This is a genomic window from Enterococcus sp. GPZ-007 (assembly GCF_059374735.1).
This window is the reverse complement of record NZ_JCAFYN010000017.1, coordinates 1-57,671: the sequence shown is the minus strand read 5'-3', so window position 1 is coordinate 57,671 and position 57,671 is coordinate 1. Positions and strand designations below refer to the sequence as shown.

The following is a 57,671-nucleotide window of genomic DNA, read 5'->3' as shown; positions in this document are numbered from 1 at the left end:
TTATTTACCTGTTACTCCGCGGTAATCCCCTCAATTTCCAGTTCTGCTTTTATCTCGAACAAGTATTGGCGGATATCAGGTTCTTTGGCAAGGTCCGCAATCCGTTCCAATTCACTGATGATTTGATTCAGCTCCATTCGATCATCGGTTTCTTCGTCCATTACATATGAATCACCAGGGACCTTCACCCCATTTTTTAGAATATCGAAATTGAGCCGGTACAGTTCTTCTTCCAATTCCGGATCTGACTGAATCTTGCCAATCACCCAGTAGATTTCTCCAATCAACTCATCATAAATCATGTGCTTTCACCTCCCTTAACCTTCTAGCAATATCAAAAATGACCGGAACTGTTACAGAGTTTCCGGCCTGTTTATACAACTGACTATCTGAATTGACTTGAGAGGCTCGGTCAAAAGCCCAATCGGGAAAGCCTTGAAGTCGCCAGCACTCCCTAGGTGTTAGCTTCCGAATCTGATACTGATCTGTGACAACCGCTTGTTGATCTCCTGTTAGTAAAGTATGCACACTTTGTTTTCCCAGACGGCCTCGGCGACTTGTGGAGTTAGGAAAAGCCAGGTTCACACTGTCCCCTGGCTTCGCTTCTTGATATTCTGTTTTATTTCTTCGAATCATAATTTTCGTTCCCCCTTGTTTCGTTGACAAGGTGGGAGCTGTTCCGGTTACCTCATAGACCCGATTTCCTTGTTCAAAATTCCCCGGCAACATACCCGCTATAGAAATTCCCTCGTTCGTGGGTAAGGCTATTTTGATTCCTTCATCACCAGTTAAGGTGGGCGCTACCCCATCTGAACCATAGACTTGGCCACCCATGCCTCGATTAGAAGGATTGATATTTACCAAGTTTCTGATGTTTTGATCAGATGTTGCAGACGATCCAATGATAGGAAATACTTGTTCGGTACATTCGTCTCGAGAATGTCCGATAAGGAAGACCCGCTCACGGTTTTGGGGAACGTAGGCCTTTGAGTTAAGCACCTGCCATTCCACATCATACCCCAATCCATCCAGCGTTCGGAGGATTGTCTCGAACGTAGCCCCTCCTTCGTGATTGAGCAATCCCCGGACGTTCTCAAGGAATAAAAACTTAGGTTGGAGAAGAGTGGCGAACCGAGCGATTTCAAAGAATAAAGTACCTCGAGTATCGGAAAATCCTTGCCGCTTTCCCGCAATTGAAAAAGCTTGGCACGGAAATCCGCCGCAAAGGATGTCCACTGGTCCGAGGGATTGAACAAACTCGTCTGATACACTTGTGATGTCATGCATTTCCACCTCCTTCCTTGTATCATGGATTGCCTTATAACTCCGCCGGGCAAATTCATCAATTTCACAAAAACCGATACACTGGTGGCCCGCTTGTTCCATACCTAAGCGAAATCCACCAATCCCGGCGAATAAATCTAAAAATGTCATACATCACCTCAGTCATTGCAAAGAAAAAAGCCAAGAACATTTTTGCTCTTGGCTCTTAAAACTATTTCAATTTCAAATTTATTTTTCTTTATCCAAACCAATCAATTCTCGTTGTTTGCGGTTGGATTCATCTGCTACAAATTTAAAGACTGTCTTCAGCTCTTTTGCAGAGGCATTCTTTTGTAGTGTAGAAAAGTTACGGTTATACTTCTCCATAATTTCTTCAACTTTTTCTTTCTCAGTCATGTAGCTCTTCCTCCAATCTTTCTTTCGTATAACTGATTGGTAATGCTAGTTCAACATTATCAATATCCATTAGAAAATCAGAAATCGTATTTTGAAAATCCTTCACTAAAATATTGATAGTTACTTTCTCTTGAAATTGTTTTTTCACCCGCATCAAATTTTTTCTCGATTGGAAAAAAGCATTGATAAAACGTTCTTTAGGAACAAAACGGCCTTCAACTTCTTCTCGCTTTTTAGTAAAGTCCCAAGCAATAAATGGATCTTGATAAACATAATAGACAAGCACATTATAATTCTTTTTGAGTGCCCGTTCAATATTTTGATTTACCTTAAAAGTTGCAAAAGTCCCATCAAGAATAAAACTATAACCCTTTTTAAGAACCAAATCGAGAGCCGCATCTACCAAAAGTGCTGATCCTCGTTGAAATTCATCTGAATTATTCCCAACATAACCTGGGAATAATTCACGAAATTTATCAGCATCGATTACACAAAGATTACTATTCAATGCCGTCAAAGTTTGTGCAGCCTCAGTCTTTCCAGCCCCAGGACTTCCAGCCATAAAAATGGCAGTCTTTTCTTCCTCTTTTTCTTTCCCATCAGTAATCGAAGAAATTAATACTTTTTTGTTCTCTTTAGCATACTGTAAAGAATAATCCTCTGTCATTTTTATTGCACCTCCTGACGCTTTCATCATTAGTTTATCATACTTTTAGTCCGATACCCTAGAAGACTAAATTTCTCTGTAGCTGTCATTTTTCTTTTGATTGCGCTACTTGTTTGATGGATTCCAAGAAACCATATCCCTTTGGAACAAGTGGTGTATAAAATTCACTAATCACACTCCCACCTGTATCTACATAGCCTCGACCTTTGATTCGTTTCGTAAAGAAGTTTTTATCAACTTCGCCATACATCATGGAATACCCAAGTTCACTCATGCGACCCAAAGCCACCCGGAAATTGAACTGATCGCGAATTCCATCTCCTAAATATTTCGCATCGGGTCTTTGACAAGCTAAAATCAGAAAGAAACCAAATTGACGACCTAACATCACGATTTGTTTGAGCTTATTTAAAATCACCGCACTCTCCTTCGTTGTTAACATTTCCATATAAGCCACGTATTCATCAAATATTAAAAAGTTTGGCGGAAGTCCAAGATAAGCATAATTCTCTCCTGTTTTGTAGTTTGGCATTTCTTTCATTGCCTTGCCACGAGCCATCATGCGTTCGTAAAAATCTTCCACACATACAGAAATTTCTTCTTTTTGGGAATAAACATGAGGCATCACTGTACTTAAATCGGCTAGGTCCGCATTTTTGGGATCTAGGATAAACAATTCTGCATCCGACTTCAATAAAGCTTGGATAATGGTGAGTAAGAAATAGGTCTTCCCACCACCTGTTCCACCAGCGATTAACATATGAGGTAAAGAATCATACGCCCATACTCGATTTTTCATCAATCGCAGAGTCCCGTTTTCTGCCACTACTTCTTCAATTCCAATTCGATTGGCAATCATATCGTATAACAAGGTGTATTCCACATAGGAGTCTTTGAGTTCCTTTTCAACTAACTCACAATACAGTCCGCTTTCTAACTTCTTTTCTAGCTTCAACAGTTGATCTTGATATTTTCCTAGTGAAATTTGAACGCGAATGGAAAGTAAGCCATCCTTCATTCGATAATAAATTTTGGGGAAGTAACTGATACTCTCTTTGGTCCGACTACTATTCAAATCTTTGAAAAAACCTTCACTTTGAGTTTGTTTCACTTCATACCAATGGTTTTCTAGAATCATTCGGGCTAGCTTTTGTCGATGCCATAAACTTCGCCAATGATCAGGAAAAAAATGAATATAAAGTAACATCATAGCTCCTGAAAGAGCGAGACTTCCAAGCAGACATACTAAATCTTTCATGGACCAAACGATTTCACTAGTGGAAAATGATAGCTTGGAAATATCAATTTGTCTAAGCTCTTGAAAATAAATGACACCCATACAACCGATGAACAAAGCAATTAGCCAGCCAAGAACAAAGTGATAAACCAAATGCTGATCTCCTGCGCGTATGCGATGTCCTTTGTACATTTTGATGGTTTCCACCTCCAGTCGAAAAAGCCCAATAGGATTTCATTGGGCAATTTTAAAAAAGTTATGCTAGTCATTTACTGCTACGGAGAGTTGTTTTGTTTCAACCAATTGCGTTAAGAAACCTTCAATGGCATCCGGCATCTCCACACCAATTTCTTCTAAAACTGATTCTGCTTGACGACATAAACTTTCATTGACTTCGACAACCATAAAGAAAGACTCTTCTTCATCCAACCATTTTAGTACGTCAAAATCTTCCTCATCGGTTTCAAAAAAATCCTGATTCATAATAAGAAATACTTTTTCGCCTATCGTCAAATCCTCGTTGACTTGTTCTTTGGTTAGTTCTCCTTTGCCATAACGATCGAGACAATCTAAAATATGTTCAACATTAATTTCCATTCTTTTCACCTATTTCTTTCCTTCATTTTGGTTCGTAGGATTTCCTTGATTCGGTTGCCGTTTCAAGACTAAATCATCTGCCTTAATGAACCAATTGACAGTGGTTCCTTCTCGAAAAAGATAATTGGCAACGGTATCCACGATTGGATTGACCAGCTCTACCTCTGCATCATAAGCAAACTCGCGTAGGGGCACATTTGCCGGAATACTAACTTGAATCATTCGACCTTGCGCGGAGGATTTCAAATTATAGGTTCGTTCTTTTACCTCGTTACTAACCGTTCCGTCCTCATTTTGCTTGCGTACTTCTCGACGTAATGCGGAAAACCGCAACTTCCCAAAGGTTAATCCTGAATCTACGACAATACCTTCTGTTAATCTCATCTTCTTTTCCTCCTATGCTTTCACTAAATCATCGACATACAACACGTAATCGGTAAACCCACGATTCTCAATTTCATAGCCTTTGGCAACCAAATGGGGATTCACGGCTTTTAGTGGTTGGTCTTGGTCAAAATCCTTTTCGCCGGCTTCCGCAGCTACCACCACTTCAATATCATCAGCCCGTTGTTTACTGGAATACAAATGATAACTGCGGCCAACCATCGTAGTATTCCGACCATATCCTTCTTTTAAAACTTCTCCTTCTCCGGCATAACTTATCTTTCCAAAGGTTTCGGCCATATCTGGCACAACAAATTTCAATTCCATCTTTTTTTCCTCTTTTCATTGTTAGTTTTGGATACAAAAATAGCGCGACCACTTTTTTAGGAGGCGGTCGCGCACGTTGGTTCTTCCTATTTACTTGTTTCATCTCATCACCTTAGTTCCGGCGATTCCAGAAATAATAGCCCGCCGTCGCAAAGATCAAGGTAAAACCAATGAACAGTAGCACATTGGAATTTTTCTCCCCGGTTTGAGGGAATGTCTTCACTGTAGGACTAGATTCTTGAGAGCCACTTGGAACCGTTGGTGTTTCCGGTTGTTCTGGTGTACTTGGTGTTGTCGGAACTTCTTTTGGAGTTAAGGTTTGAGATTTTTCTTTCAAATCTTCATTGTGTTTTCCATTGATGTTTCCATCTTTGTCGTAGTTATTTTCTTTAAAGGTAAAACTTGTACCTTCTGGAAACTTTCCAGTGTCTACTTTTTCCGCAAGCACGGTTTTGGTAAATTCTTTGTCATTCACTTCGTAATCAATTTTGCCAGATTTCCAAATTTCTTTGTTCGTGCCATCTGGTAATAAGGCGTACAGAATTGTTTCGAAAGCTTCTTTTGAGCCATCCAGTACATCATGGGTAATGGACACATCATCAAACATATCTACCACGTCACCATGAGTGAAAGTTTGCGAACCGTCTTCTAAGTGGGCTTTTGTTTGGATGGAAACATGACGCTCCACCGTACAATTGACAGTTTGGGCTTGGTTATTCAAACTAGCATCCTTCGCTACTGGCTCATCGCCTGCTTTAAAGGCTTCCTTATTTTCATACACATAGTTGAATAAGACGATGGTTTTATCCAAAACTTGTTCGGCGGTTAATTTATGCAGAATTTCCCAAGTTCCTGTTTTTTCTTTGTTCGCCAAGGTGGCCGTTGTTTCCGCAATCACGACTGGTTTGGCATTTTCATCTTTTTCTTGAGCAGCTTTTGTGGCTTCTACATCAATGGCTTGCGCTACCACATACCAGTCTTCTTTGATTTCATGCAAGTTATAGCTCAACTTATCAATTAGCTCGGTAGAATCAAGGCTAGTCAATTCTTTGTCCCCGTCTTTCCAAGTCGCAAGGGAAGTCAAACTATCTTCTTCCTCAGGCAAATCATAAAGCATCAAACGATTCAAACTAACGGAAAATTCGTTGTTCGTCAGTTTCTCGTAAGGAACGGTCACCGTCTTAATCGGTTGTTTTTGTCCCTTTTCGGTAATGGTGAAGACATACTCACTCTTGGCGTAATCCTCTTTATTTTCTTTAAAAGTAGAACGGATTTCTAATGGTGTAATCTTTTGAAATCCTTCTGGGGCTTCTACTTCTTCAAGTAAATAATCCCCATAAGGAAGATTTTCAAACTTGCCATAGCCATCAAAACCTAGTTGCTCGTTATAAGCTGTGGTCGCTTCATCTTCAGCGCCTGTGATTTCATTGGTTCCTTCCAATGGCGATACTTTAAAAGTCAGATCATTGAAGCCAGTTTCGGCAGTTCCCGTAGCTGATTCGGCGAATTTGAAGAAATCAAACCCAAAGCGAATCACTTGTTCTTTTGCCGTAACATCTCGGGTAATCACAGCATTTTTTTCGCTATCATCCACCTTTTTGATGGAAACAGGATACTTCGTTTCATCCAAAGAATATCCTTCAGGTGCTTTGGTTTCTTGCCAGTAATACTCGTTAATCGCCAGATGTTTAACGGCAACTTGATTCTTTTCATCTAAAGTCAAAGTCATCGTTTCATCAGAAGCTTTCGTTCCTTTCACTAATTCTGGCTTAAAAGACTCACTCCATTTAACAGCTTGACTATCTTTTGCAGTAAAGAGAGTATATTCAGCTCCTTTAAACTCAGCTTTCCCTTGAGTTTCATTACCGGTATCTTTGTCTTCTTTTGTCAAAGTGGTTTCACCAGTGATTTCTTGGTTTTGCCCTTTTACGTTACTGGTCACAAGGGCTACCGTTTGATTGGCATACTTTAATTCGACTTTTACGGGTTTGAAAGTATTCACGAAGCCGTTAGATGCTTTGATTTCGGTCACGTAATAGGTTCCTAATTCCAACGCGTTAGCAATCTCTTTTGGAGTTTCTGCATGGCCTTTTTCATCCGTGATTATTTCTTGAACGATTTCACCAGTTGGGCTATCTTTGCGAATAGCAAATGTATTGCCAGCTAAAGAATAATCGTCGTTCCAAAGATCATTTCCTGTTTCAACTCCGGTTTTATCCAGAATGATTTGACCTTTTTCTCGCGTATTTTTTGAAGTCACGGAAATGGTTTCACCTGCTTTAATCGTGGCAGTCATAGGTGTGGTATCAATCGTATAAGGCGCCGGCACTGATTTTTCAGTAATGGTTACCTTTGTACCATGAGGAATCCCATCCAATGTCGCAATACCTTCTTTGTCAGTAGTCACGTCTTTTGTAGGCAAAGTTTTTCCAAAGTCTAAATGGAAAACCGTTCCCGGTACAACATCACCTGATTCTTTATCGACTTTTTTAATCTTTAAAGAACCCTCCGTTTCCACATCAATTTTGATCGTGTAAGTGTTCGGTTTATCAATCGCCCCAGCCATCAGGGTTTGTTGACCAGCCATCTTATAAGCAACCGGTGTTCCAGTTCCAACAGATTTCTTAAGTGTCAACACACCGCTTTCTTTTGAATTGGCATTCGGTGTGATGACCAATTGATTGTCATTAACACGATAATCAATATTTGCGGTATTTTCTACAACCTCATCGAATTCTGACAAATTCAAATTATTTGTATCCGTTACAGTAGTTGATTGACCTAACACTGTTTTAGCCGTGCTATTATGGAAGCTTGGTTTCTTCTGATAGTCCGCGATTGCTTTGTTAATTTTTGCCTCAATAGCTGCAATATTTACGGCACTACCATCCGAACGTTTGATTGAGTGAAGGGTGTAGCCGTTAACTTCTTGCCAGATCATCTTCTGTGCCACAATATGAGTATCTACATCTGTGCCGGCTTTTTTCCATAAAACGGAAACTAATTTGGCTTTCTCCGGCATATCAGGCAATGGATTTTTCTCATACCCAGGAGTGAACTCATTATAAATTGGAACTCCTGGTTCAATACAGAAAATATCTTGTTTCACGCCATTGTAGATAGCATAATGTGGAACAGTGACCTCTGACATTTGGTGTCCATCACTGAAAGTTCCTTCGACAGCATACTGATGTGCTAAATCAAGTTCCACGGTTACCGTTTGTGGATGAGTAATTTCATCGGCCAGAGCAATCGTAGGACCAATTGATCCGCCAATTGTTTGACTTAATAGAGCTAAAGTCGCAAATAATCGCCAATTTTTAAATCTCGGCTTTTTCATATAAATAATCTCCTTTCCCATTTGGGTAATAAAAAAGAGACACCCATCTCTGAATGTCTCAAATGTTTAAAACTATTCTTTTCAAAAATTGTCAGATACCATATATCAAAAACTCCAAAGAGACTTTTCCTATATAGGCATACTGAATAATGCGGTCGGTATTTGGGATATCTTTTCCGTTCTCGTACTTGTCCATTGACCATTTTGTAATAGGCGGTGAAAAAAACTTTCCAAAGTCTTCTCTTTCTAAACGATAATCCCTTCGAATTTTTCTGAATCTTAGTCCCATCCGGAAAGAATCCAACTTTTCAAATTGGTTAATCGTATTTCCCCTTTTCAACATCTTGCTAAAAGTCTCGCCATACAAAATATAAGGGACAGTCACTTTCCCAAGATAGGCAACATTCATTAATCTTTCAATATCAGGAATGTTCGCACCTTTTTCCCATCTATTTACAACATTCTTACCTGCTGGTCGAGTAAAGTTCTTACCAAATTTTTCCAGTGTCTCACCTCGATTTTTCCGAATCTCTTGGATTCGTTTTCCCATCGCTATTTTATCGACGATGGGTAATTTAAACGAACCGTCATCTTGTTTTATATCCATCAAAATTTCTTTACCATCGTTAGAGAGGAATACAGCAATTTTTTGTTGCATTTCCTTCGATGGTTTTCTCTTTCCGTTTAAAACATAACTAAGTGATACTTCACTAGTCCCTACTTTAGTAGCCAACTCTTTATTGAGTAACTTGTTCATGTCTCTGTATGCAATTAGTTGATCAATAAGAAGCCCAACTCTATCCTTCTCACCTTTTAATAGAGTTTCTACATTCAGAATTTTACTTAGTGTAACATCTACATCTTTTGGAATTTTCCTTGTTCCTTTTTCATACTTGACTAAAGCACTTTGCGAAATCCCCGCTAAGTCGGCCAGCTTCTTTTGAGACATTTTTTTCTCTTTCCTTAAAGATTTAAGAAATTCTCCACTTATATTTTCAGACATGAAAAAAGCACCTCCTATGAGATGCTTTCATCATACGCTGACGGTTAAAAACCTTCAAGGAAAATATTCCATTTTTGTTAATTTTAATACTGCCGTGACAACCGTATGACAGTTTAAATTTTTTTAAACGGGTAAATCACGAATTTTACGCCACTCGAAAAGGTTGATTTAATAGGGTTTCCCATTGAAAACAAGCTATTTCGCGTTATCCTGGTCGTCCATTTTCAGAACAGCCATGAACGCTTCCTGCGGTACTTCAACGGAACCGATCTGTTTCATCCGCTTCTTACCTTCTTTTTGCTTCTCTAGTAATTTACGTTTACGAGAGACATCCCCACCGTAACATTTCGCCAATACGTTTTTACGCAAAGCTTTGATATCGGTACGGGCAACGATCTTCGTGCCGATAGTTGCTTGGATCGGTACTTCGAATTGTTGGCGTGGGATCAAGGTTCTTAATTTCTCAACGATGGCACGCCCGCGTTCTTGTGCAAATTCACGGTGAACGATGAAGCTCAAGGCATCGACTTTTTCTGCATTCAAAAGAATATCCATTTTGACTAGGCGGCTTTCACGATAGTCGGCCAACTCATAATCTAGTGAAGCATAACCTTTTGTGCTTGATTTCAATTTATCGAAGAAATCAAAGACGATTTCTGATAATGGAATATGGTAAACAACATTTACCCGATAATCATCTAAGTAATCCATCGTGATAAATTCGCCGCGTTTCCGTTGAGAAAGCTCCATGACAGCACCAACGTATTCGTTCGGAACCATGATATTGGCTTTCACGTATGGTTCTTCAACATTTTGAATAGTCGAAGGATCGGGAAAAGCAGCTGGATTATCGACCACTAACTGTGTGCCGTCGGTCAAGTTTACATGATAGATAACGGATGGTGCAGTCGTGATCAATTCAAGATTGAATTCACGTTCCAGACGTTCTTGGACGACATCCATGTGCAGTAGCCCTAAGAAGCCGCAACGGAAACCAAAGCCTAGAGCTTGAGAAGTTTCTGGTTCAAATTGTAAGGCCGCATCGTTTAATTGCAGTTTTTCCAATGCTTCACGCAAATCATTATAACGAGATGTGTCGATCGGATACAGACCACAGAACACCATCGGATTCATCGTGCGATAGCCATCTAACGCCTCTTCAGCTGGATTATTAGCCAGTGTCACAGTATCACCGACACGGGTATCTTGAACGGATTTGATGCTGGCAGTGATATAACCAACGTCACCTACCATCAAGTAATCCCGTTGAACAGCTTTTGGTGAGAATACTCCGACTTCTGTCACATCAAAGATTTTACCGTTACTCATCAGTTGAATTTTATCACCGGGGCGAACGATTCCATCTGTAATACGAACATTTAAAACAACACCACGATAACTATCATATACCGAATCAAAGATCAACGCTTTTAGAGGAGCGTCCAATTCCCCGCTTGGAGCAGGAACATTCGTCACGATTTGCTCTAAAATTTCTTCGATTCCGATACCTGTTTTGGCACTCGCCAAAACTGCGTCCTCAGCGTCAATCCCGATCACGTCTTCGATTTCCTTACGAACGCGTTCTGGATCAGCGGCTGGCAAATCGATTTTATTGATGACTGGCAAGATTTCCAAATCATTATCTAGCGCCAAATAAACATTCGCTAAAGTTTGCGCTTCGATTCCTTGTGCCGCGTCTACAACTAGGACTGCCCCTTCACAGGCTGCCAAGCTTCGTGAAACTTCATAAGTGAAGTCGACGTGTCCTGGTGTGTCAATCAAATGGAAGATATATGTTTGTCCATCTTTAGCAGTATAATGCAATTCCACTGCATTCAATTTAATCGTGATTCCACGTTCACGTTCAAGATCCATTGAGTCCAACAATTGCTCTTGCATCTCTCGGGAACTTACGGTGTTGGTTTGTTCTAGGATTCGGTCAGCCAGAGTCGACTTCCCGTGATCAATATGCGCGATGATCGAAAAGTTACGAATCATCTCTTGGCGTTTCTTCATTTCTTCTATATTCATCAAAGTTCCTCATTTCTTTTAATCAGCACTGTCAATTATACCAACGATCGGAATAGAAAAAAAGTCTTTTCCCCTATTTCTAAAAGTCAGTAAGAGAAATATCATTCTGGTTTTGCTATACTTAGAATATAGGATAAATTTGAGGCTCAAATCTACTAGCTATTTTGAGTAGTTTAGTGGAATGGCTCACCTAATGATAATGGGAGATGAAAAAATGGATAATGACTTTAGGAAACAACTAGTCTTAAAGCCAGTCGGTGAAGAGCATTTGGCTCAATATGATGAGTTGTTGAGTTATGTTTTTCAAGTAACCGAAAGTGACATTGAAAACAGCGGATACGAAAATAAACGGGAGATGGTTCGTGCGAAAAAACCGGTCTTGGAGCAATCGAAAGTTTTTGGCTGGTTCCATGAGGACAAACTGATTTCTCAGATCGCGATCTACCCCTGCGAAGTCAATATTCACGGAAAGCTGTGTCAAATGGGCGGAGTGACCGGAGTCGGTACTTATCCCGAATATGCCAACCACGGATTAATGAAGGATTTAATCAAAAAGGCATTAGTCCAGATGCGCGAGGATCAGCAATGGATCTCGTACCTGTATCCTTACAATATCCCCTACTATCGCCGCAAAGGCTGGGAGATCATGTCTGATAAGCTCAGCTTCAAGATCAAAGATACCCAATTACCGAAGCAAGTGGATTTGCCAGGCATTGTTGAACGCAGAGAGGTCGATGATCCAGATGTTTATCAGGTCTATCATGAATTTGCCCTAAACAATCATGGGGCAATGATCCGCAAAGAATTGAACTGGGAAGAGTATTGGCGTTTCGAAAATGAAGAGGAACGTATCGCGGCGATTTATTACGATGCAGACAAGAAACCAACCGGGGTACTCTTTTACTGGATTTCTGATGAGGTCTTCCATATCAAAGAAATGTTCTATCTAAACCAAGAAGCTCGCAATGGTCTTTGGAACTTTATCAGTGCTCATTTTTCGATGGTTTATTGGGTCAAAGGTGATATTTTTAAAAATGAACCACTGTCCTTCTTGCTGGACGATAGCGAGATCACCGAAACGATCGCTCCCTTCTTTATGGCGCGAATCGTCGACGTGAAGGAATTTTTATTGGGATACCCATTTGAGAAACCGGTCGATCCTTTCTATTTTGTTGTCGAAGATCCGGTTGCAGAATGGAACAACGGTATTTTCGCCCTCAGCTGGAATGAAGCTGGCGAATTGAGTATTTCCGATCAACCGAAGGGAAAACGAATCGGTTTGAACATCCAGACATTAACCTGTATGCTGATGAATTATCGGCGGGCAGCTTATCTCGCTCGAATTGAGCGGCTGGAAGCCGACAAAAAGGCAATAGAATTATTAGAAACAACGATCCCAGATATGGAGGCTTATTTTAGTGACTACTTCTAAACACATTTACTTCGCCGCACCGTTATTTGCGCAAAGCGACTTATTTTATAATAAATACTTAGTTGAAAAAATTCGTGAACTTGATCCAGAACTGACTATTTACTTACCGCAGGAAAATGAGGGCATTAATGATAAATCGGCTTACGCTGACAGTAAAATGATTGCACTCGCCGATACTGAGGAAGTACTGAAAAGTGATCTGATGGTTGCTTTATTGGATGGCTTAACAATTGATGCCGGTGTTGCTTCCGAAATCGGTGTGGCTTACGCCAAAGGAATTCCCGTCATCGCGTTATACACGGATTCCCGTCAGCAAGGTGCCGACAATCACAAAAAATTGGAAGCATTGCAAACTCCGGCCGAAAATCAATTTCATTACTTGAACCTTTATACAGTCGGACTGATCAAACTGAATGGAACGATCGTTAGCACGGAAAAAGCGTTATTGGAACAAATCAAATCTTTTATAGAAGGTAGTGATTTCCATGACTTATAAAAAATATCGCTTAGGTCTCTTGATCTTTGCAGCAATCTGTTTGATTTATAATATTTACGAATTTGTGATCGGCAAATATTCTACGAAACAAGGTGTCATCTTTGTGATTGAATGTTTAGCCGGTGTGGCCTTGATCTTCTTACCTGAAATCATTACAAAATTATTCAATATTGTTTTACCTGATAAAATTGTTTATTTCTATTGGTTTTTCTTAGTCATCTCGGTCTTCTTAGGAACTTCATTGCATATGATCTCGATCGTTTCCTTCTGGGATAAGATTCTGCACACTGTTAGTCCTATGGTCTTGACGGCAATGGGCTATGGATTGATTGGCTTCTTTATGAAGGACGCCGACATCAGTAAGACATCTCCTTGGCTCTTCCTGCTATTCGGCTTTGCCTTTGCTGGAGTATGCGGCGTTTTTTGGGAGTTCTGGGAATTTCTCTGTGACACAGTCGCTGATATGAATCTTCAACGTTATGCTACTTCTGCTGGTAAATTATTAGTTGGTCGTGAAGCACTGATGGATACGATGGGCGATCTGCTAACCAATACTATCGGCGCGGTCTTGATGGGTATTTACGCCAGAGTTCAGAGCCGTGGGGACGCTGCTCATTTTGAAGAATATCGTTTAAAAAAAATCAGTAAATAAAAAGTTTCCCAACCGTTTTAATCATGCGGCTGGGAAACTTTTTATTTATCGTCTGGATGAACATTTTCCTTCATCGTGTAAGAATCTAACGTGATTTTGATGATCCCTGTACGCTTTAGCATAGCTTCAGGAATTTCATCGTAATCGGCTCCTTTTGCGGCATGATCCATTAAGAGGATCAAAGCTTTTCTTTTCTCTTCCAGATCCTCTAAAAGATCCGCCGTGCCGAAACCGATCAAGCTTTGGTACGCATAGGAATAGGTTGCCGCATTCCTGTTGCCTTCAACCAATTTGTGATTTCCATCCATTTCAATCGCAACTTTTGGATTATCTTTGATCATCGACACCTTTTTCCCTTCATTGGCGCCATGTACATATAAGTTCAGCTGTTCATCTTTCCACTCATACCCATAGTTTACTGGAACTACATAAGGGTAATCTTCTCCGTTTAGTGCGATGCGGACTACCTGTGATTTCTCCACAAGATTTTTGATTGCTGCCAAATCCGTAACTTGTCTTTTTTTTCTGCGCATAGCTCTTCTCCGCCTCTCAGATTCTTTATTCTAATCATAATAGATTAGAATTCAAAAAGAAATCTTTTTTTAGTTAAAAAAACTGAAAATTGATAGACTGCGGTTTGTCTTTTTTAGTAGTAAAAACCTTTTCTAATCAACGATTTTACCCTTTTTTTGTGTGATTTTTTGTACTAAAATAGCTACTGTAATTATTTGAAAATTTGCTGAAAATGAAAGGCGTGTCGATTTTGATTGAAACTGTCGTATTTGATATCGATGATACTATCTACGATCAACAAGAACCATTTCGCAAGGCTGTCCAAAAATTATTTCCTTTAGTAAGCGAGGAAGATATGCTTCCGCTTTATACTCGTTTTCGCGTCCACAGTGATGCAAACTTTAACAAAGTCATCACACAGGAATGGACATTGGAGTACATGCGTTCCCATCGCATCAGCCAGTCTTTGAAGGATTTAGACTATCCTCATATTACAGATGAAGATGCATTGACTTTCCAAGAGGTTTATGAAGACGAACTTGATGCCATCACGATGCACCAAGAAGTTGAAAAAACCTTGGACTTTTTAAAAGCAAAAAAAGTGCCTGTCAGCATTATCACTAATGGACCAACAGATCATCAGTACAAAAAGATTTTACAATTAGGATTGTTGAACTGGGTCGATGAAGACAATATCATCATCTCGCAAGCGACAGGCTATGAAAAGCCTGATGTTGAAATCTTTGATCTTGGCAAGAAACAATTTTCTTTGAATCCTGAAAACTCGTTATATGTCGGCGACAATTTCAACAATGATGTGATCGGTTCGAAACGAGCAGGCTGGCAATCTCTTTGGTTAAACCATCGTAATCGCCAATTGCCAGAAGGAACTTCGCAGATTCAGGATATCGAACTGACCTCTTTCGATCAATTATTACCAACCTTCCAACATATTTTTGCATAAGAAAAAGGCACGGAAAAGTTTCGTGCCTTCTTTATTTAGATTAAATAAAGGGATTCGCTCCCCATTAACTGATAAATCTCCTCAAAGTCATTACGATCGACGATTCGATTTTTATATCCATATGGATCATTGACATACACATTTTTTTCATCTACACCAGTAATAACTACCGCATGGCATAATGGAGATATCTCTACTTCGCCACTAGTGGTTTGCCAAATCTGGAGGTCATCAGCTGTTGGTATTTGAAAATCAACGGTAGTCACTACCCAAACAGGTGATCCAGCTTGCACAATAGTTGTTAACTCCTCAAATGAGGTATCACTGCTTGCAACGACCGTCTGATTATCTTGGACGATGTCGTTAGCTACTTCAGCGATTGGTTCAACAGCTACACCCATTGCCTCATACCCTTCATAAATATTTCCGACAAAACCATCATGGGGATTCCCATGGATATCCGCGGCTTCATCTTCATAAAGGGGGACATAATTCAGCCTTTCGGCCAGATCATTTTTATTCGTTCCGTATCCATAATAATTTAATAGCATAGATAGTGCTGTGATCTCACAACCATTTTCCAATGGCGTCTCACCAGTGTTTTGATTTTCCAGCGGTACATCAATTAATTTGTTAGTCGACAGCTCGGACTCCGCTAGGACTACTTTTGCTTTTGAAGTGGAAACTGTTTGACTGCTTGCCGGTGAACTATTTGTTTTACTTAGAATAATAATTCCACCGCAAAGAAAAAGTGTAAGGATAGCTAAATAGTTAATTACTTTTTTGATTTTGCTCACCCCACCTTCCTTATCTTTAAGGTAAGTATTGCAAATAAAACTTAAATGAAACTAAAAAAGAGTAGCGAAAACCATTACTGGTTTTCGATACTCTTTTATTGATGATCATCATCGTATTCCATTTTTCGATATTTTTCCATCTTCTTACTGAAGAGAACACCATTTGATGGTGGCGTATAAGTAATCGCATTCGCCCCAGCATCAATCGTTGCTTCAATAGTCTCTTCATCTGGTCCGCCAGTTGCAATGATAGGCAGATCTGGATACGTTTCTCGAAAATGCTTTACTGCATCGACTGTATCTTTACCCGCACTAATATTAATAATGGCAACACCCGCAGCTAACTTCTCTTCGATCTTCGAATACTTCGATGTGACTGTTGCGATCACAGGGACATCGACGACATCATAGACTGCTTGGATCGTTTCTACCGGAGTCGGTCCATTCACGACAACGCCCAAACTACCCTGAGATTCTGCAAACATACCCATATAAGCTGAACGTGAACCATGAGTCAAGCCTCCGGCTACTCCAGAAAAAACTGGAATGTCCGCTGCCTCGATAATGCTTTTCGTAATTGCAGGGTGCGGTGTAAACGGATAAACAGCAATAACTGCATCCGCATCTGTATTTCGAATAATCGCGATATCAGTCGTAAAGATGATCGAACGAATTTTTTTGCCAAAGATCACAATCCCTGAAGCCTTCTCGATCACTTTCGGTACTCGCACGATATCTTTTCGCAACTCAGTCATAATTTCCGGTACATTGTTTTCTGCCATAGCATCCATCTCCCTAACGAATTTATCTAACTCAAGTTTACTATGAATGATCGTACTGATCCAAGTTATATGTTTCAATCACACTGATGATTTTATTGGCATAATCAGGATCAGTCGCATATCCGGCAGCTTGCAAAGCTTGGGCAGCTTGTTTATAGTCGGTCGCAATCAGCACTCCCTCATAAAGCTTCGGATCCCAGTTCGTTCCATTCACAAAAAGCATCGTGTGGTCATCCAAAGATTCTTCCCATGAGTTATAGACTTTAAAGTCTCCCTGGATGGTAATCCACTGCTCGTTGACAAATTCCTTCGTTTCCAGGCTGACTTTCGGTTGATTACCGGATGCTTTGATACCGAACAGATTTTTATATTGGCTGGCCAATTGTGACTGCCCCCAATTAGATTCTAAAATAGCTTGGCCCAATATAATGCTGGGCAGCACGCCGTATCCTTGCTGTAGTTGCTTTGCGTGGGGAACTAATTGATCGATGAATCCTTGGCGGGAAACCGTCTCTTCTTGCTGTTGGTTTTCAGCGCCGGAATCAGATAATGTATGTAAAGAAAAAACGAAAGCCAAACCAATTACTAAGATTCCCGCAAAAATAAGCGGGATCGAAGTGTTGGACTTCCGTTTTTTATAGGTCTTTTTAGGCATAGTGCCTCCTTACTTGGCTGACAAATCTTTCAAAAATTCTTCTAAGGTCAGATCGTGTTTTGCGATATACTCAGCATTTTCCTTACCGACATATCGAATATGCCATGGTTCATAAGTAATGCCCGTGATATCCTGACGATCCTTTAGGTAACGAATGATAAAGCCGTATTTTGGTGCATTTTCAGCGATCCATTTGGCACCCGGCTGATCGCCATATGAAGCGTCTAAAACTTGTCCTGAATAGGAATTATACCAGTCCTGATCAACGATATCGATCGCCAGACCAGTATGATGTTCACTATAGCCAGGCTCAGTAATCGTTTCTTTCGTTTTCGCTGTCGCTTCTTCTTCAGTCATTCCATTGCTGCTCATTAATCCATTGACGTTTGTATTAAAGACTTCTACTTGTGATTCTACGGAACGAAAAGCGGAGATAACCACAAGCGGAAACCCTGCCTCTGTGGCTGCTTCAGAAAAAGCTTCATAGTCTTTAGCGATTCGACTGTCGACCTGATGACTGTTATCTGACAATGTAGTCAACTGACTTTCAGCAACTTCTTTTTCAATCTTATTTTTCGGTCCTACCAGCACTAGATTCCAATCGGTAGCCTTAGAATCAGGCAACGCTTTTTGTACGGCATTCTTTTTCTTAGTGGTCTTCTTCTTTTCAAATGAATAAGTCGTAGCAGTTTCTTTTTTCGCATCCGATTCTGCTGGAGTGCTGTAAAAAAGCGAATAGGCGGTCATTCCAAACATAATAATGACTGAAAGCAGTCCTACTGTTTTTTTCAATTTAAAAAATCCTCTCGTTAATCGTCAAGCGATGTGTATGTTTCCGTTAGGTTCTCATTCACCCAATCAAGCAACGCTGTCTTCTTATGGGCACTGGCGATTTGATTTTGAATATGAGCGGGTAAACGAAAGCTTAGTATATCACTGTAACCCCAATTATCATAATCAATCGTTACACGCAGGTCGATAAAATCATTGTTTTCTTCTTCATTTTTATTTTTAAATGGAATCATTTCCACTTGGGCTAAACCGCTGGCGATCCATTTTTGCGCGACAATCGTCTTCATCTCACGATATTCAGCCACCGCCGTTGGTCGTTTTTCAGGGAATAAAAACGTTTGACGAATGACTTTTTGACTCAACATCCATTCGTAATCACTGAACAGGTTTTTGATTTTTTGATTTGCTTCAGGCGATAAATTGTTTTGGCCTGCTTTCCATTGCTGCCATTGCACTTCGTTAACGCCTAAATAATCCTCATAAAAGTCTTGCTCGGTATGAAATTGTTCAAAAATTGCACTGATTACTAAATCTAAATAAATTTGATTCACGAAAAATCCCTCCTTACCTATTCTACTGAATTTTTAGAAAAAATACACCTCTTTGGCAAATGGATTGAAATATTTTAATATTTACTGCTATACTTTGGAAAAAGCATCCGTTTTTTTCTCTTTTTTTGAACATTGAACAAAAAAGAAACTTAATTTTAATTCTAGGAGGAGCACTATGACTGAACTACAATGGGGCATCGTCGGACTTGGCGGCATCGCCCACAGTTTTGCAGAAAACTTTGATCAAACAACTAGTAAACTAACCGCTTGTGCCTCGCGTACGTTAGAAAAAGCCGAAGAGTTCGCTAGGCAATACAACTTGCCGAAAGCTTATGGCAGCTACGAAGAATTACTGGCTGATGATGATATTTCCATTATATATATAGCTGTCCCAAATCGCCAGCACCATCAGCATATTATCCAGGCTCTAGAGGCAGGTAAACATGTTTTATGTGAAAAAGCGATTACGATGACCTTGGCGGAATTGCAATCAGCGATCGAGTTGGCGGAGCAAAAACAGTTGATTTTAGCTGAAGCAATGACGATCTTCAATATGCCATTGTATCATGAGCTTCACGCACTGATGGATAGTGGCCGCTTAGGTAATTTAAAAATGATCCAAGCACCTTTCGGCAGCTACAAAGATCCTGATCCAACGAATCGTTTCTTCAATCCCGAACTGGCTGGCGGCGCCCTGCTCGATATCGGAACCTATGCTGTTTCCTTTGCCCGCTGGTTTTTAAGCGAGCAGCCAGAAGTTATTGCTTCGACTATGGTCCCATTTTCTACTGGAGTGGATGAACAGTCAGTGACAATCTTACGAAATGAAAAGAACGAACTTGCGACAGTCAGCCTGACCTTCCAAGCCAAGATGCCGAAAAAGGGCATTGTCGCCTTTGAGAATGGTTACTTAACGATCGATGAATATCCACGTGCTGACAAGGCGGAGCTATTCTTCAACGATGGGACCACCGAACTGATCGAATCTGGATTCTCCGGCAACGCGATGAATTACGAAATCGAGAACATGGTAAAAATGATCCATGGTGAACTGCCGAATAAATCCCTGTTCTTCACAAAGGATGTCATCGATATTTTGGACCAAATGCAGCAAAAATGGCAGCAAAACCAATAAATCTCTAACAAAAGGTATTGTCTAAGCAATGCCTTTTGTTTTTTTGTCAAACTTCCGCTAAACTATTAAGTATAAAGAAAAGAAAGAGGGAGGAAAAATTGCAAATTGGTCGTTTTCGTTTAGGTATGCGAACGATAAAAACTGCATTGGCTGTTATGCTGTGCATCCTGTTATTCCATGTGACCGATCGTGGTTCTCCTTTGATCGCCGCACTAGCTGCTGTTTTTTCTCTACGGCAAGATTTGACGACTAGTATTTCTTTTGGACGCTCACGAGTGCTGGGAAATTCTCTTGGCGGATTGTTAGCCTTGATATTTTATTACATTCAGTCCTTTTTCAAGAATGACTTTTTGATCGAACTGTTGGTCTTGCCCTTGTTCGTTGTTTTAGTCATTGTGCTCTCTGATGGACTCAATAATAACTCTGGGATCATTTCAGCAATCGCCACCATGCTGTTGATCGCTTTAAGTATTCCACAAGGAGAATCCTTTCTCTATGCGTTGAACCGCGTGCTGGATACGTTTATCGGAACGATTATCGGTATTTCATTGAATGGCGCGATCACTCCTCAGACAGACGAGAAGGAAAAGCAAATCAAAGAAGATTTGGTCGTGCTTCGTAAAAAAGAAGCCGATCTGAATAAAATGCTGTATGATGTACGCAAACAAATAAAGGATCAGACCCATAACAAATAGGTCTGATCCTTTTCCTGTCCAACTGTTCACAGTTCTCGTTTGCTAGTCATTGGCTTTCAAAGCCTCGATCATATCAATCTTCTTCAGTCGGAAGTACATAATCACGCCGACAACCAGAGTGAAAAATAGCGTAATCAAACTGGCATAAAAATAGCTGAGTGGTTGAATGTCTGGTGAAAACATTGTCATATCCAATTCAACAGTTTGCAAAATATAGCCATGTTCAATCTTCCCGAGAAATAGTCCTAAGAATATCCCCATCAAGGTAAGCAGGATGTTCTCTCGATAGACATAACGAACGACTTCGCCATCATAAAAGCCCAGAACTTTAATGGTAGACAATTCTCTAATCCGTTCCGAGATGTTAATATTCGTCAAGTTATACAATACGATGAAAGCCAAGAGGCCTGCTGAAACGATCAACACCCAAATTATGATATTTAGGCTTTTCACTGTATCCTTCAAGGTATCACGTGATTTCGTCATAAAACTGACATTGGCGATTTCAGCCTTCTTCATTAATTGTCTTGCTATTTGATTTTCAGCCTTTTTACTAGGCTCTTTGCTAAATAGTAAAAGATCCGTATTATAAGCCGGCTCCTCATGAAAGATTTTTTTGTAATACTTCGGAGTCATGTATATGAAGTGACCAACATAATTCTCTGCGACACCAGCAACTTTTACCTTATAGCTTTTGCCAGAGATTGATTTGATGCTCAATGAACTTCCCTCTTTTAGCTCAAAAAGTTTAGCGAGCTTTTCATTGATGATAACTCCCTCATCAATCAAGGAGTAATGCTTGTCTGTTTTTCGATTTCTAAATGATATAAATTCACTCAGATTTTCAACCTGTTTAGGGACAGAGAGATTGATCTCCTGTTTAGAAACTTCGGCCGTCTGTGCTGTGTAAGTTTCTATAGAAACAAATAGATGGTCTTGAAAGTTTGATAAAGTGTCCAACTCTTTTTCGTAATTTTGCTCTTCCTCGCTAGAAGGCGGTTCCGTGAAAACGGATGTCCCTTGATAATGCCACAGTTTGTCAAATTGTAGGGTAACGATGTCACCGATCGAATCCCGCAAACCGAATCCAGTAATAATCATGGACATACATCCAGCAATGCCGATAACTGTCATCAGCATCCGTTGTTTGTACCGAAATAAATTCCGCAAAGTCACCTTTTGACTGAAAGATAGACGTTTCCAGATAACCGTTACACGCTCCAAAAAGATTCGTTTCCCACTTTTGGGGGCTTTTGGTTGCATCAAAATTGCCGGTGTTGCTCTAAGGTCATAGCGTAAAACCAGCCAAGCCGAACCGACAGAACATGTCAAAGCTACCGCCAATGCGATCAAAGCGTAAGACAGATACCACGGTGTTAAGACATTTTCCAAATTATATAGCTGTCCATAGGCGTTAAAAATAATTACCGGCAACAGATAAAAACCTACTGCGAGACCTATTAGTGTCCCAATTCCACCTGCCAAGGTAGCGTAAAGCAGATACTTCTCTGCAATTTCTCCATTTCGATATCCTAATGCTTTGAATGTTCCTAATTCATTGCGTTTCTCCTCTACCATTCTAGTCATCGTTGTCAATGTAACCAGAGCAGCAATCAAGAAAAATATCCAAGGAAACACCGAGGCAAGTGAGGAAATTCGCTGCGCATTATCTTCAAACTCACTGTAGCCAGGATTCTCATTACGAGCAAATAGATGGTATTCTGGGGCGGACAACTGATTGATCCGCTGCTGCTGTTCTTCTAAAATCGCTACTTGTTTAGGAATCTCAGGATTTAATGCAGTTAAGCTAGCTACTTGCTCCGGAGAAAGATCATTAATATCCAACGAAGTTTGTTGCTGGAATTTTTGCTTTTCCTGATCCAGTAGGGCTTGCTGCTCCTTTTTGATATCGGCTAAACGTGTCGGCGCGATTTTCTTCAAGATGTTTTTCAAATCCTTTTGATCTCGCTTCAAGCGTTTCTCATATTGATTTGAATAGGCATCGCTTTTCATTAAATCCTTAAAACGAATCAATGCCTCTGAGTAAGTGGTCTGTTTAAAGTTTTCAGGTAATACGAAGGCAAAACAGTCGATCGATCCCTTTCCTACTGTCGTATTTCCCCGTGAGATATTTTCGATAAACTCTGGGCTTTTAACAAAACCTACGATTTTAAAGCGTTCTCTATTAAACGCTCGGTTTCCCTCATCAGAAGACAAATCAAACACTTGGTTTAGCTTATAACCCTTTTCTCTGCCAAAATCGTCAATCACAATTTCGTTATCTTTTTTTGGCAGTCGTCCCTCTGTAACAACGACTCGATTCAACGTTTGTTTGGAATCATAGCTGAAAATACGGAAAACCTGGTCCTCTTTACTCAAGTTGATGTCTTGAAAATAGCGACCCTCTGCTTTCACACCTTCCGTTTTTTCGATTCTTTCAATCTCATTATCGTTAACACCCAGAGATGAGACCAATCGGATATCGGCCAAGTTCTGCTTCTGATAATAGCTGCTGGCAGTCTTCAGCATATCCGGTCCAGTCGCTAGTAATCCAACGTAAAAAGCGACACCTAAGAAAATGATGCCTAAAATAGAAAAGAAGCGGGTCTTTGATTGTCGAATTTCACGCCAATTGGTCTTTCGCATCGCTTTTTTCATCTTACTTACCTCTTACCATTGAATGTCTTCAATTGATTGAGGGTGATCATTTAATTCCTCGCTGCGAACCCGAGCATCGTTGATCCGAATGACCCGATCAGCCATCGGTGCGATCGCTGAATTATGGGTGATAATCACAACTGTTGTTCCATTTTCCCGCGCAGTGTCCTGCAAAATTTTTAGAATCTGCTTTCCTGTTTCAAAATCCAATGCACCTGTTGGCTCATCACACAATAAGAGTTTTGGTCGTTTTGCCAACGCACGCGCGATTGTCACCCGCTGCTGCTCTCCGCCTGATAACTGTGCAGGGAAATTGTCCATTCGCTCACCTAAGCCAACTGACTGAAGAACAGCTTCAGGCTCCAACGCATCCGATACAATTTGGGACGCGAGCTCAACATTTTCCTTTGCCGTTAAGTTAGGCACCAGATTGTAAAATTGGAAAACAAATCCCACATCGTTACGACGATAGGTTGTTAACTCTTTATCACTGAAAGTAGCGATATCGGTCCCATCTACAACGACTTTCCCTTCGTCACAACTATCCATTCCGCCTAAAATATTGAGTACTGTAGATTTCCCTGCTCCACTGGGACCAAGAATCACCGCAACCTCTCCTTTTTCGATTGAGAAATTTATTTTTTCATTTGCTTTAATGATGGTTTCACCCATCTTATAATGTTTGCTTTCATCAATTAAATCAATATATGACATATTGTCATCCTCCTCTGTCAACAATCGCCATGAAATGGCTTTATTCTCTTTTTAGTTTACCATAGCAAAAAAAAAAGCCAACGACAGATGCCGCCAGCGAAAAAAATCCTTTTTAGAAACTAATTGAAAACTGCAGTTTTTGATTACATAATAGAGAAAAGGAGGCTTCAATCATGAAAGAGTGTATCGAATGCTACGCAATCAATAATCGCGCAACCCCGTTACTTGGTAAAAGAGAATGTCTGGAGACGCATGAACAGTATATCTGCGGGACTTGCGGCAGATGCATCTGTTGTCAAAAAGATGACAAGCGTCAATTACGGCGCATCGACTTTCCCTTTAAAAGTGTCGAGATCGCCCAGCTTTATTTACGAGTCGCGGACTACCTTCAAGAAGCGTCCTGCGGTATTTATGAAATAATCAGCGAATCCGGACGAAAATCCTATAAAATATTTGCTGATGACAAAGCTTTTTCTGACTATCTGACAAAAAATAAGAAGAAGCACGCCGATCAACCGCAGGCCCTGTATCGTCGATCAGCGCATCAAGCATTTCCAAAAACAGAAGTTCGAATGCTTACTCCAAAGGAAATTGAAGCATATTTATCTGAATAATTGATCAAGCGAAATCTTGATTCACCATTCTGAATTTATTCTTGTTCTTTCCCTTGTGGATAGACCTCATTCAAGTTTTTTAAATCGATCTGGTCGATTTCTCGCTGTTCGTATCCGCTATGAAACAAACGCTGGCCTTCCACGCTGACACACGGAATCCTTCGTCCATCAAAGCTGCTTTCCGTAAACCAGTCAGAGCTTAGTTCGAACCAGCCCCCTGCCGGATTCGCTTGCTTCATCATTCCTGGTTCGCTGAGATCAAAGGGATGCAAATCAAGGTAACCGTATTGGGGATGGTACAATTCCACACGCGTTGGTCGTTCATCTATCACGATTTTATAACCTTGCTCCGCCAGTTTTTCCAGTAATTCAGATTCTGCATTAGCATCAAAATCGATATCAATATCTCGATGATCTCTCGTCTGTTTTCCAATTAGGATATCTATTCCCCAGCCGCCTTCAACCCAATAGCGGATATTTAATTCGTCTAGTAAATCAATGATCAAACGCAGACTATTCTTATCGGCAAGGACAGTCTCGTTACCTTCTGATCTCATACTGTGTTCCTCCAGTTATTTTTTTAAGCTGATTACCTCATAATTACTCGCAAGCACCCAGGAAAGCGTCCATTAACGCGCGGTTTTCTATAGTAGAAGCGCTGAAGAATTCAGGGTGCCACTGAACGCCTAAAACAAATTTTTTCTTTGGCTCAAAGATCCCCTCTACCAATCCATCTGTCGAAACAGCCGTTGCTTCCACTCCGGTACCTAAGTCTTTAATTGCCTGATGATGATAGCTGTTTACTCCTAATTTATCTCGCTTCAGAATTTGCTGCAGTAAGGTATTATCGATTAACTCCACCTCATGTTGAACGTGATCGTAAGGCCGTTTCATTTGATGATTGATGCTTGTTTCAAATTCACTTGGCAAATCCTGATAAAGTGTCCCGCCGTATAGAACATTTAATAATTGTACGCCTCGGCAAATAGCTAGTAATGGTTTATCCCTAGCGATTACTTCCTTCATGAAAAAAAATTCCAACTCATCCCGAATCTGACTTTGTGGACCACAAGCTCCCAGTTTTTCCTCATTGTATATCGATGGTGCGATATCCTGTCCACCTGTAAAGAGAAAACCATCACAAATAGATAGAAACGGGAATAATGTACTTTTATTATTCGTCAGCGGTAAAATCAAAGGAACCCCGCCATTTTCTTCGATCAACTTTAAATAGCCAGGCAACATCCAAATACTTTCACGTTCTTCGTCATATAATGGCATGACTCCAATTAATGGTTTCATAGCTCTCTCCTTCTAGATAAACTTCGTCAATTTTGAACTCATATGTCGCACATAAAACTTGTGCCAAAAATTTTACCATAAAAAGTGATCGAAATACAAAAAAACTCGATCAAAATATGACCGAGTAAAAAAGCTTGATTCAATTATGCGTGGTAACGTTCAACACCATCAAGGTAGGTGGCTGCCAATTCCATATTAGGTTCTAAAACGATAAAGTCTGCTGCGCGACCTTCTGCGATCATACCGCATTTGTCATCGATTTTACAGCTGACTGCTGGTACGTATGAAGCCATCATCACTGCTTGTTCTGGAGTAGCAATTCCCCAGTCAACAACATTTTTGATTGCTTCTTTTAATTTCAAAATACTTCCAGCCAAGTTACCAGATTCAAGTCGGGCAGTTCCTTCCGCAACAACTACTGGGAACTCACCCAAATTGTAGTTGCCATCAGGCATGCCGCCAGCCATCATACAGTCTGTAATCAATGCAACATGATCATGTCCGGCTTTTTCCATCAATACTTCCGCAGCTTGCGGATGAACATGGTGTCCATCACAGATCAATTCAGAGAAAACATTGTGTAAAGTCAACAATGCTCCAACCATCCCAGGTTCGCGATGATTTAATCCCCGCATACCGTTATAAGCATGAACGAAGACGCTTGCTCCTGCTTCAACTGCTACTTGAGCTTCCTCAATTGTTGCATCTGAATGTCCTAATGAAACAACAACACCTTCATCGGTCACTGCTTTTACAAAATCTTTTACACCCTTGCGTTCAGGTGCCAAAGCGATTTTTTTGATCAAACCACCTGAAGCTTCTTGCCATTCATGGAACGTATCCAAATCTGGATCGCCAAAGTAACTAGGATTTTGTGCGCCTTTATGTTCTTCTGTAAAGAACGGGCCTTCAAAATAGATCCCTTGAATTTTTGCGCCATCAACATCCTGATAGACCTTTCCGATCGTTTCAGCAACATCCTTCAAGCGTTCTTTTGATGAAGTCAAGGTCGTTGGTAAGAAGCTAGTCACACCACACGATAGCAAGGCTTCTGACATGATCTTGATTCCCTCTGCATCATTATCCATTACATCATGATTTTTGTAGCCGTGGATATGTGTATCAACTAAACCAGGAGCAATCCATTTTCCGCTTTGGTCAATGATCTCCGCTCCTTCAGGTTTGTCCTTCGTATATGTGCCAAAAATGCCATCAGTGACATCTAAATAACCTGCGCCTTTAACACCAGAGTTTAAAAAGAATTTGTCAGCATAAATAAATGTTTTCATTGTGAGCTCTCCCTTTTTTTCTTAGTACCTTAAAGTTACTCCTGAATCAGTTATAAGTCAAGAATGGTCTACACCATTTACAAATCTTTTATTTTTTCTAGTGCGCGCAGCATTTTTCGATAATGGATCACTGAATGAAGCTCGTCCCTAGCTTCCAGCATCAAAATTTTCAACTCCAAAAGTTCCTTCAGTTTGTAATAGCTGCATTGCTCACGGTTCCACTTCAATCCCATATTAACAACCTTCTCAGCTAAATCAAGGCGATCCTGCTTCACTAAAAAAGTGCCATAATTGACAAAAAGATTGCTGATCTCGCTGCGTTCTGAATAATCAGCCATCATTGTTTTAAATAGTTCAAAGCTTTGATTATAGTAACTATGAGCTTCGTTGACTTTTCCCAAGACGGAATTCATTTTACCCGCAAAATTTAACAGCAAGATTCGGCTGTCAAAGTAGCCATCATACTTCTTCGATACACAGATCGAAAGCCCCTGACTAATTTGCTCCAAAGCTGCTTCAGGATTTTCATCAATAAAGTAGGCGCAGACGCCCTTGAAAAAACAAGCTAGTTGTCGGTCTTTGTCTAGGTGAGTGATTTGCCGCTCATCTAAATAATCTAAGGTTGTACGGATTTCTAAATATTTACCAGTGCGAAGATACATAAACATTTTATTAAAATATTTTCGTAAGAACAGTTCCTCAGGCAAAAAATCGAGCATCAACTGATCTATCGTGATTCCTAATCGGTGACACAGCTGTTGAATCACAAAAATATTGGGAATCTCTTCGTTATTTTCGATCCGACTTAGAACACTTTGGGAACAGATCCCTTGAGAAAGATCTTTTTGCGTCATACCATGCTCTTTTCTGAACTCTTTTAAGACTTGACCGATCGCTTCCATTACCGATTCCTCCAAAATATGCGTATTCACATTTTACTAGTTCAATTTTATCTGATGACCGATTGACAAGCAACTCCTGTGTTCGAAATAAGCAAAAGAATTGAATTCAAATGATTAGAAGAAGAAAGAAATGGATTTTGAATACTTTTTTTATTTTGAAAACTCGTTTCTGGATAAAACAAAAAAGCAGCAAACACTGATTTCTCAATGCTTGCTGCTTCTTTACGGATGCGGCGAATGGGACTTGAACCCACACGGGATCGCTCCCACATGATCCTTAGTCATGCTTGTCTGCCAATTCCAACACCGCCGCAGAATCCTTTTCCATAATAGCCGAGTTACCATGAAAAAGTCAATAGTTTATACGATCGTTGTATCGTAAACATAGGTAACATTTCCCTTTAGACCGGCTATACCGCGGAAATATTTCTTATCTTCTTGTTTAACCCAAGCCTCACGGAATAGAAAGAAATCATCTCTAGACACTTCAAACTGATCGATTTCTCCTGCTCGCAATTGACGGATCTTTTCTTCAAAGGGATTCATTGTGTTTTCTCTCTCCAATCATCGTAAAAACAACAGAAGAATGCCCTAGAGCATCTTCTGTCTTAATCATGAAAATATTTGCTGTTTTCAATCTGCGAATTGTCCTCCTGCATAATTCCTCGCAGTGAACGATCTAAACGCTGACGTGAATTCTTACGTTCGATCACAGGCTGCTTCTCCTCGTTCTCAGGAGCAAATAGAATGTAGGACTGCCGGGACTTTTCCATACGCTGCATCAATTCTCTTGGTGACACAGCATCAGCTGGCTCATCAGGAATCAATGAAGAAGGAACATATTTAGGAGCGAAAGGCGTTGCACTGCGCCCATTTCTTGAACTACGTGTATTAAAGGTTGTTTTTGCAGGTTCCTTCGGCTTCTTTTCTTCAAAAAGATTGACTTTTTTTGCTTCCTTGTGTTCATGATACATTGGTAGATTGGCTCTATGATGATCCAATTCTCTACGTGGTTCATCATCTAGATTGACACGTCTAGTACGTTTGTTTTTCGGCAATTGGCGTTCAAAAATATCTTTAGCCTCAAGGCGATAGCTCGTAATCAAATCATCTTGTCCATCAAACAGGACGCGTTGATTTGTTTGTATTATTTTCACTCCCGCTTCATCATCGAAAGCAGGAAAGCGGCACTTCTTTCTGCTGTACGTTTGCATAAAACCATCCTTATTGTTCTGATATAGCATAGTTTAGCATAAATGCTTAGAAAATGCTTTTTAAAATCTCAAAGATTCAGACAAATAGATGAAAGCTATAGCCTATTCTGAATCGTGCATGAATAAGCTTCCTTTTGGAGCTATAACTTCCCCTTCTAAAATACGATCCAATACTGCGTATTCGCCGCGATAGGCGCGCGGACTAGATAACTCACCAATGTTGAGACTTTGCTCTTGATCAGACAAATTAATCGCATAAATCACGTAAGCATTCCCAGAATAACGAATGATCCCGAAAATTTGCTGTGTTTGTGAATAGAATGGGAAAAAGTGTCCATTTTTTAGAACATCATATCTTTTTCTTCTGTCCACCCATTTTTGGCAGTTGGCAAACAAGCGCGGGTCAATCGACTTCCATGGAAAAAATTTTCGATTATCTGGATCTTTCCCACCAGTCAGTCCGGCTTCATCCCCGTAATAAACACAAGGGATTCCCGGCATCATAAACATCAGGCCCCAAGCCTGATCCAATGCCTCGATAGACCCATCCAGCATAGTCAAGATACGCTCGGTGTCATGAGTGCCGATATTATTCAGCTGATTGTAGTAAAAGTCTGCTGGATAATTCTCTTGATATCGAATCATCTCTTCACAGATTTCCTTTAATGAGCGAGAATGATTCAATAAATCTAGGATCTGCTGGCGCAGTGGATAATTCATTACCCCCTGCAGATGATCCCCGAAAACATATTTGCGACGCGTATCATAAGCGATCTTATTTGAGGCATCCTCCCAAACTTCACCGATCAGGATCTTTTCTTGATAAGACAAAAGATTTTTCCGAATGCCTGCAATAAAGTCATCGGTTAATTCATCAGCGACATCTAAACGCCAACCGTCAACACCCATCTCCGTCCATTTCGACAAGACACTGTCTAAATCTCCGTATATGAACTCTTGGAAACAAGGATTCTCTTTTCTAACTTCTGGAAGATCCGCGACACCCCACCATGATTTGTAGTCATCGGGATAATGATTGAAGGTGAACCATTCACGATACTCACTTTGTGGATCGCGTGCAGCTCCGACATCATTTCCATAAAGACCGGAGATGTTGAAATAGCGGCTGTCCTTACCAACGTGAGAAAAGACTCCGTCCAATACTACAGCGATCCCCGCCATATGCAAAGCAGAAATCAGATTTCGAAAATCTTCTTCCGTCCCGAGCACACCATCGACTTTGAAATAATCATTGGTATCATAGCGATGATTCGAACTGGCTTCAAAAATCGGATTCAAGTACAACGCAGTGATGCCTAGTTCTTGCAAATAAGGAATCTTTTCCTGAATCCCTTTGAAATTTCCGCCAAAAAAGTCCCAGCGTACGATTTCATTTTCCTTATTCTTAATATAGAAAGGTTCATCCTCTTCCGTCGCATAAATGAAGGAATTCTTTTTTGGCTGATTGATGACCCGGTCAGGATTTCCATTGGCAAAACGATCTGGAAAAATCTGATAGAAGACAGCATCGCGGTACCATTTCGGTGCGATCTCTGGTTTTTGATAACAGGTCAACTGATAAGGAACGACTTCTCGTTCAGACCCATAGATACGTCCTTCGCCGCCCTGACCGTTAAAGCCATAATATTGAATGGTTTCATAGCCCTCCGACTCATGGACGATTTTAAAGTAGTAAAAGTAGAGACCCCAGCCCTGATCCATGATCGTCTGAAAATGAAAACGATCCTCTGAAGCAGGCTCCATCATAAATATTTTCTGCCCGACGGAGCTCCCCTCTTTGCGCACGATTAAATAAACCTTTGTATTCTGCTGTTCAGGAACGGATAGCCAGATTTTGACTATCGTCCCTTCTTGAACAGCACCAAATGGTTGTTTAAATCTTTCTAACCAAGGATTAAAGTAGATATGAGTCATGTTGTGTCACACCTCGATCGTCTTCATGAGCGAAGACAGGTTCTATTTGCCAAATATCATCTGCGTAACGCTGCACAGTGTTGTCTGAGGAGAAACGACCAGCATTTGCGATATTACGCAAACTGATTTGACGCCAACGACGTTTGTCTTGATAAGCCTGATCAACCGACTGTTGAGCTAAGCAGTAGTCTTCAAAGTCCCTCAGAACGAAGAACTCATCATTGTATTTGATCAATGAGTCAAAGATTTCCTGACCCTCAGCAATAATGTTCGGGATCGTTCCGTCTATCAAAGTTTTTACTACCTTGTGGATGACAGCATCATCTCGATAGATATCCGCTGATGAGTAATTTCTATTCTCATAGTATTGATAAACTTCTGACTCAGTTAATCCAAAAATCGCAATGTTATCATCGCCGACCGCATCGCGGATCTCAACATTTGCCCCATCTAAGGTCGCGATCGTCACAGCACCGTTTAACATCAGCTTCATATTTGAGGTACCTGAAGCTTCTTTAGATGCCAATGATATTTGCTCACTGACATCAGCTGCGGGAATGATCCGTTCAGCTAAGCTGACATTATAGTTTGCCAAGAAGACGATCTTCAATTTGTCATTGATCGATGAGTCTTGATTGATTAGACTTGCCGTCTCATTGATTACCTTGATGATCGATTTGGCATAATGATAGCTAGGTGCAGCTTTTGCCCCAAAAATAAAGACACGCGGTTCGATCGGCAGCTCCGGATTTTCTTTTAGATCTAGATACAATTTGATAATATGCAAAAGATTCAGCAATTGACGTTTATAGGCATGCAGACGCTTGATTTGTACATCAAAAATCGCATGAGGATTCACTTCGATCCCACAATGCTTTTGAATATAATCAGCTAAACGTTTTTTATTGATCAATTTCGCTTCGGCTAGGGCATTAAGGACTGTATCGTCATCTTCGTAATTCAACAATAGACGTAAATCACTAGGTTTTTTGCGCCAAGAATCACCGATCGTGTCATCCAGTAAAGTGCTCAAAGCCGGATTCGCCAACTGGGTCCAACGTCGCATCGCAATCCCATTTGTTTTGTTGTTGAAGCGAGCAGGATAAAGCACATAGAAATCATGAAGAACTACTGATTTTAGTAAATCTGAATGAAGTTTCGCCACCCCATTTGTTGAGTGAGAACCAATGATCGCCAAATGGGCCATATGAACCTGATCGCCTTGAATGATTCTTGTTCGTTGGATCAGATCAAAATTATGAACCCCAGTCATCTCCTCAACAAAACGGCGGTCAATTTCTTCAATAATTTGATAGATTCTTGGACAAACACTTTTCATCATGTTGATTGACCATTTTTCTAGAGCCTCTGCCATGATAGTATGATTCGTGTAACTCATAACCTCCTGGGTGACATTCCACGCACGTTCCCAGCTCATTTTTTCTTCATCTACTAAGAGACGCATAAACTCAGCAACACACATCGCAGGATGCGTATCATTGATATGGATTGCGATATATTGGTTAATCACATCCATTGGTTTTTTTAATTGCTTATAATAGCGTAAAATACTTTGGACCCCTGCTGATACAAAGAAGTATTCCTGTGAAAGTCTTAGCTTTCTGCCGGCTTCGCTGGAATCATCCGGATAAAGCACGGAAGTCAGATCCTCCACGGCACGTCGATCGCTGATACTGCGGTAGCGATCCTCTTCTTCTGGCGGAATCTCTACAGACCATAAACGCATTGTATTCACGACACCATTTTGGTAACCCACCATTCCGGTATCGTACGGTACCGCACGGACCATCATTCCTCCTGAATATGTAGGTGTCAAGTTACCAAAGCCATCATGGCTCATATAGACATCCCCGCCGATACGAACATCCACGGCTTTGCTTTCCTTGCGGACCTCCCAAAGATTTCCTTTTTGTAGCCACTCATCAGGCAGCTCTACTTGATAATTATCAACAAAACGTTGTTTGAAAAGACCATATTCGTATCGAATCCCGTTCCCGTTACCCGGTAATCCAGTAGAAGCGATCGAATCCATGAAGCAGGATGCCAAACGGCCTAATCCGCCGTTACCCAGAGCCATATCTGGTTCGACTTCTGCTAAGTCATCGATATTAATGCCTAATTCTGCCAATCCTTCTGTGACCATCTCTAAACTACCCATGTTTAAAAGATTACTCTTCAACAATTTCCCAGGTAAAAATTCGATAGAGAAATAATAGGTTTGCTTTTGTTCTGCTTCCCGATAATCCTTCCATGTCTGCTGCCAATTTTGAGAATATGCGGAAGTCATCAATGATCCCAACGTTTGATATAATTCGTTCGGGGAAGCATCAGAAACTTCCATTGCAAATTTTTCAGCCAAACGACGACTGAAAGATTGTTTAAATTCTGTCTTATTCATTTTTTCATCTCCAACCTGCACTTTTTAATAAAATTATGAGTAACGCTTAATACATATATAGTACCTTATTCTGAGAAAATAGTGATAAAAAAAGCCAAAATCCATCGCCGAAAGGCATAGATTCTGGCTTTTTGAATCCTACAGTTGTTTATATAGCTCTAAATATTGCTCACTTGACTCATTCCAGCTAAAATCACGCGACATTGCTTCCAGCATCATACCCTGCCAAATATCCTGATGGTCTTGATATAACTCAATGGCTTGCTTCATAGCGTTCATCAAATAGAATGATTCATAAATATTGAAACCAAACCCAGTTCCTTCATTGGTAATCGGATTATACGGTTCAACAGTATCTTTCAATCCACCAATCTCATGTACGATCGGCAAGGTACCATAACGCATTGAAATCATCTGTGATAATCCGCATGGTTCAAAAGCTGAAGGCATTAGAAACATATCGGCTCCGGCATATACTTTTTGCGCCAAGGTCACATCAAAAGCAATATGAATACTTGCTTTATTCGGATATTTCCCACCGAAGTAATGGAATTGGTTCTCAAAGTTCGGATCGCCTGTTCCGATCAGTACCAATTGTACGTCAAACTGCATCAGATTTTCCATTTCCTGCAACAGCAGATGGAATCCTTTTTGATACGTCAAACGGCTGACAATCCCGATCACCGGAACTTCTGGTCGAACGGGCAGATCTAGACATTTTTGTAGTTGAACCTTATTCTCGATTTTTTTGTCCAAATGTTTTTGATCATAATTTTCAAAGAGAGCCGGATCCTTCGCTGGATCAAAAGCATCATAATCGATGCCATTCAATATCCCACGCAGCTTGCCGCTCTCCATCCGCAAGATAACATCTAAACCAGAACCAAACGCAGGTGTTTTGATTTCCTCTGCATATGAAGGACTGACCGTCGTTACACGATCCGCATAAAGAATCCCCGCCTTCATGAAGTTCACACAGTCATTAAAACGGATTGTTCCATCATCGTACCGCTCGCAGCCCATGCCAAATAAATCATATAAAACGGAACGATCGTATTGACCTTGGAATTCGATATTGTGGATTGTCAAAACAGTCTTAATTTTACTGAATTTTTGTATCCAACGATATTTTTCCTTCAATAGGAATGGAATGAAGGATGTATGATAATCATTCAAATGCATCACATCAGGGATAAAATCGATTTTTTCCATCAACTCAATGACTGCTTGCTGATAGAAAGCAAAACGTTCACCATCATCAAAGTATCCATATAATTCTGGACGATCGAAATAATAGAGACTATCTAGGAAATAGTAGTCAATCCCATTCATTTTAAGATATTTCACACCGCAAAACTGCTTGCGCCAGCCAACGTAAACTTCATATGAGAATAAATCTTCTAGTTGATCTTTGTAACGCTGCGGCATTTTCGGGAAAAATGGCAGTACAACTTTGATGTCTGTTCCCTTTTCCTTTAATGCTTTAGGCAAAGCACCCGCAACATCACCCAATCCTCCTGTTTTAAAAAAGGGTGCACATTCCGCTGCCACAAATAATGTCTTCACGTTTATTCCCCTCCGTAAACGTCACTTAATACATGCGTATTTTTCTTGATAACCACTGGTTGTTCAGCTGAGCCGATGACCTTTATACCTGGTTCAACTACGACATTCTTATCTAAGATCGCATGTTTGATATATGCTTTCTCATGAATACTACAGCTTGCCATGATGATTGAATCTTCAATCTCCGCATCTTTCTCAATCACGACGCTTCGAGCGATAAGTGAGCCGTGGACTTTACCATCCACCAGACAGCCGGTTGCAAACTGGCTGTTTTTCACTTCTGATGATGGAGAATAATAGGTTGCCACTTCATTTTTCAATTTCGTATAGATCTTTTGTTTAGAATACAGCAAAGAAGTGAATTTTTTCGGATCCAACATTGCCATGTTAGCATCATAATAAGATTTAATATCAAAAATGTTGCTTAAGAATCCAGTATATTCATAGGCATATGTCTTCACCTGTTCCATCGCCAAAGTTAGGAAATCGACTAGCGCTACTGGTCCACCAAGATTTTGTCCCTCTTGCAGAGCATTGATCAACCAGTCTGTTCGACATATAAAGATTTTCATTCCAAGATTTAACATCTCATCATCAGTTTTGTCTTCAAGGAAATTATGGTGACCTTTCACGATACCATGATCATCAGCTTTGATGATTTCATCTTGACGATAGATTTGATTTCTAGGCATTTTCTTATAGACCACAGTCATTGTACTATCACTTTGTTGATGGATTTTCAAGACTGCTTCCAGATCAATATTGCAAAGCATGCGATTTCCCATGAAAACAGTATATTCTGATTTTGATTTATTCAAGTAGTCGATCACAGATTCAAAATACGGACGACCTTCTGCTTTCTTTTTCAAGAAATCCTGATAAAAATGGATAAAATAGCGACTATCTACGCTATCCAAATGCCATTCGCGGCCTCCGCCGATATGGTCAAAAACCGATTTAGTCGTTCCTTGATTGAATACCATGTAAACAGACTTGATGTTGGCATTAATTGCATTCGATAGATTGAAGTCGATCAGACGATATTTACAATCAAAAGGCAATGTTGCCAAAGGTCTTTTTTCAGTTAAAGGTAACAATTCTGGACATTCATATACATTGCCCATAATGGCACACATTTTATTCGCTCTCACTTGTCAACACTCCAATCACTTCTGAATATCCCACAACTGCGATTTCTTCTGATCCATCGACAACAGCATCGTCGCCAATAATTGCATTTTCTCCGATGATCGCCTTCGTGATTTGTACATTCTTCCCAATCGTTGCACCTGGCATAATTACGCTGTCAACGACTTTCGCGCCCTCTTTTACTTGAACATCATCTGATAGAATACTATGTTCCACTTCACCAGCTACATAGCAGCCATCAACGACCAGTGAATTTTTCACGTCCGCATGCTCTGTTAAGAAATGTGGTGGTGAAATAGTATTTTTCGCTAATATACGCCAGTTTTTATCGCGAATGTTCAAGCTGTGTTCAGGATCGATGAACTCCATGCTGGCTTCCCAGAGTGAATCAATCGTACCAACATCTTTCCAATAACCATCAAAACGATAAGCAAAAACATTCTCGCCGCTCTCTAAATAAGCTGGGATAACATGTTTTCCAAAGTCCAACATTTGATCATCTTTCTTATAGCTATTCAACAGCACACTGCGCAGGCGGCTCCAGTTAAAAATATAGATTCCCATTGATGCTAAATTGCTCTTTGGCACTTCAGGTTTTTCTTCAAATTCAATGATGCGATCATTTTCATCTGTGTTCATAATCCCAAAGCGGGAAGCTTCTTCAATCGGCACCTCGATGACCGCGACAGTCAGTGACGCGTTATTTGCTTTATGATCCTCCAACATTGCTTCGTAATCCATTTTATAGATGTGATCGCCAGATAGGACCAAAACATATTGCGGATCCATTTGATCAATGTAGTCCATGTTTTGATATATCGCATGAGCAGTTCCTTCGAACCACTTGCTGCCATCATTGCTCGAATAAGGCTGTAATATCGTTACACCGGAATTAAGACCATCGAAACCCCAACTCGATCCGTTTCCGATATGATTATTCAATGCCAACGGTTGATACTGCGTTACTACTCCAACATTGTTTATTCCAGAATTGATACAGTTGCTCAGTGTGAAATCAATAATTCGATAGCGACCGCCAAAAGGGACGGCAGGTTTTGCAATTTTTTGTGTTAGTTTGCCGAGACGAGAACCTTTCCCGCCGGCTAAAATCATTGCTAAAATTTCTGTTTTCATTTTAATTGATGAAGGACTTTCCTTCATCGACCTCCCCTCTATTTCTTACGTGTGTTGACTGACTCTGGTTTTATTACAATGGCACCTAAAGCTGGGACAGTGGTTTTGATCAACTGACCGTACTCTTTAAATTTGATTGGTTCACTTTGACAATCAGCATTGTGCTTCGTCCAAGTACCGCCAAACTCTTTCATTTCAGTATTCCAAACTTCCTTATATGATCCCGGATACGGAACACCAATATGGAAATCATGGCGTTCGACCGGTGTCATATTTAGAACAACGATTAAGAAATCTTTTTTCCGCTTCCCTTTTCGCATGAAAGTCAAGATCGATTCTTCTGTATTATCAGCATCAATAATTTCGATCGTATCGTAAGAATCTTCCAACTCCCATAAAGCAGGTTGGTTTTTATAGAAGTCGTTTAATTCAGACGTAAAATGCTGCATTGAAAGATTCAATGAATCATTCAAGTCGACCCATTCCAGCCCTTCATCAAACTTCCACTCTAAAAACTGCCCCCATTCACTACCCATAAACAGTAATTTTTTCCCAGGATGCATCATGAAATACGTGTATAAATTTCTTAGTTGTGAAAATTGTTTGTAGCGATCACCCCACATTTTATGCATTAAACTCTTCTTACCGTGAACGACTTCATCATGTGACAATGGCAAAATGAAATTTTCCTGCAACATATACATGAAAGAAAAAGTGATTAAATTGAAATTATCCTTCCGATACAACGGATCCATCTCGTAAAAACGTAAGACATCATTCATCCAACCCATGTTCCATTTAAAATCAAAACCTAACGAACCACTCTCGATCATACCGGTCACAGGAGTCTCAGACGAGCTTTCTTCTGCGATCATCAGTACATTTGGATGCGCCAACTTTATTACCGCGTTTAATTTTTGCAAGAAATAGTAGCCTTCAAAATTACGATTCCCGCCTTCATGGTTTGGTGTCCAAGGACCATCATCATAATCACGATAAATCATACTCGAAACAGCATCTACTCGTATCCCATCAATATGGAACATTTCGATCCAGAACATCGCGCTGGAAATCAAGAAGCTTTGGACCTGCGGCTTGCCCAAGTCAAAGTTAACAGAGCCCCAGCGATTATTCTTCGCCCGATCAGGATCTTCATATTCAAATTGCGGAGTGCCATCATAGTAAGGCAAGGTATCATCATTGATACAATAGTGACCAGGTACCCAATCCACGAACACTCCAATGTTGTTCATATGGCATGCTTCAACAAAATCTTGAAATTCTTCTGGTGTCCCATAATAAGAACTCAAAGCATAGTACCCAATTAACTGGTAACCCCATGAGCGTCCCAGTGGGTGTTCCATTAAAGGCATGAACTCCACATGGGTATAATTCATCTCAACAAGATAAGGAACTAATTCTTCCTTCAAATCAGCGAAACTATATGGTGTTCCATCCTCGTGATGCTTCCATGAACTGGCATGCATTTCATATATGTTCAATGGCCGTTTAAAACTATTCGAGCGCTTGTTACGGCCAATCCACAAACCATCTTTCCATTTCTTTTCAGGGAAAGTGTACAATTCCGCTGCATCGCCAGGCCTTTTTTCGAAACGTACAGCAAAAGGATCGATTTTTAATATTTCTCGGCCATTTGCTTGGCGAACTTTAAATTTGTATAGATCGCCTTCCTTAGGGTCTTCTGTATATACTTGCCAAATTCCGCTTGTATCATCTTTTTCCATCGCCAATTCCTGCCAGCCGTTAAAATCCCCGACTAAAAATACGGCGAGTGCGTTCGGGGCCCATACACGAAAAAAGTATCCGTCTTTCTCTCGGTGAGCGCCCAATAAGTGTTGTGCATAAAAATTTTCTCCAGACAAAAATGTTCTCTTAGCATCTTCCAATAACTTCATTTCATCTTGTTTATTATTTTTCATGAGAACCACCTTTTTAAACGAACGCTAAAGCGTCCTTAAATTGCATTTTAATGAGTAAAGTTTAATAATAAAAACAAACCTCGTTCTATTATAATAACAAAATCCTTTATTAAATAACGTATCAAGCGTTTTATATATTTTTCTTTACATTATTAAATGCCCCTACCTAACATTATATTATAATAAGATTTAAAATAGAAGGTAAATTTTTCAATTCTTTTAAAAAAATCCATTATTCGCCAATAAATAACAATAATTATTTGCTGTGACTGTTTTTCTGACAAAAAATAAAGAAATTCCTTTATTCTTCGTTCCTTCTGTTTGCCTTTTGCCAAAATTATCGTTAGGCTAGTGCTAATAGAACAAATCAAAGATGAAATAAATCAATAAAATATGAAACTATTTGGATCAAGGAGGTTTAATAATGGTCGACATCAAGATGCTAGCAATGATCTTTTTTATCAATTTTGCTTACGTTACATTGAATACACTTCGATTTATGCTAACAATGAAGGGATACCGGCTCTTAGCCCCTCTGATGAGCATGGTGGAAATTACCATTTATATCCTCGGGCTTTCGATGGTTTTAGATCGATTGGATAACCCTCTTAACCTTTTAACTTATGCGTTAGGATATGCAATCGGCGTCAGTGTTGGCATAAAAATAGAAGACAAACTGGCACTAGGCTATATCATGGTAACTGTTATATTACCGACGAATACCGACCAAGAGATCAGTCTACCTCGCATTTTGCGAGAACATGGTTACGGTGTCACGCAATCTTATGGCGAAGGCTTGGAGGGCGGACGAATGGTACTAGAGATTCTGTCCCCTCGCAAAACCGAACGGACACTGTACACGTTGATTAAGGAAGTTGAAGAGCGCGCCTTTATTATCTCCTACGAACCAAAATACATTTCCGGGGGCTTTTGGACGAAAAAGGTCCGTAAACGCCAAAAAGACAGCCTGAGGCTTTAGCTTCAAGCTGTCTTTTTCCAAAGAAAATCGATTAGTTTTGTTTTAAGTTCAGTACTTTTAGTGATGGCTGAGTGCCCACCGCTCTTTTTGGTAACGATCAGCTCTTGGTAACTCTTAGCATGCTTTTGAAACAGTAAACGCAAAGCAAATGCGCTGTGGGTCGAAACAGACCCATCGCTTTCTGTGCCATCCTTCAAATCCCCAGCTACATCGAGAACTTGCAAATTCGGAGGCAGCTTCTCCATGGCATGATCAAAGTATTGATAGATCGGCGTTTCTCCACTTGGCCCTTTCTCAGTCAACTCATAAGCAAATATTTCTTCTGTGTCTTCAGCAATCTCAAGATCATTAAATGGCGCCGCAATCGTGACGAAACGCTCCGTTTGAGGCGTTCTGTCATCTGCGTATTCTAATAAATAGCGCAATGTCGAAACTCCGCCCATCGAATGACTAACTAAGTTGACTCGTGAAATTTTTTGCTGATATAAGTAGCGCATCACCTTATCGATCCAGCGGCTTTGAGTAATTTCATCAGCCACATCTTTTGCAAACAGAACCATAATCGTTGGATTATCACGATTGTTTTTCAGTTTTCCTTCTACTGTTAACTTGCCGTCCTCTTGAACGACGATCGTCATTTCCCGTTTAGCAACATTTTCTCTTTCTAACTGCCGCAAAAGCGGCCCAAAAGAGAAGGAGTTCCCTTCATATCCATGGATAAAGACCGTCGGAACATTAGAGTATTCGATGCCTTTTTGTTTCGCCAGCGTCCCTGGGCTGAAATAGCGAACTTTTGCATAATAGATGCCACCAAACACTAGCAAAAAACTAACGATCAAAATTATTGCCTTGATAATTCTTTGCATGATTCATGCCTTCTTCTTAATCAAATACGTAAAACTCTCGTGCTTATCTAATAAACGCTCTGCCAATTGTCTGGCAAAAAAGAATCGCGAATCACTGTCCAACTGCTGTGTCCAATCAAGGGATGGAACTTCCTCATAGACAGGAATCAGCATCTGCCATTCTGGTTGTGAGACGATCATTTCGCTCGCTAACAAACTCTTCAAAAAGATCGATTCCCTACGAGGCGCTCGACCAGACAAAACTCGATCAAATACGAGCTCTATTTGATTCATAAAAAATTCAGGATTTACGTCACCAATTAGTGTCGCTAATTCTGGAAATAGCGCTGGTTCATCTACATTGGAAAAATAATTAGGTAGTGTTGCTGTTAGATCACCACCTCGATTGATTGTCACAATTCGAAAATGCTTATTTTCTAGATGATTACGAAAGGCTAAAGGAAAATCAATTGCCATTGTTTTTTCTAACCTGTCGCTCCACGCTTCCTCACCTAACCAAACCAATAACTGTTCCGTAGTGTAATCAGCACTTGAGTCATGTAAAAAACACTCAACTTTTTCGATTGTAGGATTCACTTCTATAGTATTCAAACAAAACTGATAGCGGCGATTTTGACGCAAAAGAATCTGATGATCGACCAAAAAATCTAGGTTTTTATCTAAATGTTTCTGTTGAGGAAAAGCCTGTCGAATCTCACGCAGTATCACCGATTCATTTAACCCCTGAAAGTAACTCACTATTTCTTGAATCTCAGAACGATTTAAATTTTGTTGAATCTTTTTATCGCCTGTAATTATTTCCATGACAGCCTCTTTTCTCATTGGAAGTAGTAACCATAAAACTATCGTTACTTTCTAGCTATAGATATCCATCCGAATTATAATCCTATTTAAAAATTTCCACAAAAAAGTGGACTTCTGAAAGTCCACTTTTTTTAAATTATTTTTCAAAGGCTTCTGTTAATTGAGGAACGATTTGTTTTTTTCTAGAAACAACGCCTGGTAAGAATGCTCGGTCATTTTCAAGTTTTACTTTAAAGGCTTCTGTCACCATTTCTCTTGGTTCACCAGCTACTAACAATTCTGAATCAGAATCCAGTACGTTCGTTACCAATAGTAAGAATAAATCGTAGCCATTTTTCACGTTCTCAGCTAACATAGCGTCGCGCAAAGCTGCCTGTCGAGTAAATACTTCGTCTAAATCAACAGTATTTACTTGTGCGATACGAACAGTTTTGTCAGCCATCGGGAATGACTTCGCGTCTAAATCTAATAATTCAGCTTCAGATTTAGTCCCTAAGTTTGTTCCAGCTTTCAGCAGATCCAACCCATAGCTGTTTAAATCGACACTGGCGATTTCAGCTAGCTCATTCGCTGCATCAATATCCTCTTGTGTACATGTTGGTGATTTAAATAGTAAAGTATCAGAAACGATCGCTGAGAGCATCATACCTGCAATTTTTGCTGGAACTGCAACATTATTTTCTTTGTACAGCTTCAACACAATCGTTGATGTACAACCAACTGGTTCTGCACGATAATATAGTGGGTTCGCCGTTTGGAAATTTGCGATGCGGTGATGATCGACAACCGCTAAAATAGTTAAGTCTTCGATATCTGCCACGCTTTGTTGAAATTCATTGTGGTCGACTAACATCACATCATTTGTTTCAGCGGCGATTTTTTCCACCACACGTGGAGCTGCCAAACCGAAATGGTCTAATGCAAATTGTGTTTCTTCATTTGGTGTTCCAAGTGCTACTGCTTCCGCATCGACACCTAATTCTTTTTGCAAGTTCGCAAAAGCAATTGCTGCCCCGATTGCGTCAGTATCAGGATTTTGGTGTCCAAAAATTAAAACTTTTCCCATAGTTGAATCGCTCCTTTAAATAAGTTCTTCTTTATCATATCAAAAAAAAGCAAAAGAGCAACAACCTGCCACTTATTTTCAGACAGATTTAGTTATAATCAAATAAAGATCAAGCAGAAAAGTCTGCCTGATCCTTTTTGTCTTAGTTTTTGCGTTTCAAATAGCCCTTGTAATCTTCTGTGTGAAGCAATTTTTTTGCATTCTCCACACGATCATCTGTAGGTGGTTCAATTCCTTCTAAAGGATATTTCATTCCCATTTCTTCCCATTTATATTTGCCCATCGTATGATAAGGTAAAATTTCCACTTTATCAACGTTGTTCAAGCTTTTGATAAACGTATCCAAACGAATCAGAAATTCATCATAGTCGCTTCTGAACGGGACTAATACATGACGAATCCAAACAGGTTTATTGATATCTGAAAGGTATTTCGCCATTTCCAAAATGTTTTCGTTTCCTTGACCGGTCAATTCTTTATGTTTCTGATTGTCAATTTGTTTGATATCAAACAAAATCAAATCTGTATATTGCATCAATTCTTCAAATTTAGAGAAGAACGGCTCTTCAAAAGTGAAGGGTTTTCCGCAGCTATCTAAAGTCGTGTTGATTCCCATTGCTTTGGCTTTTTTAAACAGATCAATCAAGAAATCAATTTGCAACAATGGTTCACCGCCACTTACGGTAATACCGCCTTTTTTGCCCCAATAACTCTTATAGTTCAATGCTTCTTTTAAAATGTCATCCGCCGTCCGCTTTTTGGCTTTCGGATCATTGATTTTCCAAGTATCAGGATTATGGCAAAATTGACATCGCATCCGACATCCCTGCATAAATACAATAAAACGTACACCAGGTCCGTCTACAGATCCAAAACTTTCGATTGAATGGACATTTCCGACAATAGGTTGTTCAGCCACAGTAGACATAAACAGTCCCCCTCTAATATATGTAATTTTTTAAAGTGTTAATTTTCACTGTTCTATCGTTTCTCTAGTTCATATGAAAGAGCTAAGGAAATTAAAGCCAATTCATTATAACGAGTTTGATCCTCATCACGCATACCAACCTACTAACTTTGCTGAAGCAAAGAGTAAGACTGATAACTATCTCTAGGTAATGGAATCATTTTTCAAAACCACAAAGATGAGTTTATTTTCGAGCGTATACGATTTCTCTAACGCATTAAACATGTGAAGAGTAACTCGTAAAAGTAAGGCGAATAGACTTTCCGTCCATCCGCCCTTACTATACATTCAATTATTGGAATCAGCAATTACATTTTTGCGTGGAATGTACGGCTGATTACATCTTCTTGTTGTTCGCGAGTTAAATCGATGAATTTAACAGCGTAACCAGAAACGCGAATCGTGAAGTTTGCATATTCTTCTTTTTCTGGATGTTCCATTGCATCAATTAATTTTTCTTTGCCGAAAACATTCACGTTTAAGTGATGAGCACCTTGATCGAAGTAGCCATCAAGAACGTTTGTTAAGTTTTCAATACGTTCATCCTCATCATGACCTAATGCATCGGGATTAATACTTTGGGTATTTGAGATCCCATCTAATGCATATTCGTAAGGTAATTTTGTCAATGAGTTAAGTGAAGCTAGTAGACCATTTTGTTCTGCCCCGTAAGATGGGTTTGCACCTGGAGCCAATGGTTCGCCAGCTTTACGTCCGTCTGGCATTGTACCAGTTGCTTTACCATAAACAACGTTTGAAGTAATCGTTAAGATTGACGTTGTTGGTTCTGAATTACGGTAAGTATGGTAATGTTCAAGTTTTTCCATAAATGTTTTCAATACCCAAACTGCTAAATCATCCGCACGTGCGTCGTCATTACCATATTTAGGGAACTCGCCATCGATCTTGAAGTCAGTCACAATGCCGTCTTCATCACGAATTGGGAAAACATTTGCATATTTGATTGCAGCTAATGAATCGACAACGTGTGAGAATCCAGCGATCCCAGTCGCGAATGTACGTTTCAAGTCTGTATCCATCAACGCTAATTCAGCAGCTTCGTAATAATATTTATCGTGCATGTAGTGGATTGCATTCAATGTATTTACATACATGCCAGCTAACCATTCCAACACTTCATCATATTTAGCCATTACTTCATCAAAATCAAGCGCATCGTCTGATTCGATTGGACGGAAATCAGGTCCGACTTGTGCTTTAGATTTTTCATCAACCCCGCCGTTGATCGCGTATAACAAAGCTTTCGCCAAGTTGGCACGAGCACCGAAGAATTGCATTTCTTTCCCTGTTTGTGTCGCAGATACACAGCAGCAGATCGCATAATCATCTAACCACACTGGACGCATAACATCGTCGTTTTCATATTGAATCGAAGAAGTATCGATAGAAATTTTTGCTGCATAGTCTTTGAACCCTTCTGGTAAACGAGAAGAATATAAAACAGTTAAGTTTGGTTCTGGTGATGGTCCCATATTTTCCAATGTGTGTAAGAAACGGAAATCGTTCTTAGTTACTAAAGTACGTCCATCCATACCCATACCAGCGATTGATAAGGTTGCCCAAACTGGATCACCTGAGAATAGTTCGTTGTATGAAGGGATACGTGCGAATTTAACCATACGTAATTTCATTACTAAGTGGTCGATCAATTCTTGGGCTTTTTCTTCTGTTAGAAGGCCTTTTTCGATATCACGTTGAATGTAGATATCCAAGAAAGTAGAAACACGGCCGATAGACATTGCCGCACCATTTTGTTCTTTGATCGCTGCTAAATATCCAAAGTAAGTCCATTGAACCGCCTCTTTAGCATCTTCTGCTGGGCGAGAGATATCAAATCCATAAGAAGCAGCCATCTCTTTGATACGTTTCAACGCTTTGTATTGGTCGCTGATTTCTTCACGTAAACGAATATCTTCTTCAGTGAATTGACCATGACCGCAATTCGCGTGATCTTTTAATTTTTCTTGCATTAAGAAATCAATACCGTATAAAGCAATACGACGGTAGTCACCAACAATACGACCACGACCATAAGTATCAGGAAGTCCAGTAATGATCTTCGCACGACGAGCCGCACGAATTTCTGGTGTGTAAACATCAAAGACCGCTTGGTTATGTGTTTTATGATAATCATTAAAGATTTCAGTATATTTAGGATTTGGAGTGTAGCCATATCTTTCAAGTGATTCTTCAGCCATGCGGATACCACCATAAGGCATGAATGCACGTTTCAAAGGTTTGTCAGTTTGAATACCAACAATTGCTTCTTCGTCTTTCAAGCTTTCGTCGATATATCCAGCACCATAAGCATTAGCCGCAGAGACAACATCTGCTTCCATGTCTAATACGCCGCCGTTTTCACGTTCTTGTTTTTGAAGTTCTTGTAACTTGCCCCATAGTTTGTTAGTTGCTTCAGTTGGCTCAGCCAAAAATTCGGCAGCGCCTTCATAAGGTGTATAGTTTGTTTGGATGAAGTCGCGAACATTGATCTCGCTTCTCCATAAACGTCCGTTAAACCCTTCCCAAGCAGACTTTTCTGTGTTGTTCATCTTATCTAGTTCGTTTGTTGCAGTTCCCATTTCAAAAGGACCTCCTTAGAATATAAAAACTTTATTGCTACAGCTTTACGAACAAAGTATAACACATAAAAACTTTTATGCAAGCCTTTCCTTGTGAAAGATTGATTAGAAAGAAAAAAGTTTTCAGGATTGTGGTTAAACCCCTGATATAAAGGCACTAATCCGTATTAACGAGCTTAAATATTTTTTCTAATAATTGGAAATAATGGCTAATTTGTGACAAAAAAAACGGACATCTGTTTTAAAACAGATGTCCAGCTGTTATATATTCTTGTAGTACAGATTCTAATCTTCGACTAACTCCTGCGGCTGAGTGACGGAGTAAAGTTCTCCTTCTTGTTTCTCATCAATTGCGAATGTTCCATTCGAAATCCGATCACTGATAGCAACGTTCGAAATTTCTAGTTCCTTTTCGGTTCCTTTGCTAGTCGTCAAAACAAGTTTTCCTTCTGTTTGAGTAGTCATATAAACTAAACGATGAGGATTTTTCTTCAACTCACGGAAAATCATCAATCCACGTTTTGCACGGCCTAGCTGTGGTAATTCTTGGGCTAGCATACGCTTAGCAGCACCCCGTTGACTCAGTAACAGCATCGGCGAATCACCTTCCGATGGTACTAATGCACCAGCTACCACATAATCGCCTTCTTTTAGATTAATTGCCTTAACCCCTGCTGCCTTTGAGCCGACTATCGGTACTTCTTCAAGAGGATAGCGTAGACCAAAGGCGCGATGTGACGCAATGAATACATCCACATTGCGAACATCATCTGTTAAATAGACAGAAACAATTTGGTCAGTATCATTTTTCATTTTCATTGCTGTTGTAGGACGACTGCGATAGGTCCTCCAAGGTGAAAATTCAGTCATCCGGGTCTGTTTGATCATGCCTTCTCTGCTCATGAAGATGAAGAGCTTGTTCGCGTCGATTTCTTTATATGGGAATGCTGCAATGATCTCTTCACTCATAGAGAGATTCGTGATCGTTTGCGAAATATGTTCCCCAACATCTTTCCATTTCAACTCAGTGATTTCGTGAACAGGGCGATAAATCATATTCCCGTGATTAGTCAAAATCAATAAGTGATCCAGTGTATTCAGTTTTTCGATGAAGATAATCGAGTCGCCATCTTTCATCCCATGTTCATCAGGACGCGAGGCATTATAAGAACGCAAGCTGCTGCGTTTCAGATAGCCTTCTTTTGTTAAAGTTACAATGACATCTTCTTGAGCGATCAGTACTTCTGTTTCAATCTTGATCTCAGTGATTTCATCTTCAATCTGAGTCATGCGATCATTACCATAATTTTTTTTGATTTGACGTAGCTCTTGCTTCATGACTTTGTGCAATTCTTTTTCGCTGTCCAAAATTAAAAGCAGTTCTTTAATTTCAGCAGCTAACTCTTCGGCTTCCTTTTCTAATTGCGTAATATCCGTATTGGTCAGGCGATATAACTGCAAAGTCACAATTGCCTCAGCTTGTTCTTCACTAAATTCGAAGCGTTCGACTAAGTTGTTTTTTGCATCTTTTTTATCTTTACTGCCGCGAATTGTCGCAATGACTTCATCTAAAATCGATAGGGCTTTAATCAGACCTTCAACAATGTGTTGACGTTTCTGTGCCTTCGCCAGTTCGTACTGACTCCGTTTTGTGATTACATCTTTACGATGAACAATATAGCTCTCCAAGATGTGTTTCAAGCCTACCTGCTGCGGCGTCATATTATCAATCGCAACCATATTAAAGTTATAGTTGATCTGCAAATCAGTATTCTTGAATAAGTAATTCAAGATCCCTTCTGCATTTGCATCCTTTTTCAGTTCAACCACTACTTGCAAACCGGTACGGTCTGATTCATCACGGACTTCCGCAATTCCATCAATTTTTTTACTCAAACGAATCTCATCCATTTTCTTCACTAACACAGCCTTATTGACTTCATAAGGGATTTCATGAATGACAATCTGTTGTTTACCGCCTTTTAATGGTTCAATCGAGGTTTTCGAACGAAGAATTACTTTGCCCTTACCAGTTTCATAGGCTTTCTTAATTTCAGCTTTTCCTTGTAGAATTCCTCCAGTTGGGAAATCAGGCCCAGGAATGAATTCCATGATTTTATCCAAACTAGCATTTGGGTGATCGATCAAATAGATAGCACCGTCAATGACCTCGGTCAAGTTATGCGTTGGAATCTCAGTTGCGTATCCGGCAGAAATCCCGGTTGAACCATTGACCAGCAAATTAGGATAAGCAGCTGGTAATACGGTCGGTTCTTTTTCTGTATCATCAAAGTTCCAAACTAAATCAACCGTATCTTTTTCGATATCTTTCAACATTTCTCCGCTCAGTTGAGATAAACGCGCTTCCGTATAACGCATCGCAGCTGGTGGATCTCCATCCATCGAACCGTTATTTCCGTGCATTTCGATCAGAACTTGTCGTAGTTTCCAATCTTGACTCATACGCACCATCGCTTCATAGATCGAACTATCGCCATGAGGATGGTAGTTACCCATAATATTTCCGACTGATTTCGCTGATTTTCGGAATCCTTTGTCATAGGTATTGCCATCTTTGTTCATTGCATACAAAATCCGACGTTGTACAGGTTTTAAACCGTCACGAATATCCGGTAAGGCCCGCTCTTGAATAATATATTTTGAATAGCGGCCAAAACGGTCACCCATTACTTCTTCCAATGTTAATTCTTGAATTGAATGATTAGATTCCATTCTTTGACCACCTCCTACTCATCAAATAAACTGATTATTTTTACTTTATCGTCAGTTGTTTCTTCTTCTAGTTGTTCAGCTACTGGTACCGCCTGTACTTCCTCTTTGTTATCCAGCAAGCTGCCGTCTTCTTCTAAAGTAAATTGGACATGCTTCTCGATCCACTTACGTCTCGGTTCCACTTTATCTCCCATCAAGGTCGTCACACGACGTTCTGCTTGAGCGGCATCGTCAATCCGTACTCGCACCAATGTCCGATATTCTGGATCCATTGTCGTTTCCCATAATTGTTCCGCATTCATTTCCCCAAGCCCTTTGTAACGTTGCAGCATATAACCTTTACCGACTTTTCTTGTAACTTCTTGTAATTCATCGTCCGTCCATGCGTATTCGATTACTTGCTTACGTCCGGCACCTTTGGAAACTTTGTACAACGGTGGTAAGGCAATGTAAACTTTCCCAGCTTCGATCAATGGTTTCATGTAACGATAGAAGAATGTCAAAAGCAAGACTTGGATATGGGCACCATCGGTATCCGCATCGGTCATGATGATAACTTTGTCGTAATTGCAGTCTTCGATTGAAAACTCCGGACCTACACCCGAACCGATCGTATAGATCATGGTGTTAATTTCTTCGTTCTTTAGAATATCCTGCATTTTAGCTTTTTCGGTATTGATAACTTTTCCTCGTAATGGAAGGATCGCTTGGAACTTCCGATCGCGACCTTGCTTCGCTGATCCACCGGCGGAATCCCCTTCGACTAGGAATAATTCATTTTTAGCCGCATTACGAGATTGTGCAGGAGTCAGCTTCCCGGATAGTAGAGACTCACCTTTTTTACGTTTCTTGCCGTTACGGCTTTCCTCACGAGCTTTGCGAGCTGCTTCACGAGCCTCACGAGCTTTGATCGCTTTACGAACCAGCATTTGGCTATTCTCACTGTTTTCCTGTAAATAGAAACCCATCTGTTCACCGATAACGTTGTCGACCGCACCACGAGCAGCAGGAGTTCCTAATTTTTCTTTTGTTTGACCTTCAAATTGTAGGAGGTTTTCTGGAATCCGAACAGAGAGTACCGCAGATAATCCTTCACGAAAATCCGAACCTTCTAAATTTTTATCTTTTTCTTTCAACAAGCCCGATTTACGTGCATACTCGTTAAAAGCTTTAGTCATAGAAGTTTTCATACCTGATTCGTGAGTACCGCCATCTTTAGTCCGCACATTATTAACAAATGATAGAAGATTTTCTGAGTAGCCATCGTTGTATTGATATGAAAATTCAACTTCAATTCCGTCTCGCTCACCTGAAAAGTAAACAACAGGTGTCAAGGTATCTTTATCTTCATTTAAGTATTCAACAAATTCCTTAATTCCTTCTTCAAAATGGAAGACCTCAGATACGCTCTCTTCTCCACGAAGATCCGTCAAAGTTATCTTAACACCACGCAGTAAGAAGGCCGATTCTCTTAGTCGTTCAGATAAGGTGTCGTATGAAAAATGCAAGGTTGAAAAAATTTGTGCATCCGGTAAGAAATGGACCGTAGTACCATTTGATTTACGGGTCTTACCGATTTTTTTCAAGGTTCCTTGGGGTTTTCCGCCGTCCTTAAATTCTTCGCGATATTCAACGCCATCGCGAACAATCGTCACGTTCAACCATTCTGAAAGGGCGTTAACTACACTGGCGCCTACACCGTGCAATCCACCAGAGGTCTTGTATCCCCCTTGTCCAAATTTCCCACCAGCATGAAGAATCGTGAAGATGACCTCAACCGTCGGAATTCCTGAAGCGTGCATCCCGACTGGCATCCCGCGGCCCTTATCACTTACTTCTACACTATTGTCTGGATGAAGCGTCACTTCGATCTCATTCCCGAAGCCAGACAATGCCTCATCGACTGCATTATCGACGATTTCATAAACCAAGTGATGTAATCCGCGACTATCAGTCGAACCAATATACATTCCTGGCCGTTTTCTAACCGCCTCTAATCCTTCTAGTACCTGGATCGAAGCGTCATTATATTCATTGTTCATCTTAGCCAATCCTACAGCTCCTTATTCGTTTTAATGAATTAATTTTCAAGAAAAATTAGTTTGATTCGAATGTCGTATATCATTCAACTAAAATGCTTGAACATTAATCTGGTCAATCTTGTTAGTTAATTTTCAGATTAAATCTCCTGAAAAAAGTTGAACTGACATCCTTATTCGTTTTAATAAACCAATTTTTGCAGAGAAATTAGTTTGATTCGAATACCATATATCATTCAACAAAGTTGCTAACCTACTTTCACTGAGCTAACTCTCTAGTGGGTCCGAATTTGTTTGATGCAAAAAATTCTCGTACACATACCATTCTTCCAATCCTACTGAAGCAAAGAGAAGAAATGGTAAAATTGAACTGGCATTCTTTTCCAAAGTACATCATTTGTATGATACGCTAAAAAAGCTCAAAAAAAAAGCCTCTCCTGTTGCTGAAAAGGCATTTTAAGCTTTTTTTTTAAGAAAATCAACCAATTTACTAAGCTTTTTTGTTCAATTCGATCTTCACACAGCGGTCCATCACAATGTCGTTACGCCCTTGAGCTCGCAACATTTCTGCTGCTTCAGCGCTGAATAAACCAAGCTGTGCCCAAAAAACTTTAGCATCCGTCTTTAAAAAATCTTCAGCAACGGCTGGTAAAAATTCACTTCGTCTAAAAACATCTACGATATCGATCGTTTCAGGTACAGCAGATAAATTTTCTACAACTGGAATCTCATTGACTGTTTGACCGGCTAATTTCGGATTGACACCGTATAATTTGTAGCCATGAACTTTTAGTACATCAGCGATTTGATAACTGGTTTTTTCAGGATTGTCGCTCAGGCCTACTACTGCAATCACTTTGGCTTCGTTTAAATACTGGAAAATTTTTTCTTGACTAGGATTTTGAAAACTCATTTGAATTCCCTCGCTCAACTTAATTTTTAATTATTCACGTTAATCAGTATATCACGGGATTAGGATTTGTTCACTCTTTTGAAATCTGCTAAAATAGCCTTACAAACAAAGAAATGAGGATTCATATGAAAACCGCCATACTTTTAGTCTTAGCTTATTTTTTAGGCTCTATTCCCTCCGGCATTTGGATTGGAAAACTTTTTTTCAAGAAAGACATACGCGAGTTTGGCAGCCATAGTTCTGGAACGACGAACACGTTTCGAGTACTGGGGAAAACAGCAGGCTTCGTAGTCTTCGCAATGGATTTATTAAAAGGCTCCCTAGCCACTTTACTACCTACGATTTTCCATTTGGATATCAATCCGCTATGGTTTGGGTTAGTCGCTGTAATCGGACACACCCTGCCCATTTTCGCAAGCTTTAAGGGTGGAAAGGCAGTCGCGACTAGCGCTGGGATGCTCTTGGCATTTGCTCCCTTGTTCTTTTTCTTTTCATTGGTTTTCTTTTTGATCGTACTTTATATCACCAGCATGGTCAGCGCTGCGAGTATTACTTCTGCGATATTTGTCACTCTCTCGTCATTTATTTTGCCTTACATATGGCCGCTGATCTTACCGACACACAACTTGCTGCTGACATTCATTTGTTTCGCGTTGACCTGCTATATCATTTATCGTCATAGAGAAAATATTCAGCGCATTAAAGACGGAACAGAAAATAGAGTTTCTTTCGGATTAAACAAAAAGGAGAAATAGATGGAGGAACAACTTTTGGATTGGGCAATTGAACTACAGGCTCTTGCTCAAGCCGGAATCACATACACTAAAGATCCTTTTGATAAAGAACGATTTGATCGAATCCGTTCTATTGCCACTGAAATGCTCGCCGTCCAATCTCCCATCCCAATTCCACAATTGCGAAAGCTTTTTGCTGAAGAGGCTGGTTACCCTACACCAAAATTGGATACACGAGCGGCAGTGTTTAAAGAAAATAAGATTTTGCTGGTCCAAGAGAAGAATGAACTTTGGTCATTACCCGGCGGTTGGGTTGATTTTGATCAATCAATCAAAGAAAATGCGGTGAAGGAAACCTTAGAAGAAAGCGGGCTAAACGTTGAACCTTTAAAAATTATCGCAATTCAAGATCGCAATAAGCATAATTCTCCTCGCTATGCATTCAGCGTTTGCAAGGTCTTTGTAGAGTGCCAACTGCTTGGCGGAAACTTCAAAGAAAACATCGAAACGATTCAAATCGATTGGTTTGACTTGGAACACTTGCCGCCATTAGCCGAGGAAAAAGTAAACCACGATCAGATTGAATTATGCTTTGCTGCTCACAATAATAATGATTGGCAAGTACCTTTTGACTAATTAATAGAAAGACTAATAAACGAGCAATCTTCTACGCTATCAGCGAACTACAAGATTGCTCGTTTATTTTTGTTCTATTTTTAGCTAACTGTAATCGAAAACTCTGTTTTAAAGTTCTCCTTCGCAGCCAAGCGATTCATTCCTTCTTTATCTTCGAGTCTTCCAGTGCTGTCTAAAGTGTCGGCAAAGCCCCACCATGGCTCGATACAAACAAAAGGCGCTTCAGCAGGATAAGGAGACCACAAACCAACGTATGGAATATTGTTATATGCCAACGTCACACTATGAGGTGACTCTTCACTACCAAGCGTATAGGCATTTAAACCGCGTGTTTCATAAATCAATGCATCCTCTTTAAAAAGCTCATGACTTAATTGGATATTTGTATTCGTCTGTCCGATCGTTTTCTGATCCAGATTCGTAAATGGTCCTTCTAATGGGATCTTCACGCGGGATTTTTGTGGCGAGAATGCAATGAAATAATCATCGAAACTCAAGTCATCCGTCAATGGGATATTGAAAGCAGGATGCCCACCTAAGGCGAAGATCATCTCTTCCGTTCCAGTATTTTCAACATTGAAGCGAATGCGAACTCCCTCACCCCAGATTTCGTAATTGATCGTTAAAGCAAAGTCGAATGGATAAACTTTTTTTGTTTCTTCATCACTCTCAAGTAAAAAAGTCACTTTATCTTTTGCCTGCTCAACAACCTTAAACTCTTTGTCTCGCGCAAAACCGTGTTGCCCCATTGGATATGTTTTACCCTTATACGTATATTGATTGTCTTTTAAACGCCCGACAAACGGAAACAAGAACGGTGCATGCCGGTTCCAATACTTCGGATCCGCTTGCCATATATATTCAATATTATTAGCACGTAAGCTGGCAAGCTCCGCCCCTTTTTCGTTGATCGTTGCTTCCAAAAAATCATTACTAATTGTTACTGACATAACTATCCCACTCCTTATTCCCCTGATGTAATTATTGGACTAGAAAAGTTGGACTGGCTGTTTTACTTGTGACGAACCAGTTCATCTTTAAACAACGGATTCAAAACCTTTAAGTAAGTTCCCTTCATGCCTAGAGAGCGAGATTCAATAATCCCTGCGGATTCTAGTTTGCGCAAAGCGTTGACGATCACTGAGCGAGTGATACCGATCTTATCCGCGATATTTGATGCCGTCAATCGACCCTCATCGCCTTCTAAAGCGTCAAAAATCGCTTTGACTGCTTTTAATTCGCTATATGAAAGAGTGCTGATCGCCATTTGGACCGCAGTTTGGCTACGAATCTTTTCTTCAACATTAAGAAATTGCTGATACAGTATTTCCATTCCGATAACAGTTGCACCATATTCGGCTAAAACAAGATCATCATCATTAAATGCTCCTTCTGTGCGAGCTAAAATGATCGTTCCTAAGCGTTCACCTGACCCGAAAATCGGAATAACCGTCGTCAATCCATTCGGATAAAGTTCAGCACGCTCAGTCGGAAATGCAGTCAATTCATTGGCCACCGGAATATTGGCTTCGGTTTTAAAGACTTCTTTCATTTCTGATACATAACTATCCGGAAACTGACGATCAACCAAAAATGAACGAACGCGCTCAGTGTTGATATCAATCTTCTCATTAAGTCCCAACAATTCACCCTCTGCTCCGATAATATAGGTCAAGGAGCCTAAGATATCCCCTAAAATCCGCGCCATATTATTGTAAGGCAGTTCTGCAGCTGGTTCGAACGCATTCTTTTGCTGCATCAGCTTATTAATCTGACGTGTTTTTTCTAATAAAGTTTCCACTTTTTCCCCTCCATTTTTTAAAGAATAAACCGGCTTAAATCTTTATTTTGTGCAATTGAAGCAAGTTTTTCATCCACATACGCTTCTGTTATCTTAATCTCTCCCATTTGCATATCTGGTGCTTCAAATAAAAGATCTTCCAACAATTTTTCCAAGATTGTGTGTAAACGACGAGCTCCGATATTGTCTGTCTCCCGATTCACATCAAAAGCAATCTGTGCGATTCGTTCAATAGCCTCTTGAGTGAAAATGATTCTAACATTTTCAGTACCAACTAAGGCAATATATTGTTTAATCAAGGCATTGTTTGGTTCAGTTAGGATTTTTACAAAATCCTCTGCTGAAAGATCGTTTAATTCAACCCGAATAGGAAAACGACCTTGCAATTCAGGGATCAAGTCACTTGGCTTCGACAAGCTGAAAGCCCCACTAGCGATAAATAGAATGTGATCCGTTTGAATTGCCCCATATTTTGTGTTGACTTGAGAGCCTTCAACGATCGGAAGAATATCTCGTTGGACACCTTCACGAGAGACTTCTCCAGAATTCTGTTGCGATTTTGAGGTGATCTTGTCGATTTCATCGATGAAGATAATACCAGAGCTTTCTGCTAATTTAATGGCTGCTGTGTAAATGTCGCCTTCATTAACTAATTTGGCTTGTTCCTCTTTAACTAACAGTTCCTGTGCTTCTTTGACAGTTACTGTACGCTGAACCTTTTTCTCAGGAGTCAATGCGCCCAAAGTGTCAGATAGATCAATTCCCATTTGTTCTAAACCATTATTCATCGGCATCGCTTTTTTAGGTTCAGTTATTTCAATGCTCACTTCTCGTTGATCTAACAATCCCTTTTCCAACTGATCAAGTACCGTTTGACGATTGACTTTGATATCTTCTGTGACTTCTTCTTTTTGCTCAGTTTGTGATTGGTTAAAGATATTCATCATTTGTTCATAAGGATTGTTACTTTGCTTCTGCTCTTTCTTGATTCCTGGAACCAGGATCTTTACTAAACGTTTATTCGCGCGTTTTAATGCTTGTGAATAAACTTTTGAGTACTGTTCTTTTTCAACAATCGTGATCGCATTTTCTACTAAATCACGTACCATAGATTCTACATCACGACCGACATACCCTACCTCTGTGAACTTAGTCGCTTCGACTTTAACGAAAGGTGCTTTAACAATACGCGCCAAACGACGAGCGATTTCAGTTTTTCCGACACCAGTTGGTCCAATCATCAGAATATTTTTCGGTGTCACTTCCTGCTGCATCGTTTCTTCTAATTGCATTCGGCGATAACGATTTCTTAAGGCAATCGCTACAGAACGTTTGGCATCATCTTGTCCAATGATATATTGATCTAATTCATTCACTATTTCTTTAGGTGTTTTATTAACTTCAGTCATGTTGAAATCCTCCCTCTACATTTCTTCCACAATAATATTATGATTCGTAAAGACACAGATATCAGCAGCAATATTCAGCGCGCTCTCGGCCATTTCTTTCGCGCTCATATCAGAATTATGTTTCTTCATCGCTCTAGCTGCAGCTAATGCATAATTTCCTCCAGAACCAATTGCTAATATACCGTCATCAGGTGCAATTACCTCGCCATTTCCAGAAACTAACAACATTTCTTCGTCATTCATGACGATTAATAAGGCTTCAAGGTTTTTCATAGCCTGCTGTGTGCGCCATTCTTGTGCCAGCTCAACCGCTGCTCTTTGTAGATTTCCATTGTATTCATTCAGCTTGCCTTCAAATTTTTCTTCTAAAGTAAAGGCATCAGCTACGCTGCCAGCAAAACCGACAACAACTTTGCCATTGTAGATACGACGGACTTTTCGCGCTGTTCCTTTCATGATGACTTGTTCACCCATTGTGACTTGACCATCACCGGCCATCGCTAATTTTCCGTCTTTTTCAATCGCACAGATCGTAGTTGAATGAAATTGTGATTCTGA

Annotated in this window: 53 protein-coding genes and 1 tRNA gene; 10 read left to right on the top strand and 44 right to left on the bottom strand. The window is 40.1% G+C overall.

Annotation, left to right across the window (positions count from 1 at the left end):
• Positions 1-11 precede the first annotated feature (11 nt).
• From AC4J95_RS10640 to lepA, 11 genes are all read right to left on the bottom strand, one after another.
• Entirely contained in the window at positions 12-302 is a 291-nt protein-coding gene (locus tag AC4J95_RS10640; RefSeq protein WP_494549865.1) for a hypothetical protein, read from the bottom strand.
• The gene (gene dcm, locus AC4J95_RS10635) at positions 292-1,434 is read right to left on the bottom strand and encodes a DNA (cytosine-5-)-methyltransferase (protein WP_494549864.1); all 1,143 of its coding nucleotides are present in this window, start codon (positions 1,432-1,434) and stop codon (positions 292-294) included. The genes AC4J95_RS10640 and dcm overlap by 11 nt, the downstream gene beginning before the upstream one ends.
• A gap of 78 nt (positions 1,435-1,512) precedes the next feature.
• Complete coding sequence (locus AC4J95_RS10630) at positions 1,513-1,680, bottom strand: hypothetical protein (protein WP_002298811.1); 168 nt, start codon at positions 1,678-1,680, stop codon at positions 1,513-1,515.
• Positions 1,673-2,347: a zeta toxin family protein gene (locus tag AC4J95_RS10625; RefSeq protein WP_154066638.1), complete on the bottom strand. Its 675-nt coding sequence runs from the start codon at positions 2,345-2,347 to the stop codon at positions 1,673-1,675. The genes AC4J95_RS10630 and AC4J95_RS10625 overlap by 8 nt, the downstream gene beginning before the upstream one ends.
• Before the next feature lie 85 nt (positions 2,348-2,432).
• Positions 2,433-3,776 (bottom strand): FtsK/SpoIIIE domain-containing protein, encoded by a 1,344-nt coding sequence (locus tag AC4J95_RS10620; RefSeq protein WP_494549863.1) that lies wholly within the window; start codon positions 3,774-3,776, stop codon positions 2,433-2,435.
• A 69-nt stretch (positions 3,777-3,845) separates the two neighbouring features.
• On the bottom strand, positions 3,846-4,181 hold the full coding sequence (locus tag AC4J95_RS10615; protein ID WP_494549862.1) for a damage-inducible protein J: 336 nt from the start codon (positions 4,179-4,181) through the stop codon (positions 3,846-3,848).
• Positions 4,182-4,190: 9 nt separating this feature from the next.
• Complete coding sequence (locus AC4J95_RS10610; RefSeq protein WP_494549861.1) at positions 4,191-4,565, bottom strand: YdcP family protein; 375 nt, start codon at positions 4,563-4,565, stop codon at positions 4,191-4,193.
• 12 nt (positions 4,566-4,577) lie between these two features.
• Positions 4,578-4,892: a YdcP family protein gene (locus AC4J95_RS10605; RefSeq protein ID WP_270344864.1), complete on the bottom strand. Its 315-nt coding sequence runs from the start codon at positions 4,890-4,892 to the stop codon at positions 4,578-4,580.
• 112 nt (positions 4,893-5,004) lie between these two features.
• Entirely contained in the window at positions 5,005-8,232 is a 3,228-nt protein-coding gene (fss3, locus tag AC4J95_RS10600; RefSeq protein WP_494549860.1) for a fibrinogen-binding MSCRAMM adhesin Fss3, read from the bottom strand.
• A 91-nt stretch (positions 8,233-8,323) separates the two neighbouring features.
• A complete protein-coding gene (locus tag AC4J95_RS10595; protein ID WP_494549859.1) occupies positions 8,324-9,235 on the bottom strand; it encodes a helix-turn-helix domain-containing protein in 912 nt (303 codons plus the stop codon).
• Positions 9,236-9,430: 195 nt separating this feature from the next.
• Positions 9,431-11,266 (bottom strand): translation elongation factor 4, encoded by a 1,836-nt coding sequence (gene lepA, locus AC4J95_RS10590; protein ID WP_494549858.1) that lies wholly within the window; start codon positions 11,264-11,266, stop codon positions 9,431-9,433.
• A gap of 214 nt (positions 11,267-11,480) precedes the next feature.
• On the opposite strand from lepA, the gene AC4J95_RS10585 reads away from it, so the two are divergent.
• The 3 genes from AC4J95_RS10585 to AC4J95_RS10575 are packed head-to-tail and all read left to right on the top strand — an operon-like array spanning position 11,481 to position 13,846.
• Complete coding sequence (locus tag AC4J95_RS10585) at positions 11,481-12,698, top strand: GNAT family N-acetyltransferase (RefSeq protein WP_316401630.1); 1,218 nt, start codon at positions 11,481-11,483, stop codon at positions 12,696-12,698.
• Positions 12,685-13,194 (top strand): nucleoside 2-deoxyribosyltransferase, encoded by a 510-nt coding sequence (locus tag AC4J95_RS10580; RefSeq protein WP_494549857.1) that lies wholly within the window; start codon positions 12,685-12,687, stop codon positions 13,192-13,194. The genes AC4J95_RS10585 and AC4J95_RS10580 overlap by 14 nt, the downstream gene beginning before the upstream one ends.
• A complete protein-coding gene (locus AC4J95_RS10575) occupies positions 13,184-13,846 on the top strand; it encodes a DUF2238 domain-containing protein (protein WP_494549856.1) in 663 nt (220 codons plus the stop codon). The genes AC4J95_RS10580 and AC4J95_RS10575 overlap by 11 nt, the downstream gene beginning before the upstream one ends.
• Before the next feature lie 41 nt (positions 13,847-13,887).
• Here AC4J95_RS10575 and AC4J95_RS10570 read toward each other — a convergent pair whose 3' ends face one another.
• On the bottom strand, positions 13,888-14,379 hold the full coding sequence (locus AC4J95_RS10570; RefSeq protein WP_494549855.1) for a pyridoxamine 5'-phosphate oxidase family protein: 492 nt from the start codon (positions 14,377-14,379) through the stop codon (positions 13,888-13,890).
• A gap of 212 nt (positions 14,380-14,591) precedes the next feature.
• On the opposite strand from AC4J95_RS10570, the gene AC4J95_RS10565 reads away from it, so the two are divergent.
• Positions 14,592-15,323, top strand: a complete 732-nt coding sequence (locus tag AC4J95_RS10565) for an HAD family hydrolase (RefSeq protein ID WP_494549854.1) — start codon at positions 14,592-14,594, stop codon at positions 15,321-15,323.
• Positions 15,324-15,358: 35 nt separating this feature from the next.
• Here the strand turns inward: AC4J95_RS10565 and AC4J95_RS10560 are convergent, their stop codons facing one another.
• The 5 genes from AC4J95_RS10560 to AC4J95_RS10540 form a co-directional block, all read right to left on the bottom strand.
• Positions 15,359-16,120 carry a C39 family peptidase gene (locus tag AC4J95_RS10560; RefSeq protein ID WP_494549853.1) on the bottom strand — a complete coding sequence of 254 codons (762 nt, stop codon included), beginning with the start codon at positions 16,118-16,120 and terminating at the stop codon, positions 15,359-15,361.
• A gap of 95 nt (positions 16,121-16,215) precedes the next feature.
• Positions 16,216-16,902 (bottom strand): hydrolase, encoded by a 687-nt coding sequence (locus AC4J95_RS10555; protein WP_494549852.1) that lies wholly within the window; start codon positions 16,900-16,902, stop codon positions 16,216-16,218.
• Positions 16,903-16,942: 40 nt separating this feature from the next.
• Positions 16,943-17,557 carry a glycoside hydrolase family 73 protein gene (locus tag AC4J95_RS10550; RefSeq protein WP_494549851.1) on the bottom strand — a complete coding sequence of 205 codons (615 nt, stop codon included), beginning with the start codon at positions 17,555-17,557 and terminating at the stop codon, positions 16,943-16,945.
• A 9-nt stretch (positions 17,558-17,566) separates the two neighbouring features.
• Positions 17,567-18,349: a M15 family metallopeptidase gene (locus tag AC4J95_RS10545; protein WP_316401638.1), complete on the bottom strand. Its 783-nt coding sequence runs from the start codon at positions 18,347-18,349 to the stop codon at positions 17,567-17,569.
• A gap of 17 nt (positions 18,350-18,366) precedes the next feature.
• Positions 18,367-18,900, bottom strand: coding sequence for a hypothetical protein (locus AC4J95_RS10540; protein ID WP_494549850.1), 534 nt, complete (start codon positions 18,898-18,900; stop codon positions 18,367-18,369).
• 175 nt (positions 18,901-19,075) lie between these two features.
• Here AC4J95_RS10540 and AC4J95_RS10535 point away from each other — a divergent pair, with 175 nt between their 5' ends.
• Positions 19,076-20,035 carry a Gfo/Idh/MocA family protein gene (locus AC4J95_RS10535; protein WP_494549849.1) on the top strand — a complete coding sequence of 320 codons (960 nt, stop codon included), beginning with the start codon at positions 19,076-19,078 and terminating at the stop codon, positions 20,033-20,035.
• A gap of 98 nt (positions 20,036-20,133) precedes the next feature.
• Positions 20,134-20,730 (top strand): FUSC family protein, encoded by a 597-nt coding sequence (locus AC4J95_RS10530; RefSeq protein ID WP_494549848.1) that lies wholly within the window; start codon positions 20,134-20,136, stop codon positions 20,728-20,730.
• 42 nt (positions 20,731-20,772) lie between these two features.
• On the opposite strand, the gene AC4J95_RS10525 is transcribed toward AC4J95_RS10530, so the two are convergent.
• Positions 20,773-23,388 (bottom strand): FtsX-like permease family protein, encoded by a 2,616-nt coding sequence (locus AC4J95_RS10525; protein ID WP_494549847.1) that lies wholly within the window; start codon positions 23,386-23,388, stop codon positions 20,773-20,775.
• Positions 23,389-23,400: 12 nt separating this feature from the next.
• Positions 23,401-24,102, bottom strand: a complete 702-nt coding sequence (locus AC4J95_RS10520; protein ID WP_316401643.1) for an ABC transporter ATP-binding protein — start codon at positions 24,100-24,102, stop codon at positions 23,401-23,403.
• A gap of 173 nt (positions 24,103-24,275) precedes the next feature.
• On the opposite strand from AC4J95_RS10520, the gene AC4J95_RS10515 reads away from it, so the two are divergent.
• The gene (locus AC4J95_RS10515) at positions 24,276-24,716 is read left to right on the top strand and encodes a hypothetical protein (protein WP_494549846.1); all 441 of its coding nucleotides are present in this window, start codon (positions 24,276-24,278) and stop codon (positions 24,714-24,716) included.
• 35 nt (positions 24,717-24,751) lie between these two features.
• Here AC4J95_RS10515 and AC4J95_RS10510 read toward each other — a convergent pair whose 3' ends face one another.
• From AC4J95_RS10510 to glgB, 13 genes are all read right to left on the bottom strand, one after another.
• Positions 24,752-25,273, bottom strand: coding sequence for a nucleotidyltransferase domain-containing protein (locus tag AC4J95_RS10510; RefSeq protein ID WP_316401645.1), 522 nt, complete (start codon positions 25,271-25,273; stop codon positions 24,752-24,754).
• Positions 25,274-25,316: 43 nt separating this feature from the next.
• Entirely contained in the window at positions 25,317-26,018 is a 702-nt protein-coding gene (locus AC4J95_RS10505; protein WP_316401646.1) for a gamma-glutamyl-gamma-aminobutyrate hydrolase family protein, read from the bottom strand.
• Positions 26,019-26,161: 143 nt separating this feature from the next.
• Positions 26,162-27,307, bottom strand: coding sequence for an N-acetylglucosamine-6-phosphate deacetylase (gene nagA, locus AC4J95_RS10500; RefSeq protein WP_494549845.1), 1,146 nt, complete (start codon positions 27,305-27,307; stop codon positions 26,162-26,164).
• Positions 27,308-27,384: 77 nt separating this feature from the next.
• On the bottom strand, positions 27,385-28,209 hold the full coding sequence (locus AC4J95_RS10495; protein WP_316401648.1) for a helix-turn-helix domain-containing protein: 825 nt from the start codon (positions 28,207-28,209) through the stop codon (positions 27,385-27,387).
• A 229-nt stretch (positions 28,210-28,438) separates the two neighbouring features.
• Positions 28,439-28,522 (bottom strand) — tRNA-Leu (locus tag AC4J95_RS10490).
• Between the two features lie 47 nt (positions 28,523-28,569).
• On the bottom strand, positions 28,570-28,755 hold the full coding sequence (ykzS, locus tag AC4J95_RS10485) for a protein YkzS (protein ID WP_494549844.1): 186 nt from the start codon (positions 28,753-28,755) through the stop codon (positions 28,570-28,572).
• Positions 28,756-28,817: 62 nt separating this feature from the next.
• Complete coding sequence (locus AC4J95_RS10480; RefSeq protein ID WP_494549843.1) at positions 28,818-29,423, bottom strand: hypothetical protein; 606 nt, start codon at positions 29,421-29,423, stop codon at positions 28,818-28,820.
• Positions 29,424-29,525: 102 nt separating this feature from the next.
• Positions 29,526-31,358 (bottom strand): glycoside hydrolase family 13 protein, encoded by a 1,833-nt coding sequence (locus AC4J95_RS10475; RefSeq protein WP_494549842.1) that lies wholly within the window; start codon positions 31,356-31,358, stop codon positions 29,526-29,528.
• The gene (locus AC4J95_RS10470; RefSeq protein WP_316401652.1) at positions 31,339-33,777 is read right to left on the bottom strand and encodes a glycogen/starch/alpha-glucan phosphorylase; all 2,439 of its coding nucleotides are present in this window, start codon (positions 33,775-33,777) and stop codon (positions 31,339-31,341) included. Before AC4J95_RS10470 ends, AC4J95_RS10475 begins: the two co-directional genes overlap by 20 nt.
• A gap of 138 nt (positions 33,778-33,915) precedes the next feature.
• Complete coding sequence (glgA, locus tag AC4J95_RS10465; RefSeq protein WP_494549841.1) at positions 33,916-35,343, bottom strand: glycogen synthase GlgA; 1,428 nt, start codon at positions 35,341-35,343, stop codon at positions 33,916-33,918.
• A gap of 2 nt (positions 35,344-35,345) precedes the next feature.
• On the bottom strand, positions 35,346-36,494 hold the full coding sequence (gene glgD / locus AC4J95_RS10460) for a glucose-1-phosphate adenylyltransferase subunit GlgD (protein WP_494549840.1): 1,149 nt from the start codon (positions 36,492-36,494) through the stop codon (positions 35,346-35,348).
• Complete coding sequence (locus tag AC4J95_RS10455) at positions 36,481-37,626, bottom strand: glucose-1-phosphate adenylyltransferase (RefSeq protein WP_410470510.1); 1,146 nt, start codon at positions 37,624-37,626, stop codon at positions 36,481-36,483. Before AC4J95_RS10455 ends, glgD begins: the two co-directional genes overlap by 14 nt.
• 38 nt (positions 37,627-37,664) lie before the next feature.
• Positions 37,665-39,566, bottom strand: coding sequence for a 1,4-alpha-glucan branching protein GlgB (glgB, locus tag AC4J95_RS10450; RefSeq protein WP_494549839.1), 1,902 nt, complete (start codon positions 39,564-39,566; stop codon positions 37,665-37,667).
• Between the two features lie 424 nt (positions 39,567-39,990).
• Between glgB and AC4J95_RS10445 the strand changes: the two genes are divergently transcribed.
• Positions 39,991-40,545 carry a DUF2179 domain-containing protein gene (locus AC4J95_RS10445; protein WP_316401657.1) on the top strand — a complete coding sequence of 185 codons (555 nt, stop codon included), beginning with the start codon at positions 39,991-39,993 and terminating at the stop codon, positions 40,543-40,545.
• A 2-nt stretch (positions 40,546-40,547) separates the two neighbouring features.
• On the opposite strand, the gene AC4J95_RS10440 is transcribed toward AC4J95_RS10445, so the two are convergent.
• The 8 genes from AC4J95_RS10440 to AC4J95_RS10405 all read right to left on the bottom strand — a co-directional run bounded on the left by AC4J95_RS10440 (position 40,548) and on the right by AC4J95_RS10405 (position 52,533).
• A complete protein-coding gene (locus AC4J95_RS10440; RefSeq protein ID WP_316401658.1) occupies positions 40,548-41,411 on the bottom strand; it encodes an alpha/beta hydrolase in 864 nt (287 codons plus the stop codon).
• A gap of 3 nt (positions 41,412-41,414) precedes the next feature.
• Positions 41,415-42,215 carry a DUF1803 domain-containing protein gene (locus AC4J95_RS10435; RefSeq protein WP_494549838.1) on the bottom strand — a complete coding sequence of 267 codons (801 nt, stop codon included), beginning with the start codon at positions 42,213-42,215 and terminating at the stop codon, positions 41,415-41,417.
• Positions 42,216-42,351: 136 nt separating this feature from the next.
• Positions 42,352-43,281, bottom strand: coding sequence for a manganese-dependent inorganic pyrophosphatase (locus tag AC4J95_RS10430; RefSeq protein WP_494549837.1), 930 nt, complete (start codon positions 43,279-43,281; stop codon positions 42,352-42,354).
• Positions 43,282-43,423: 142 nt separating this feature from the next.
• On the bottom strand, positions 43,424-44,209 hold the full coding sequence (gene pflA, locus AC4J95_RS10425; RefSeq protein WP_316401661.1) for a pyruvate formate-lyase-activating protein: 786 nt from the start codon (positions 44,207-44,209) through the stop codon (positions 43,424-43,426).
• A gap of 347 nt (positions 44,210-44,556) precedes the next feature.
• Positions 44,557-46,848: a formate C-acetyltransferase gene (gene pflB, locus AC4J95_RS10420; RefSeq protein ID WP_316401662.1), complete on the bottom strand. Its 2,292-nt coding sequence runs from the start codon at positions 46,846-46,848 to the stop codon at positions 44,557-44,559.
• 285 nt (positions 46,849-47,133) lie between these two features.
• Positions 47,134-49,581: a DNA topoisomerase IV subunit A gene (gene parC / locus AC4J95_RS10415; RefSeq protein WP_494549836.1), complete on the bottom strand. Its 2,448-nt coding sequence runs from the start codon at positions 49,579-49,581 to the stop codon at positions 47,134-47,136.
• A gap of 14 nt (positions 49,582-49,595) precedes the next feature.
• On the bottom strand, positions 49,596-51,623 hold the full coding sequence (gene parE / locus AC4J95_RS10410) for a DNA topoisomerase IV subunit B (protein ID WP_494549879.1): 2,028 nt from the start codon (positions 51,621-51,623) through the stop codon (positions 49,596-49,598).
• A gap of 487 nt (positions 51,624-52,110) precedes the next feature.
• On the bottom strand, positions 52,111-52,533 hold the full coding sequence (locus AC4J95_RS10405) for a CoA-binding protein (RefSeq protein WP_316401664.1): 423 nt from the start codon (positions 52,531-52,533) through the stop codon (positions 52,111-52,113).
• 125 nt (positions 52,534-52,658) lie between these two features.
• Here AC4J95_RS10405 and plsY point away from each other — a divergent pair, with 125 nt between their 5' ends.
• Both plsY and AC4J95_RS10395 read left to right on the top strand, forming a co-directional pair.
• Positions 52,659-53,288 carry a glycerol-3-phosphate 1-O-acyltransferase PlsY gene (gene plsY, locus AC4J95_RS10400; RefSeq protein WP_494549835.1) on the top strand — a complete coding sequence of 210 codons (630 nt, stop codon included), beginning with the start codon at positions 52,659-52,661 and terminating at the stop codon, positions 53,286-53,288.
• On the top strand, positions 53,289-53,903 hold the full coding sequence (locus AC4J95_RS10395) for an NUDIX hydrolase N-terminal domain-containing protein (protein ID WP_494549834.1): 615 nt from the start codon (positions 53,289-53,291) through the stop codon (positions 53,901-53,903). It abuts the gene before it with no gap.
• 80 nt (positions 53,904-53,983) lie between these two features.
• On the opposite strand, the gene AC4J95_RS10390 is transcribed toward AC4J95_RS10395, so the two are convergent.
• The 4 genes from AC4J95_RS10390 to hslV all read right to left on the bottom strand — a co-directional run.
• Positions 53,984-54,853, bottom strand: a complete 870-nt coding sequence (locus AC4J95_RS10390) for an aldose 1-epimerase family protein (RefSeq protein WP_494549833.1) — start codon at positions 54,851-54,853, stop codon at positions 53,984-53,986.
• 62 nt (positions 54,854-54,915) lie between these two features.
• The gene (gene codY, locus AC4J95_RS10385) at positions 54,916-55,704 is read right to left on the bottom strand and encodes a GTP-sensing pleiotropic transcriptional regulator CodY (protein ID WP_494549832.1); all 789 of its coding nucleotides are present in this window, start codon (positions 55,702-55,704) and stop codon (positions 54,916-54,918) included.
• A 17-nt stretch (positions 55,705-55,721) separates the two neighbouring features.
• A complete protein-coding gene (gene hslU / locus AC4J95_RS10380) occupies positions 55,722-57,113 on the bottom strand; it encodes an ATP-dependent protease ATPase subunit HslU (RefSeq protein WP_316401669.1) in 1,392 nt (463 codons plus the stop codon).
• Positions 57,114-57,128: 15 nt separating this feature from the next.
• On the bottom strand, positions 57,129-57,671 hold a 543-nt coding region (gene hslV / locus AC4J95_RS10375), incomplete at its 5' end, for an ATP-dependent protease subunit HslV (RefSeq protein WP_494549831.1).

Coding starts and splice junctions, on each gene's coding strand:
- AC4J95_RS10640 (WP_494549865.1), bottom strand. CDS start 302: ATGATTTATGATGAGTTGATTGGAGAAATCTACTGGGTGATTGGCAAG.
- dcm (WP_494549864.1), bottom strand. CDS start 1,434: ATGACATTTTTAGATTTATTCGCCGGGATTGGTGGATTTCGCTTAGGT.
- AC4J95_RS10630 (WP_002298811.1), bottom strand. CDS start 1,680: ATGACTGAGAAAGAAAAAGTTGAAGAAATTATGGAGAAGTATAACCGT.
- AC4J95_RS10625 (WP_154066638.1), bottom strand. CDS start 2,347: ATGACAGAGGATTATTCTTTACAGTATGCTAAAGAGAACAAAAAAGTA.
- AC4J95_RS10620 (WP_494549863.1), bottom strand. CDS start 3,776: ATGTACAAAGGACATCGCATACGCGCAGGAGATCAGCATTTGGTTTAT.
- AC4J95_RS10615 (WP_494549862.1), bottom strand. CDS start 4,181: ATGGAAATTAATGTTGAACATATTTTAGATTGTCTCGATCGTTATGGC.
- AC4J95_RS10610 (WP_494549861.1), bottom strand. CDS start 4,565: ATGAGATTAACAGAAGGTATTGTCGTAGATTCAGGATTAACCTTTGGG.
- AC4J95_RS10605 (WP_270344864.1), bottom strand. CDS start 4,892: ATGGAATTGAAATTTGTTGTGCCAGATATGGCCGAAACCTTTGGAAAG.
- fss3 (WP_494549860.1), bottom strand. CDS start 8,232: ATGAAAAAGCCGAGATTTAAAAATTGGCGATTATTTGCGACTTTAGCT.
- AC4J95_RS10595 (WP_494549859.1), bottom strand. CDS start 9,235: ATGTCTGAAAATATAAGTGGAGAATTTCTTAAATCTTTAAGGAAAGAG.
- lepA (WP_494549858.1), bottom strand. CDS start 11,266: ATGAATATAGAAGAAATGAAGAAACGCCAAGAGATGATTCGTAACTTT.
- AC4J95_RS10585 (WP_316401630.1), top strand. CDS start 11,481: ATGGATAATGACTTTAGGAAACAACTAGTCTTAAAGCCAGTCGGTGAA.
- AC4J95_RS10575 (WP_494549856.1), top strand. CDS start 13,184: ATGACTTATAAAAAATATCGCTTAGGTCTCTTGATCTTTGCAGCAATC.
- AC4J95_RS10570 (WP_494549855.1), bottom strand. CDS start 14,379: ATGCGCAGAAAAAAAAGACAAGTTACGGATTTGGCAGCAATCAAAAAT.
- AC4J95_RS10565 (WP_494549854.1), top strand. CDS start 14,592: ATGAAAGGCGTGTCGATTTTGATTGAAACTGTCGTATTTGATATCGAT.
- AC4J95_RS10555 (WP_494549852.1), bottom strand. CDS start 16,902: ATGGCAGAAAACAATGTACCGGAAATTATGACTGAGTTGCGAAAAGAT.
- AC4J95_RS10550 (WP_494549851.1), bottom strand. CDS start 17,557: ATGCCTAAAAAGACCTATAAAAAACGGAAGTCCAACACTTCGATCCCG.
- AC4J95_RS10535 (WP_494549849.1), top strand. CDS start 19,076: ATGACTGAACTACAATGGGGCATCGTCGGACTTGGCGGCATCGCCCAC.
- AC4J95_RS10525 (WP_494549847.1), bottom strand. CDS start 23,388: ATGAAAAAAGCGATGCGAAAGACCAATTGGCGTGAAATTCGACAATCA.
- AC4J95_RS10520 (WP_316401643.1), bottom strand. CDS start 24,102: ATGTCATATATTGATTTAATTGATGAAAGCAAACATTATAAGATGGGT.
- AC4J95_RS10515 (WP_494549846.1), top strand. CDS start 24,276: ATGAAAGAGTGTATCGAATGCTACGCAATCAATAATCGCGCAACCCCG.
- AC4J95_RS10510 (WP_316401645.1), bottom strand. CDS start 25,273: ATGAGATCAGAAGGTAACGAGACTGTCCTTGCCGATAAGAATAGTCTG.
- AC4J95_RS10505 (WP_316401646.1), bottom strand. CDS start 26,018: ATGAAACCATTAATTGGAGTCATGCCATTATATGACGAAGAACGTGAA.
- nagA (WP_494549845.1), bottom strand. CDS start 27,307: ATGAAAACATTTATTTATGCTGACAAATTCTTTTTAAACTCTGGTGTT.
- AC4J95_RS10495 (WP_316401648.1), bottom strand. CDS start 28,209: ATGGAAGCGATCGGTCAAGTCTTAAAAGAGTTCAGAAAAGAGCATGGT.
- ykzS (WP_494549844.1), bottom strand. CDS start 28,755: ATGAATCCCTTTGAAGAAAAGATCCGTCAATTGCGAGCAGGAGAAATC.
- AC4J95_RS10480 (WP_494549843.1), bottom strand. CDS start 29,423: ATGCAAACGTACAGCAGAAAGAAGTGCCGCTTTCCTGCTTTCGATGAT.
- AC4J95_RS10475 (WP_494549842.1), bottom strand. CDS start 31,358: ATGACTCATATCTACTTTAATCCTTGGTTAGAAAGATTTAAACAACCA.
- AC4J95_RS10470 (WP_316401652.1), bottom strand. CDS start 33,777: ATGAATAAGACAGAATTTAAACAATCTTTCAGTCGTCGTTTGGCTGAA.
- AC4J95_RS10455 (WP_410470510.1), bottom strand. CDS start 37,626: ATGAAAACAGAAATTTTAGCAATGATTTTAGCCGGCGGGAAAGGTTCT.
- glgB (WP_494549839.1), bottom strand. CDS start 39,566: ATGAAAAATAATAAACAAGATGAAATGAAGTTATTGGAAGATGCTAAG.
- AC4J95_RS10445 (WP_316401657.1), top strand. CDS start 39,991: ATGGTCGACATCAAGATGCTAGCAATGATCTTTTTTATCAATTTTGCT.
- AC4J95_RS10440 (WP_316401658.1), bottom strand. CDS start 41,411: ATGCAAAGAATTATCAAGGCAATAATTTTGATCGTTAGTTTTTTGCTA.
- AC4J95_RS10435 (WP_494549838.1), bottom strand. CDS start 42,215: ATGGAAATAATTACAGGCGATAAAAAGATTCAACAAAATTTAAATCGT.
- AC4J95_RS10430 (WP_494549837.1), bottom strand. CDS start 43,281: ATGGGAAAAGTTTTAATTTTTGGACACCAAAATCCTGATACTGACGCA.
- pflA (WP_316401661.1), bottom strand. CDS start 44,209: ATGTCTACTGTGGCTGAACAACCTATTGTCGGAAATGTCCATTCAATC.
- pflB (WP_316401662.1), bottom strand. CDS start 46,848: ATGGGAACTGCAACAAACGAACTAGATAAGATGAACAACACAGAAAAG.
- parC (WP_494549836.1), bottom strand. CDS start 49,581: ATGGAATCTAATCATTCAATTCAAGAATTAACATTGGAAGAAGTAATG.
- parE (WP_494549879.1), bottom strand. CDS start 51,623: ATGAACAATGAATATAATGACGCTTCGATCCAGGTACTAGAAGGATTA.
- AC4J95_RS10405 (WP_316401664.1), bottom strand. CDS start 52,533: ATGAGTTTTCAAAATCCTAGTCAAGAAAAAATTTTCCAGTATTTAAAC.
- plsY (WP_494549835.1), top strand. CDS start 52,659: ATGAAAACCGCCATACTTTTAGTCTTAGCTTATTTTTTAGGCTCTATT.
- AC4J95_RS10395 (WP_494549834.1), top strand. CDS start 53,289: ATGGAGGAACAACTTTTGGATTGGGCAATTGAACTACAGGCTCTTGCT.
- AC4J95_RS10390 (WP_494549833.1), bottom strand. CDS start 54,853: ATGTCAGTAACAATTAGTAATGATTTTTTGGAAGCAACGATCAACGAA.
- hslU (WP_316401669.1), bottom strand. CDS start 57,113: ATGACTGAAGTTAATAAAACACCTAAAGAAATAGTGAATGAATTAGAT.